Raw genomic sequence first — 57,671 nt, forward strand, 5'->3', positions numbered from 1 at the left:
ACTCCCGGGCCTGTGCTTCGATGGTGCGCACATTGCTTTGGTCTATTTTCGGAAGTTGTTTTTCTATGGCTCTCAGTTCTCGTTCTTTTTCCTGAATTTTTGCCTCTGATTTTCGGGTAACTTTTTCCAGCTTGTGGTGCAGGGATTCCAGTTCGCGATAGCCGGCTTCTTTAAACTCAACCTCGACCATGGCTGTTTCGATATTGCGTGCTTCCTTTTCTATCTCTTTTGCTTTGTCTTCGAGTCGCTTCGCAATTTCTTCAAATCCTTTGGTGTCCTGCTGCAATTTTTTCTCGGATTCCTTTAACTTCTTCTCGATGCCCATTAGGCGTTGCTGTTGAGCTGGAGTCAGTTGTTTCCAGGTGAAAACTTTGCCGTTAACATGAAACTCTGTCTGATCATAGCTGCCACTATTTCCACGATTAATAACCTGAATCTGGTTGCGACCTGGTTTAGCTTTACTGTCAGTATTCGCCATGACCCATTTTGCCTGCAGGGTCGATAAAAATACGCTTGTGATCAAGGCAAGCACGGTTATGCGACTAATCTTTGCTTTTAATGTGTTCATCATAAATTCCTATATAAGTGGGCAAAAAGCTATTGGTAATATTGTCGCGGGGGTCTATTAAAAAGTTTGAAAAATTTATGTGCCGGTTATGCGATGCATTTAAGGATTTGTGCAGATGGCGCTGCAGTCCGTTACCGGCGGGACAGGTTTAAACTGATGGCACGCGTGATGATAGGTCCAACCGAGATCGCTAAATTTGTCTCGAAGCCAGTCCTCATCAAGTTGGTACTGAGTGCAGATTGACGTTAAATCTGCATTAGTGTTTCTTAACTTCGTGTTAAGCAGGCTGAGCAAAAGCATCGGTTCCATGTGCTGGTGCATGAACATGATTTGCCCTCCTTACTTTTTGTAGCCAGATTTTTTCGTGGATATGATAAGCCACAGTGTTTACTAATGGTTCAATAATTGCGACCAGGCTGCCGAGCAGCAGATCGCCAGTGAGCAACCAGGTCACCATAAAAGCGACTGAAAAATGGGTGAACGCAAAACTTAAGGTTTTTTTCATGAGCCTATTCCTGCTTCTGAATCATAGAGCCATTGTCGCCCGTCAGCAGCATCTGGTACATGTGAAAACTTCGATGATGACGTGTGATTAAATTGAAGTACTGGTTTTCCCAGTCGAGGACAGGGAAGGCGAGAGAACGGGATAATCCAATCAATGTAAATAAACTGATTGTGAAAGTGACCTCAGGGAAAGGCAACGGCACAATAGACACAAAAAAGGGCGAACTAAGGAGTTCGCCCTATCGACAGGCTAGTGTGCAGATGAAATACGGTTAATCTTTCTTAAACAGCTTATCCAATACTTTTTTTGCCTCTTTTTCGGCTTTATCTTTGATGGTTTGCTTGGTTAAATCTTCTGCCTGATCACGCACGACCTTTAATATCCGATTGGCTAGCTCGGCACCAATCTGGTCGGCCGGCAGGCCTTTTTCACCACCAATACTACCAAGCTCCACCGGTGGCACATTGAGATCATACACTTTCGAGTTTAGTTTCCGGACATCAGCTTGTACTGCCATACCGGTCAAGGTAATTTTGTTGATCGTAATCATTACCTCTTCTTTCTTTTCTGACGGCTGACTCGGTTGTGATGATTTAGGTAGTTGTTTTTTTACGTTATCGATCAATTCCTGAATATTTGAACCGCCGAGCGTGGTAAATTCAATAAAGGCTTTTGGATCCTGAATGTTAATGTGTTCGATGACCAGCGGTGACCCACGAAGGCTTTGCAGGTCGATATCTAAAGCCATTTCACCAAAATCAATTGCGTGTTTGGCGCTATACCCCTCAGGACTGGCGATTTTGAAGCCGCGGATGGCGCCAAATCCATCCATCGGTTTTATATCCACTTCCTGCACGGTGACCGGTTCGCCCATTAATGCCGAACCACGAATTTCCAGCTGTGACTTAATATATCCATTCCAGTCGGCTGATGCCAGATACCAGAGAACGCCACCGCAAATCAGTAATATTGCCAAAACCAAAAAGGCTAATTTTTTCATGGGATATCCTTTTGAACTTTATCGTAATAGTTTACGTATGCCATTAATCGTAAAAATACTGTAAATCATAGCGTTTAGCTTATCTGATTATCGTGTTGATACGCAAACTACGCTATATTAACGCCAATTTTTATATCAAGAATTTATGTTATGGAAAATAAATCTGTGTCAAGGTTACCTCTGATTTTACTCGCGGTGGTTCTTACCGCGCTAATTGTTTATCTGCAATGGCCAGAAAATGTGGCGGAAGAGCAACGCCGGGCTCGTCAGGTTAGTGTGAAAACCACACCGGTAATTAAGGCTGAATTCAGTGATGAATTTGAAGCCTTGGGTACCGCAAAAGCTAACGAGCAAGTGATGATTACAGCCCAGTACTCAGACATTGTCGAAAGCATTCACTTCGAAGATGGCGATCGAGTCAATAAAGGCGATGTGCTGGTTCAGCTGGAAAACACTGAAGAGCTTGCCAAAGTTAACGAGTTACAGTCGAACTTAGAAGAGGCCGAGGCACAGTTAAAGCGTTACAACAATTTGTTGGAGCGTAATGTCGGTAGCGTATCGCAGCGGGACCAGCAACTGGCTAAGGTACAGTCGATTCGCGCCCAGTTAAAAAGTGCCCATGCGGTATTGAATAACCTGACCATTCGTGCGCCGTTTTCTGGTCAGCTTGGATTTCGTCAGGTTAGTGTTGGCGCATTAGTAACGAACGGCGACCGCATCACCTCACTGGATGATCTGGACTCGATTAAAGTCGATTTTGCGATTCCAGAGCGCTTCTTACCGACGGTGTCAGTAGGGCAAAGCATTAAGGCCAGTAACGTGGCTTATCCGGAGGAATATTTTTCCGGCACCGTCACCGGGATTTCATCACGGGTCGACTCTTTAACCCGAACCATCCAGATTCGGGCACAATTACCAAACCTTGAGCGTAAGCTAAGACCGGGCATGCTTATGGGCATTACTATCAAACGTAAAGTCGTTGAAATTATGCAGTTACCGGAAAGTGCGGTGATTCCGTTTGAAGATAGTCATTTTGTGTTTGTTGCTGAGAATGGCGTTGCCAAACGCAAACCGGTGGTGATTGGTCGTCGTAAACCGGGTATTGTTGAAATCGTCAGTGGCTTGGAATTATCGGAAGAAGTGGTAATCGAAGGGGCGCTGAAACTACGCGATGGTGCACAACTGAAAATCGTTAACGATAACCAGGCCATGGTGCAAGGAGGCAACTAATGATCCTTTCAGACTTATCGGTCAAGCGGCCGGTATTTGCCACGGTAATTAACCTATTGATCGTTACCTTCGGTATCGTTGCCTTCTTATTATTACCATTGCGCGAATATCCGGATACTGACTCTCCGATCATTACCGTATCCACCAAATATAATGGTGCGTCGGCGGCCATCGTCGAGACCAAAATTACCCAGGTTCTTGAAGACCGGATCAGTGGTATTGAAGGGGTTAAGAATATCACTTCGTCATCACGTGACGGTCGTTCCAGAATTTCCATTGAGTTTGATATTGATCGTGATATCGATGGCGCCGCCAATGATGTACGCGATAAAATTTCCTCGGAAATAGGCCGATTGCCCGAGCAGGCTGAAGCTCCGGAAATTCAAAAAGCCAATGATGATGAAGATGTCATTGTCTGGTTTACCCTGCAATCCGAAGTATTCAATACCCTGGAATTAACCGATTACGCTAATCGTTATATTGTCGACCGCTTTGCAGTGGTAAACGGTGTTGCCGAAGTAATGGTTGGTGGCGGTCGCACCTATGCGATGAAGATCGTGTTAAACCGCCAGGCAATGGCAGCGCGTGGAATTACTGTTGCCGACATTGAGAATACCTTGCGTGCTGAAAATATCGAGTTACCGGCAGGTGAAGTGAAATCGGTGGATCGTAACTTTAATGTCCGGGTTGCCCGCAGTTACACGACCCCGGAAGATTTTGCCCAGATGGTGATTACCCGGGGTGAAGGTAATTCTCTGGTGCGACTCGGTGATATTGCTCACGTTAGTGTTACTGCCGAAGATGATGAATCCCTGTTCCGCGGCTACGGCGAAAACATGGTGGGGCTGGGGATTATTAAACAATCTACGGCTAATACCCTGGATGTGGTTAAGGCCGCCAGAGCCGAGATGGATGCGATAAAAGATAATCTGCCGGCGGGCACTACGATCATTCCAAGCTATGACTCGTCCGTGTTTATCAAACAATCCATCGATGAAGTGTATAACACCTTAGGTATCGCCATGTTAATGGTAGTAACCGTGATCTTCATCTTCCTTGGTAACATCCGGGCGACCTTTATACCGGCGGTAACTGTCCCGGTAGCACTGATAGGCTCGATGATCGTGCTTTCTGCACTTGGTTTTTCGATTAACTTATTAACCTTATTGGCCCTGGTACTAGCGATTGGTCTGGTGGTTGATGACTCAATCGTGGTATTGGAAAATATTTACCGTCGAATTGAAGAGGGTGAAACGCCTCTGATGGCGGCATTCAATGGTGGCCGCGAAGTTGCTTTTGCCGTTGTCGCCACAACCTTAGTATTGGTGGCGGTATTTGTGCCATTGATTTTTTTATCGGGGGATATCGGTCGTCTGTTTACCGAGTTCGCACTGGCGATTGCCGCGGCGGTCATTTTCTCTTCGGTAACTGCACTTTCGTTAACCCCAATGATGTGTTCGAAGCTGCTGAAACACAGACAACGTAGCTCATCGTTGGGACAGATGCTGGATAAAGGCTTTGCGCGCCTGGAACAATCCTACGGAAATTCGTTAGTGTCTGTAGTTAAACAACCGATGATGATTTTGCTGGTCATGGTATTGGCGTTTGCCAGCCTGTGGGTACTGTTTGACAAATTGCCTTCGGAATACGCACCCAAAGAAGACCGTGGCAGCGCGTTTATGATCATGTCAGGCGCAGAAGGTGCCAGTTTTGAACGTAATGCTGAAAACATGACCAAAATCGAGTCTCGGTTAATGGAGTACTATGATGATGGTGTGCTTGAACGGGTATTAGTGCGGGTGCCTGGTTTTGGTGGTACCGGTGGCATCGCCATTATTGGCCTACCGGACTGGGAGGAGCGCAAAGTATCCTCATTCGAGTTTATGAACATGTTTAACCGTGACTTGTCGCAACTGACCGATGTCCAGGCATTTGTAATGATGCGCGGTGGCCTGGGTGGACGCAGCGGCGGTGGTCGTTCGATTGGGTTCGTATTGCAGGGTAATGACTACGAAGAACTGGCACGCTGGCGTGATATCGTTTTGGCTAAAGCCGCTGAGAATCCGAAAATCATTGGTCTTGATAGCGATTATAAAGAAACGTATCCGCAGTTAGTGGTCAGTATTGACCGTGCCCGAGCCTCAGATCTGGGTGTCTCCGTTGGTGATATTGGTAAAACGCTGGAAACCATGTTGGGTAACCGTCGGGTAACCACCTACCTGGAACGCGGTGAAGAGTATGACGTGATTCTTGAAGGTGACGAAGAAGATTACCGTAGTCCAAGCTCCATCGATAATCTGTACGTGCGTTCCTCATCGACTGGCGAATTAGTGGCGCTGTCAAACCTGGTAAGCATTCGTGAAAATGCCACCTCGTCGCGCCTGAATCGTTATAATCGTCTGCGTTCAATTACCCTGACTGGTGATGTCGCCGACGGCTATACCTTAGGCGAAGCACTGGATTACCTGAATGACATCGTTAAAAGTGAGTTGCCGGTGGAGGCTGCGGTTGATTACACCGGCCAGTCGCAAAAACTCAAAGAATCTGGCAATTCGATGTTGTTGGTATTTGGCCTGGCATTGTTGATCACTTACTTCGTATTAGCGGCGCAATTTGAAAGCTTCATTCACCCGCTGGTGATTATGATCACCGTGCCACTGGCACTAGTTGGGGCGCTGGCTGGCTTGTACCTGTTTGATATGAGCCTCAACGTATACAGTCAAATTGGTATTGTTATGTTGATCGGCCTGGCGGCGAAAAATGGTATTCTGATCGTTGAGTTTGCCAACCAATTACGGGATGCTGGTGAGCGATTTGAACAGGCGTTAATCCATGCTTCGAAACAACGTTTGCGTCCAATCGTTATGACTTCCTTTACCACCATCATGAGTTCAGTGCCTCTGGTATTGGCGACCGGTCCTGGTTCGGAAAGTCGTATGGTTATCGGTGTGGTCATCTTCTGTGGTGTGGCACTGGCTGCGATCTTCACCTTGTTTATCGTACCTGGAGCCTACTACTGGTTATGTCGAAATACCCACTCTCCAGAGTATATTAGTCAGCAGATTGAACAGCATCAAAAACAGGCAACCGCCAATTAATAGCTGAACTTCCAACCTTAAAAAGCCGGCATCGCCGGCTTTTTTGATTGCAAGACACCCACACTTATTAAGAAACCCACACTTATCAAGACACCCACACTTATCAAGACACCCATACTTAACAAGACACCCATACTTAACAAGACACCCATACTTACCGACACGTTGGCGGGATTTCAGAAAGCAGGTTTGGCATAAATCTTTACATTTTTGTTCTTCAGGCATTCCCCCATATGCTTTTAATTGTTAATGCTTTTATCCATAATGAATGGGTTAACAAAACTCCACAGGACTGGTGATCTTAATGATCTTGAAGAAGAATTTTTACTTTTGTCTGGCCTTTACTACGGCCGTGATGGGATGTTCGAGCGTTGAAAATGCCCCTGCCACAGAGACTCCGGCGGTTAGCGAACAAACCGCAGATTTACCTAAACATACACTTGAATATGTGCGTAGCGTTGAAGGCATTGATGAATATATGCTGAGCAACGGTCTGAAAGTGTTGCTGTTTAAGGATGACTCACAACCGAAAACTATGGTGAATATCACTTACCGGGTTGGCTCCGTCCATGAAAAGTATGGCGAAACCGGGATGGCACACTTACTTGAACATATGTTATTCAAAGGCTCGACCAATTATCAGGACATTGATAAAGAATTTAAAAAGCGCGGCATGGCATCCAATGCCAATACCTGGTACGACAGAACCAGTTATTTCGAGTCGTTTGAAGCCAATGAAGACTCATTGAACTGGGCACTCGGCATGGAAGCGGACCGTATGGTCAATGCGACTTTTACCGAGCAGCAGTTGCAAAGTGAAATGACGGTCGTGCGCAATGAAATGGAGCGCAATGAGAATTCACCGACCCGGATATTGATGGCTCGCCTGGCATCGGTGGCGAACCTCTGGCATAACTACGGCAATTCTACGATTGGCGCCCGCTCTGACGTAGAGAACTTTCCTTTCCCCAAACTTCGCGAGTTTTATAAGACCCATTATCGGGTCGATAATGCTACGTTAATCGTTGCGGGGCGGTTTGACATGGATAAAACCAAAGCCCGCATCGAACAGACGTTCGGGGCCATCGAGCAACCAGAACAAGCCGTTGAAACCCTATACACACGTGAGCCGACTCAAGATGGTGAGCGGGTAGTCAACCTGCGACGTACCGGTGATGTACCGTTTCTCGGTTTGTATTACCACGGCCCATCTGGCTTAGATCCGGACGCTGCAGCATTACAGGTATTGCAGGTAATTCTAGCTGATGGTAGTCGTGGACGAATCAAGAAAGACTTGATCGACACCGGACTGACTTCGGGTGGAACTCAAATGTCGTTTTTCTTGAAAGAAGCCTCGGCGTTGCTGTTTTTAGTGCAGGGTGAGAAAGACCAGAATATTGAATCCTTAAAACCATTAGAGTCGGCGCTGATACAGCTTGCTGAAGGTATCAATGAAAAACCGATAACCGCTGAGGAAGTGGAATTTGCCAAGGCCCTGCTTGCCAAGCAGGTAGAGCAGGAAATGCGCAACGCTACCGGAGTCGGGATGGCATTGGCGGAATATATTGCTAAAGGTGATTATCGTTACATGTTTTATTTCCGGGACCTGGTCGAGCAGGTTAGTGTCGAGCAGGTACAGGCGGTTGCTGAAAAATACCTGATCAGTTCAAACCGTACCCTTGGTCGCTTTTTGCCAACCGAAAACCCGCAGCGGGCGCACATGGCAAAAGTACCAGTAGCCAGTGAAATCCTCGGTGATTATGTTGGCAGGGAGGCTGTCGCACCTGGCGAGGTCTATGACAACACGGTCGAAAATATCAAAGCTCGGCTGTACACAGAAACCTGGGAGCAGGGCACTAAGGTCAGTGTTTATCCGAAAAAACTGCGGGGTGAGGAAGTGCTGATCAGCATGTATTTTCCAACCGCCAATGCAGATGATTTAACCAATGTCGGCAAAGCGATAGAACTCATTGGTAGCCAAATTAAAGCCGGCAATGAAAATTACAGTAAATCGCAAATTGCCGATCGCCTCGATCAATTGAAATCCACTGTATCATTTGGTTCGAACGCTGTTGGTGAATTTAGTATTGATATCAAAACTGATGTTACCAATATGCCTGCGGTGATCGATTTTATGGGCGAATTACTGGCTGCCCCTTCGTTCCCAGCCAAAGAACTAAATATCACCAAGAAGGGAATTATCGCTAGCCTTAATCAACAGCGAAACGAGCCAGGTAGTGTAGCGTTAAACAGTTATCGCCAGGCATTGTTTGACTACCCTGAAGGGCATCCTAAGGCATATATGGATATCGACCAGCAGATAGCCGCCATCAAGGCGATTGATAGCGTGCAACTTGAACAGTTATACAAGAAGTATTTTTCCATTGCCAATGGTCACATCGCCATTGTCGGGGCTGTCGATAGCAAGGCAGTCTCAGAGCACCTACAGGCGGTGCTGACTCCGTACACCAGCGATATTGAATATCGCTATATTCCGATCAGCATGCGCGACAAACAAGGGGTAGTGGTTAGTTCCGAAACCCCGGATAAGGCGAACGCTTCTGTCTATATGGTAAACCCGATTAAGATCAAATCGACAGATGATGATTATCCGGCGTTATTCATTGCTAATTCGATATTTGGGGGTGACCCATTTACCTCAAGAATCGGTGCGCGGATCCGGGTTAAGGAAGGATACAGCTATTCCGTTGGTTCAGGCATACAGGCCTCAAGTCAGGATGATACCGGGGTGTTCTATGCATCCGCGATTGCCGCCCCGGAAAATATGGATAAGGTCGTGGCTGCCTATCAGGAAGAAATCGACAAGGTAAATCAGCAGGGCTTTAGCGACGAAGAGGTGCAACGTGCGATTGATGGCTATCTGAGTTCACGCAAGCGTCAGTGGGCAAGTGATGCATACGTGGCGGGTATTTTAATTGATGCCAGTGAAGAAAATCGTGATTTGAACTACTACGACGAGCGGGTCAAAGATTATCAGAGCTTGACCACCGAAGATGTGAACGCTGCCTTTAAAAAGTACATCGGCTCACAGCAGCCTAATGTCTTTAAAGCGGGTGATTTTGCTAAAGGGCAGAACTAATTTATCCTGCCCTTTGATAAAGGGCAGGATTATTTCATAAAACGCCATTCAGATTGCTGCCATTATTCTTCGTGTTTTAAGGCCGCAAACGGGACACTGGTTGGCGTTACTTGCTCGCTAGGATAACAGCCTAGTACTTTAATAAATCGGGTCAGCTCGGTAAGCTTGCTCAAACACTCCTGCATCGCCACCGACTTCACATTTCCCTCCAAATCAATGTAGAACATTTCTTCCCAGGGACGCCCCTGAATCGGCCGCGACTCAAGTTTCGTCATATTGATGCCATATTGCTTGAGGATAACCAGGCAATCAACCAGAGCACCCGGTGTCTGGCCTGTGGCTAATATTAACGTTGTTTTCGCCGGAATCTGCTCAGCGACATCAACCGGTTTCCGGGCAACCAGGATAAAGCGGGAATGATTTTCATCCTGGTTGGCAATACCTTTTTGTAAGGCCTGTAAGTCGTATAACTGCCCGCCTTCTTCAGAACCGATTACCGCGACATTGGCTAGTTTTAGTTTCTGAGCCATTTGCATCGCATCCGCGCTACTCTCACAGTATTCAATACGGATCTGCTGCTGTTTATTTAAAAAATTGCTGCACTGTTGTACCGGTTGGGCATGGGCATAAATGGTGTCGATTTGCTCGAGGGTGGTATTGACCGCCGCTAACAGGCAATGCTCAATTGGCTGGGAGAGTTCGCCGACAATGGCGAGGTTGGTATGTTGCAACAAGTCATAGACCTCGTTAATGCTGCCTGAACTGGTGTTTTCAATCGGCAGCATGCCGTAATCGACATTGCCGGATTCGACCTCATTGAGAATATCGTTAAAACTGGCGCAGCCATATTCAATGATCTCTTCTGCGCGTCTTGAAAAGTAGCGGTGGCTGGCGAGATAACTGTATGAACCTTTATCGCCAAGATAAGCAACGCTAACGGTCGGCGTTTTAATATTGGGGTTCTTTAATTGCTGCAGGTAGGCTTGTTGGTTTAATACCGAGTCTTCAATAATTAACTGAAACAGCCGGGTAACATAGTGGGCATCCAGCCCAAGCTCCTTGCCCTGCTGAATTAATCTTACCAGGAGTTCCTGCTCTCGTTGCTGATCGCGAACCGGTCGTATGATATGGGCTTTGCTTTTTGCTACGTTGAGGGTTAACTCCCGACGCTTAGCCGCTAAACTCAATAATTGTTGATCTAACGCTGAGATTTGCTCGCGAATTTTCAGTAAATCCAATTGTTCTTCCATTGCCTGTCACCATGATTTTTTGCGCATAAAAAAACCTCCTTTCGGAGGTTTTTATCGTAATGCTTCGACGACAATCCCTCCGGTTAACACCGAATAAATGTCATAAAGTGAAGCACAGCGATCAAATGTTTCATATGTTTCGTGAAATTGTCGTTCGATTAATTTGACTAAATATTATTTGGCAATCCTCAGAGAAACAGGATTTACCCGAGCTATCCGTTACCCTGGTTACACAAGGCATTGTTTTTTATATCAGAACCGGCAACGAAAATTGCTATCTCAATCTACAGTAGGGGAGCGGTTAAAAACTGTCAACCGTTATTTGATTTAGTCAGGATTCTGGTAAAATAGCGTCAGGATTATAGTTAGGAATCGATAAGTGTTATGGCGTCATTACAGGATCAGCTTTTAAAAGCCGGTTTAACTACCAAACAAAAGGCCCGACAGGCGAATAGTGATAAGCGCAAACGCAACAAACAAAAGCGCAGTGGCGCACAGGTTGATGCTAGCCTGCAAGAGCAGGTCAAACAGGATTTACAGGTTGCCCGCGAGGAAAAGGCGAAAAAAGACCAGCAGCTTAATGCCGATCGCCAGCAGGCGCAGGCAGCGAAAGAACTGAAGCAACGTATTGCGCAGATTCTTGAACATCACAGCCTGAAGGGCATTGACGGTGAGGTAAAATTTAATTTCACCCAGGATAATAAGGTGAAAAGCCTGTTTATCGATGACAAAACCCATTCAGCACTGACTCGTGGCGTTCTTGCGCTTTGTGTGCTGGATGACAAATTTTACGTAGTCACTGAACAAACGGCCGAAAAGGTTGCCACCCTTGATGCCAGCGTGGTGCTGGTAAATCATGAAAACCAGGACCCACAAGCTGATGAGGATGACCCTTACGCCGATTATCAAATCCCAGATGATTTAATGTGGTAAATCGTTTACGTCCATTTTGTGGCCCGGTTCTTAATAAGTGCCGGGTCATTTTTATTTATTCGTTATTTAAGAACAGGAGCTATCATGGCGCTAATTCGTTTCATTTTAGGACGACTTATTTTGTTGTTTAACTTTATCTTTGCCCCGAAAAAAGCAAAGCGTGAGCCCGAGCAACAACAGGCACTAGACGCAAAAACACAGAGTTTCAGTCTCTACCAGCTCAATGCCTGTCCTTTCTGTGTCAAGGTTCGTCGCACGATTCGACGTGAAAACCTGAATATTGAACTTCGAGATATCAAGCAACAGCAGACATTGAACGAACTGGTTGCAAAAGGTGGTAAGCGCACCGTTCCTTGCCTGCGTATCGATAACGCCGACGGCAGTTCACAATGGATGTATGAATCCAGCGATATTGTTGATTATTTGCAGCGGGTCGCGCGAGCCGCTTAAATCCACCAGGTTAATTTATTATTAATTTGAAAAAGGGCAACGAGTTACATCGTTGCCCTTTTTTTATCAGCGGATTCCCTGATTAGGGAATCGCTACTCTTTGAAGTTTGTAGGCGCGAATTTTTTTAATCTCAGTTTTATCTGCCTGATAAGAGGAATTTTCACCGAATTTCAGAAAGTTTATTCTGGTTTACGCTGTCTTTGTCTATATACATTATCAGGGTGAACGTATGTTGATAAAAGTTAAGGATAAAAGCTCAGTTATTGTGGATGGCCGCCGCAGGTATATGACCGAGTCTGATGTTACCGATGAATCTGTCTACCAGCAGCGTCGCCAGTTGTTGAGAGGCTTGGGGTTTATTGGTGCCAGCACCTTGTTATGGACAAATGGTATTGTTGGTAGTGGCAAAGCGAGAGCGGATACCTTTAAAACCCAGGATCTTGACTTTGCAAAGTCAAATGCACAGACCGTCCCTGATGCGTTGACGCCAGAAGCTAAGGTGATCAGCCACAACAATTTTTATGAATTTGGTTCGCAGAAACATCAACCAGCTGAGAATGCGCAAAGCTTCAGGGTTAACCCATGGAGCCTGAAGGTTGGCGGCGAGGTAGAGAAGCCTTTTACCCTCGATTATGAACAACTGTTTTCTCAGTTTGTCATCGAAGAGCGCATCTATCGATTACGTTGTGTCGAAGCCTGGTCGATGGTAATTCCCTGGCTGGGATTTGAGCTTGGAAAGTTAATTAAGCGCGCCCAACCGACTAGTAAAGCCAGGTATGTTGCCTTTAAAACCTTGTACGACCCCGAGCAGATGCCGGGCCAGCGCAGTCGTTTGGTTGGCGGCGGTATCGATTACCCTTATGTCGAAGGGCTGAGAATAGATGAGGCGATGAACCCCTTAACCCTGTTATCCGTTGGGCTATACGGGAAAACCCTGCCGCCACAAAATGGCGCTCCAGTACGTCTTGTCGTGCCATGGAAATATGGTTTTAAGAGCATCAAATCTATCGTCGAAATTCAATTGACAGAAAAACAACCGCCTACCACCTGGAATATATTGGCGCCACACGAATATGGTTTCTATGCCAATGTGAACCCAGAGGTTGATCACCCAAGGTGGAGTCAGGCCAGTGAAAGACGCATCACTAAAGGTGGCTTGTTCACCCGTAACCGGATCAAAACCCAGATGTTTAATGGCTACGGTGAACAAGTGGCAGACCTGTATCGAGACATGGACTTGAGCAAAAACTACTAGATGATGACTCGCAGACCTTCCCGCGCGGCGTTAATTGCCGCGAAAATATGTATTCACCTGACAGCGCTTAGTTGGGTTGGCTATTATTATTTCCTTGCCATTACCGACCAGCTTGGTAGTGATCCGGTCAAAGGGATTATTCATTTTACCGGTATGTCGGCGTTAAACATGCTATTACTGACTCTGGCTGTCAGTCCTCTGGCAAGGAACTTTAACTTACCCTGGTTGCTGGGGTTTCGCCGCCTTCTCGGATTATATGTTTTCTTTTTTGCCTGCTTGCATTTGCTCAATTTCATCCTGTTTGAGTTGCAATTAGATTTTTCTTTGTTTATTGATGAGGTGATTGAGAGACCCTACATTACTCTTGGTATGCTCGCCTTTGTTATTCTGACGGCATTGGCAATTACCTCATTTAGACACCTAAAAAGGAAAATGGGGCGCCATTGGCAAACCTTGCACAATCTTATTTATGCCGCGGTAATATTGGTCGTTATTCATTTTTACTGGTCGGTTAAATCCGATATTACTGAGCCTGTCATCTATATATTGCTGATCATCGGTCTGCTGCTGTTTCGCCGTCAGAAATTGAGTTATTACCTTCGTCGTAAAGTGGCAAGAATCTCGCAGCAATAAGTGCAATTGTCATTGTGACTCAGTAAACTATCAGTCACTGACCTTAGCGTGCCTGTTTTAGAAAATGTCTGAAAATATCCTGGAAATACATCACAACGTAGAAACGGATGCCGATACTGCCGTGAGTATTCTGACAGCGATAACGCCGTTATCAGCAGGTAAAATAAAGCAGGCGATGCAAAAAGGTTGCGTATGGTTAACCTCAGGTAGTAAAACCAGCCGCTTGCGACGAGCCAACCGAATCCTGGCGCCGGGACAGCAACTGCATTTGTACTATAACGACGTGGTATTGGCGCAGCAGGTCGAACCGGCTCGACTGGTAACCGATGCTGGTGATTACAGCGTCTGGTATAAACCTTTTGGCATGCTGTCACAGGGATCAAAATGGAGCGATCATACCACCATCACTCGTTTTGTTGAGCAGACCCTGGATCCACAACGACCATGCCTGTTAGTGCACAGGCTTGACCGGGCAACATCAGGCTTAATAGTAGTCTCGCACACTAAATCCAGCACTCGGGCACTAACATCGGCGTTTGAAGGGCGGAAAACTCGCAAACGCTATCACGCCATTGTCTGCGGTAATGCATCCGAACTCACAGGTTTTAATGTTGAGAATGAATTGGATGGCAGGCACGCAGTCAGTGTGATCACATGCCTCGATTATCAGCCCGATACGAATCGTAGTATGGTGGAAGTCGAGATTAAGACCGGTCGCAAGCACCAGATTCGTCGTCATTTGAGCCAGCTTAAGCTGCCCATCGTCGGTGACCGATTGTATTCAGCGACAGATGATGGCTGGGATGAATCGGAAAACCTGCAACTTTGCTCCGTGTACCTGGCATTTCCCGCTCCAGGCAATGGCGAATTAAAGGAGTTTCATTTGCCACCGACCCTGGATATTCACCTCAGTTGAACCGAAAATCTGAACTCAAATGTCAAAACCATTATACGAGTTATTGAGACATCCCAAATCTAGTTATTAAGACACCCACATTAACCGAGTTATAAATCATGTAATTAAGACACCCACATTAACCGAGTTATAAATCGTGTTATTAAGACACCCACATTAACAGCTCTGTTATTCTTCAACAATTTATCAAGACACCCATAATAAATTTGCTCTGCTATTGCGGGTTAAATCGTCATAAGGTCAATGCATAAACTTGAAAATAAGCGAAGGGCATTCTCGTTTAATCCTCCTAATCGGTTTCAATCAAGCCTTTAATCGAGATGGCTATGGTGGGTGTCTTGTTAACATGTCTTTGTGTTAATTCATGGGTGTTTATTGCAGGTTATCTGTGTCCAGGCATACCGGCGTTCCAGGATGACAGGCCTTAGCATGGGTGTCTTAATTAGGTATTAGGTGGGCTCTTTTTGGGTGGGTGTCTTAATTAGGCACTTATCTTTGCAGATGACTATCGCCAGTTAATGGCGTAGATATTCATCGATACCGTGATCTCCCTCCTCCTTCTTATTGCACGTGTTTGACTACAAGGGTATTAAAGAAATGGCTTGCTTAGTATGGGTGTCTGTGTAACAGGTTTGCTAACGTCCCCGCATAGGTTGGGGAAATTTTCAAGTTGATTGCAGGTCGATGTCTGTTCGTTGCAATGGGGAGGGGGTGACATCGCCAACAGCGATTAAACCGGGCGATGTCTGAGGTTGTTTATGCGCAGTTTGCCATATTTTGCTCGTCTCCTGCGACGCATTCAGTTTGCTCTGGAACTACGGACAACGCATGTTCAAGGTCGGCAATGATATCGTCCACATGCTCTAACCCCACGGCGATGCGAATCAGGCCGTCGCTGATCCCTGCTTCCAGTCGCTCTTCCGGAGAATACGGAGAGTGGGTCATTGATGCAGGGTGTTGAATCAATGATTCGGCGTCACCCAGGCTTACGGCGATCGAGAACAACTCGGTTGAGTTTATCATCGCTTTGCCATCTTCCAGTCCGCCAATGATCTCAAAACCAATGACGCCACCGGCACCAAGCATCTGTTTATCCATGTACGGATTGCCGGGATGATTTTTAAGACCCGGATAATAAACCCGTTTTACTTTCGGATGTGCTTCAAGGTACTCAGCAACAATCTGAGCTGACTGACAATGTTGTTTGACACGAATGGCCAGCGTTTTCATTCCCCGTAAAATTAACCAGGCGTCATGTGGGCTCATAGTCGCGCCAATATCTTTTAGCACACTCAGCTTTATTTTCTCAATCATACTGTTGCTGCCGCAGACAATGCCTGCAACCACATCACCGTGACCGTTTAAATACTTGGTTGCGCTATGGATGACGATATCGATCCCATATCTAATCGGTTGTTGCAGAATCGGGGTTAAAAAGGTGTTATCGACAATAGAGATCAGCTGGTGCTTTCGCGCTACATTACCAAGCATCTCCAAGTCTATGACGTCCAGGGTTGGGTTAATAGGCGTTTCGGCAAATATCACTTTGGTATTTTCTTTTACAGCGGTTTCGATGCTTCCTTCTTGGGTCATGTCGACAAAGGTGACCTCAATGCCAAAACGAGTCAGCTGATGACGGATTAACGCATAGCTGCACCCGTATAATGCTTTCGAGGCAATTAAATGATCACCCGCAGATAAGTTGGTTAGCAAAGCGGCGGAGACTGCACCCATGCCGGTTGCGGTGGCCGCAGCATCTTCCATGCCCTCGAGTTGAGCAACCTTCATCTCAAACTGCCTGACCGTTGGGTTGCCGAGTCGAGAATATATATACCCGGATGATTCACCAGCGAATCGTTCCCCACCTTGCTCGGCATTATCGAATACAAAGGTTGAGGTCTGGTAAATGGGCGTAGTCAGGGCACCGAACTGCTCGTCCTTAATCCTGCCCGCATGAATGGTTGCTGTTTCAATATGATTGTATTTGTTTTTCATAACCTTACATCCCGTTTTTTATTATCGTTTTATTAAGTCGCATGAAAGCATGTCTGTTATTTCCTGTTCAGCAAGGTTCAAGCCAGTATTTTTTAATCCTTTTATATCAGTATCTTATGGTTTGTTTTGTTTGCGACTTTACATGTGTTTGTCATGTTTTTATTACGATTTTCAGGGTGGTTTGAGTGATTTTAATTTTTGTATTGTTTTTATTACGAATGTCATTTATATATTACAGTTAGGTGCTTGTTAATATTGCTTGGGGACATGAATGCGTTTGGCGGTGGAATCGGAAGACAGGGTAGGGATGACTCAGGAAATTCTCGCTAAAGTCGCTGATCTTGGGGTTAATCTGGTAGCGATGGAAGTGACCAAATTTCATACTTATCTGAATCTGGACAACGACCATCTGGATTTGATGCGCGAGTTGCTGGCGATTCCCGGAGTAAAGCAAGTTAACGCAATTGAATTGCTGCCCGGCGAGCGGACAGCAAAACAATTACAGGCAATGCTGGCAAAAATACCGGAGCCGATACTGGATATTGATCGTGATGGGCGAATATTAATGGCTAATCAGTCGGCTCTGGATGCATGGCGACAATATAAGGGGCAGGCAGGTACCAAAGATTTAATTGGCATCATGATCACGTCCTGTATCGAACAGAAGCTCAGGGTATTCCTGACTGAACAATCGGTTACCCAGGAAATTACTTTTGCTGCCAATCAATATTTCTGTGATATCACCCCGGTAAAAGTGGATGGAAAGGTTCAGGGGGCGCTACTTGTGCTTCGTTCATTAGCAGATGTGGGCCGCCATTTAGCCGCAACCCAACTGACCGACCGTGGTGGCTTTGATAATATCGTCGGTCACTCCCTGAAATTAACCCAAGTTATCGAGCAGGCGCGCAAGTTTTCAAACCTTGAATTGCCAGTACTGATTCAGGGCGAAACTGGCACCGGTAAAGAACTGCTTGCCAGAGCCATGCATGATAATAGTCGCCGCGCCCGCAAACCATTTCTTGCCATAAACTGTGCCTCACTCGCCGAACATTTACTAGAAAGTGAGTTATTTGGATACGCTGCAGGGGCGTTCACAGGAGCAACAAGTGGCGGTAAACCAGGATTACTGGAACTTGCCGATGGCGGTACGGTGTTCTTAGATGAAATTGCTGAAATGTCGGTTTACCTGCAGGCAAAATTGCTACGCTTTTTGCAGGATTACCGTTTTCGTCGGGTTGGTGGGGTTAAAGAAAAACAGGTTGATGTACGGATCATCAGCGCGACCCATGAACCTCTAACCAGTCTGGTTGAAGATAAACAATTTCGGGAAGATCTATTTTATCGCCTCAATGTCCTGAATTTGACGTTGCCGCCACTGCGGGAACGTTCCGGTGATATTCCTCTTCTGTTAGAGCAGTTTATTAAAAATGCGGCGACGCAAATTAATCAACCATTGCCGACAATTTCCCCTGAGGTGTTAAAGAAATTACAAAGCTACGATTGGCCGGGAAATGTCCGGCAACTACAAAACACCCTGTTCAGAGCCGTCGCTCTTGCCGAAGGTGGCGAGATTCGCGATATCTCGTTACAACAAGGTGCACAGGATTCACAACAACATGGTAATACCCGTTATAACGAATCTTTGGATAACTCACCAGCTTTGCCCGTAACTTCTGAACAAGACGCGAATGCGGTTGATTATCGTGACCTGCATCACGCTCATCAGACTTTTGAAAAACAACTGTTACAGCGCTTGTTGCCCCTTTACCCGAGTACCCGAAAGCTGGCCGAACGCCTCGGCGTCTCTCACAACACCATTGCTATAAAGTTAAGACAGCATGGCTTACAAAAAAATCGTTAAGGAACTATCGATGTTAAACAAGATTCAATTCAATAGTCAGCTAATAACCCCATCGAAAATCGTCTGTATTGGGCGTAATTACGTCGACCACATTACCGAGTTGGGGAATGCAATCCCTAAGGAGATGGTGGTGTTTATGAAACCTAATTCGGCGATAACGCAACAATTAATGGCAACCCATCAAGAACCTTTGCATTTTGAAGCCGAGTTAGCGTTTTTATACCAAGGCGGGAGGTTTTCTGCGGTAGGCGCTGGCCTAGACCTGACTAAGCGAGGTTTGCAAAACCGTCTAAAAGAAAAGGGCCTGCCGTGGGAACGGTCAAAAGCGTTCGATGGCTCGGCGCTGTTTAGTGAATTTGTTGCCATTGATTCATTAGATGATCTTAGCATTGAACTGGATATTGACGGTGCACCTCGCCAACGCGGAAGTGTGACGATGATGATGTATTCGCCAGACGTTATTCTCAAGCAATTGCAACCGTTTATGACATTGCAGGATGGTGATGTGGTGATGACCGGCACGCCGAAAGGTGTAGGGGAAGTTAGCAAAGGTTCATTGTTCGAAGCGCGAGTAAAGCAACGCGACAAGCTCTTGGTGACCCAGACTTGGAAAGCGCGCTAACATCAAACAACGGATAACAACTTACCGCTTATGGCTTACAGCTTATGACTTACAGCATACAGCTTGCAGCCAGGAAACCAGATTAACTACTCTGGTTTCCGCCTAACCGCCAATAAACTTTACTTTAAACCCGGATTTTTCCAACTCTACTTTGATGACGTCGCGCTTATCACCTTGAATTTCAATAGTCTCATCAACTACAGTGCCACCGGTTCCGCATTTTTGCTTTAACGTTTTCGCCAGTGCTTTTAACTCTTTGGGTGCTAGTCCTAAGCCGGTAATGGTTACCACGCCTTTACCCTTACGACCCTTGGTTTCCCGTCGCACCCTGGCAATCCCATCGGAAGGCGTGATGGTTGGCTCTTGTGGTTCGTCTTTGATACGGCCGCCATCGGTAGAAAATACTAATTTTGATAATTGATCACGCATCATCTGTTCACTTAATACATTCGGGGGAATAGTTGAGGATTATACCGGCAATGGGTTTCACTGCCCAGAAACAAAAAACACCCGCTTGCGCAGGTGTTTTACTCATAACTAGTACAAAGCTGTTTTACAGCTTGCTTTCCAACTCTGGTAATACGTCGAACAGGTCTGCGACTAATCCGTAATCTGCGACCTGGAAGATAGGCGCTTCCGCATCTTTGTTAATGGCAACGATTACTTTCGAGTCTTTCATACCGGCCAGATGCTGAATCGCACCAGAGATACCTACGGCAATGTACAAGTCAGGCGCAACGATTTTACCAGTCTGACCTACTTGCATGTCGTTTGGCACAAAGCCTGCGTCAACCGCCGCGCGTGATGCGCCGATAGCAGCACCAAGCTTGTCGGCGATACCTTCCAGTAACTGGAAGTTTTCGCCATTTTGCATACCGCGACCACCAGAGATAACCACGGAAGCGGCACCTAAGTCAGGGCGTTCCGACTCAGTAAACTCATCTTTAATGTGGGCAGAAACACCTGCATCAGTGGCATGGCTTAAAGATTCTATCGTTGCATTGCCGTCGTTAGCTACCGCATCAAATGCTGTTGCTCGCACGGTAATGACTTTTTTGCTATCCAGGCTTTGCACCGTTGCAATCGCGTTACCCGCATAAATTGGACGCACAAAGGTATCCGCAGATTCAACCGCAATGATGTCGGAAATTTGCGCCACGTCTAATAAAGCAGCAACGCGAGGCATGAAGTTTTTACCTGTGGTGGTTGCACTGGCAAGAATGTAGTCATAATCATTGCTGATTTCATTGACCAGCAGGCTAACATTTTCCGCCAGTTGTTCAGCATAGGCCGGGTTGTCTGCGACTAATACTTTAGCTACACCATTTGCTTTGGCAGCTTGTTCGGCAACGGCCTGGCAATTGCTACCAGCAACCAATACATCGATGTTGCCACCAATTTGTTGTGCTGCGCTCAGTGTTTTCAGCGTTTCCGCTTTCAGGCTGTTATTGTCGTGTTCTGCAATTACTAAAATGGCCATTAGATCACCTTCGCTTCATTTTTTAATTTTTCAACCAGCTCATCCACTGTCTCAACCACAATACCCGCTTCACGTTGTGCCGGCGGCGTAACTTTCAAAAGCTTAGTGCGAGGTGATAAATCGATTCCTAAATCTGCCGCAGACTTTACATCTAATGGCTTGCGCTTGGCCTTCATGATGTTTGGCAACGATGCGTAGCGAGGTTCATTAAGGCGTAAATCGGTAGTAATGATAGCCGGAAGGTTTAGGCTAAGGGTTTGTAAACCGCCATCGACTTCACGAGTTACCGAAACCTTTTCACCGTCAACCACAACTTCAGAGGCAAAAGTGCCTTGGGCATAACCGGTTAATGCAGCCAGCATCTGACCAGTCTGATTATTATCACTATCGATTGCCTGCTTACCCATCAAGACAATCTGAGGTTGTTCTTCGGCAACGACTTTCTGTAGTAATTTAGCAATGTTAAGCGCGTCCAGGTTGCCTTCCGCTTCAATCTGAATTGCCCGGTCTGCCCCTAACGCTAAAGCAGTACGCAGTTGTTCCTGGCAGGACTTATCACCGATAGACACGGCAACGATTTCACTGGCAACGCCTTTCTCTTTCAGGCGAACTGCTTCTTCTACCGCGATTTCACAAAATGGATTAATGGCCATTTTGGTATTGGTTAAGTCAACGTCACTTTGATCGGCTTTAACCCGAACCTTAACGTTATAGTCAATCACTCGTTTGATTGGCACTAAAATTTTCATATCAACCCCATGGTGCCTGCGGCACGAATCGTCATTTTTGCAGATAACTTACTTCACTTACTGGCTAAATTCAATCAAGTGTTTTAAATTATCGTTTGAAACTTCTTGTTGTGTGCATCAAAGAGTACTTAGGCCGGTTAAAAAGGTCAATGACAACCGGGAGCGAAACTGATATTTCGCAATCTCATTAAGTGTTCACGTAGGTTTCCGCACGATAAAGTGGTATAACGTACACAACAAATAAAATGATAATGATTACAACGAGTATTTAAGGGGGTTTACGTGGAACGTGAATCAATGGAATTCGATGTCGTGATTGTTGGCGCCGGTCCATCGGGATTATCGGCGGCAATCCGATTGATGCAGCAAGCCCAGGAAAGCGAACAGGAACTAATGGTCTGTGTTGTAGAAAAAGGCTCGGAAGTCGGAGCTCACATATTATCGGGTGCGGTATTTGAACCACGCTCGCTGGCAGAGTTATTTCCTAATTACCAGGAGCTTGGCGCGCCACTTAACAGCAAAGTTAACGGCGATGACATTTATTATCTGAGCGGAGCCGACAAAGGCACCAAGCTGCCGGGGTTTGCGACGCCAAAAACCATGCATAATGATGGTAACTATATTGTTTCAATGGGCAATGTCTGTCGTTGGCTGGCCGAACAGGCAGAAGCGATGGGAGTCGAAATTTTCCCGGGATTCCCGGCGCAACAGGTTATTTATGAAGATGGTAAGGTTGCCGGCGTCATTACTCAGGATATGGGACTGGATCGTGATGGCAATCCAAAGGACTCTTATATGCCCGGTATGGAACTGCGGGCTAAATACACCATCTTTGCTGAAGGCTGCCGCGGCCATTTAGGTAAGGAATTGATTGCCAAATTTGCCCTCGATGAAGGTAAGTCGCCGCAGCATTACGGCATAGGCTTTAAAGAAATCTGGGATATCGATCCGGATAAACATCAGGAAGGCCTGGTGGTACACACAGCGGGCTGGCCACTGTCGGGCGACACCACAGGTGGTGGTTATTTGTATCATGCGGAAAACAATCAGGTATTTGTTGGTCTTATCGTTGACCTTAACTATTCAAATCCGCATTTAAGTCCGTTTGATGAGTTTCAGCGAATGAAGCATCATCCGGTTTACAAGCAGTACCTTGACGGTGGTAAGCGGGTGTCATACGGGGCTCGGGCACTGGCAAAAGGTGGATACAACTCGTTGGTGAAAATGACCATGCCGGGTGGCGTCCTGGTGGGTTGCGACGCCGGCACCATAAACTTCGCCAAAATCAAGGGTAACCATACGGCGATGAAGTCTGGCATGTTAGCGGCAGAAACCATTTTTGCAGCCCTGGCAGCAGGTGACGAAGGTGGTAATGACTTAACCGCATTTACCGAAAAGTTTGAGTCTTCCTGGTTATATGACGAGCTATACAACAGCCGTAATTTCGGTCCGGCAATGCACAAGCTCGGCACCTTTTTTGGTGGCGCCTACAATACCCTGGATCAAAACCTGTTTGGCGGGAAGTTGCCGTTTAATTTTAAAGACGATACTCAGGATTACGCACAACTGAAATTAGCCAGCGAAGTGCCGATGATCCATTATCCAAAGCCAGACGGCGTCTTAAGCTTTGATAAATTAAGTTCGGTATTTCTTTCCAATACCAACCATGAAGAAGAGCAGCCATGTCACCTGCAATTAAAGGATGCGGAAATACCAATCACGGTCAATTGGCCTAAATATGGTGAGCCGGCGCAACGTTACTGTCCGGCTGGCGTTTATGAAGTCGAGGAAAGTGATGAGGGCGCGAAATTTGTGATTAATGCACAAAACTGCATTCACTGTAAAACCTGTGATATTAAAGACCCAAGTCAGAACATTACCTGGGTGACGCCAGAAGGAACGGGTGGACCGAATTACCCGAATATGTAACTAACAAAAAAGGCGCGTTTAGCGCCTTTTTTTTTATGGTGACTAAAATTTCCACAAGGTGACTAGAGGTGTCGAAGGGTGACCAGTTTGTCTCGGGGCTACCTACGAACCTATTAGGAATTGCCTTAAGGCACCCGAGACCTGAAACCTGAGACCCGAATCCTTGTCTGTTAAGGTTGCAGCAAATACGTCTGCCACTGTCCATCTACATTTTCAAAGCACAAGCGATCATGTAATCGATTCGCCCGGCCTTGCCAGAATTCAATGTAATGTGGAACCACACGATAACCGCCCCAAAATTCCGGTAAAGGCACCTGTTTGCCAGAAAACTGCTGTTCAAACTGTTTTTCTTTTTGGTGCAATTCGTCTTTGCTGGCGATTTTCTTACTTTGTTTGGATGCCCAGGCGCCGATCTGGCTGCCACGACCACGACTGTGGAAGTAGGCTTCGGATTCCTGTGCGGTTATTTTCTCAACCTTCCCTTCAATGCGCACCTGACGTTGTAATACCGCCCAGTGAAACAATAAAGCTACCTGGTTATTGTCATTTAGTTCCTGGCTTTTGCGACTACCATAGTTGGTATAAAACACAAATCCTTTTTCATCGAAGGATTTTAACAACACCATCCTGGAGGAAGGCTGCCCCTCGGCACTACAACTGCTTACCGACATGGCTTCTGGTAATAAAATGCCAGATTTATTGGCATCCTGAAACCAGGTGTCAAACAACGCGAATGGAGATTTATCCTGGGGAACGTCAGCCATTGGCATTGCCACGCCCTGGCCAAAGGTGAATAAACAGCGAATTTTTTCTAAAAGAGTCATGGCGTTAGAAAGTGAGTAAATAATGTCATTTTAACAGCATTGCTGAGTCAGAAGAAATTGTTAATACCATAAATGTGAGGTACACAAGTTTTAACTATTTTCGTGATTACCGGAGGTATTGCCAGTAAATGCCGAGCGCAGCCAATACGGATGATGAATGAATTAATATCAATTGTATTTCTCTGTAACCTATTAACATTATTAGGTTTTATTGCTTTGATTTGGCAAAATCTAAAATCTGTACTGTAATTAAAGTGTCATAAAACAATAATAAACTTGAGATCTTTTTAAGTGCCCCCTTTATCTATCATGAAACTAAATAGTGTTCATTACATTGAGACGCCCTATGCGGGGATCAGTGAAGCGGACTATCAAATAGAAAAGAAACGCTTACAGGTTGAATTGCTGAAAATTCAACAGAGACTCGTTCGCGAGAATCAGCGCCTCGCCATTACATTTGATGGTCGCGATGCGGCAGGTAAAGGTTCTACCATCAAGCGTTTTACCGAATTTTTAATTCCCAGTTTCTTTGATATTGTTGCCCTTGGTATTCCTACCCCATCGGAGTCAAAATATTGGTTCCGTCGTTACGAAAAACACCTTCCAAAACCGGGCAAAATCGCCTTTTTCGACCGCTCCTGGTACAACCGCGCGCTGATTGAGCCAGTAATGGGGTACTGTACAGAGCCTCAATATAAATACTTTATGAATAAAGTGCTTGATTGGGAGCATAAGCAAATCGATAACGGCCTGTTATTAGTCAAATTCTATCTGTCGGTAGATGAAGAAACCCAGTTACTCAGGTTTGAAGACCGGATACGAAATCCACTCACCTATTGGAAGTTTTCTGATAATGACCTCAAGGCTCGTAAAAAGTGGAAACTTTATACTGAGTACAAATTACAAATGCTGGCAAGTACCTCTTCGGTGAAATCCCCATGGGTTATTGTTCAGGGCAACAAAAAACGCGAGGCACGTTTAACTTGTATGCTACATTTAGTCAGACTGCTGGGCGAAGATGATTTCACCCCATTAACCGGAGAGCAGATTGTTAAAAATCAGGAAATTGAGGTGGCCGGGGTCAAATTTAAAGGGTTAAGTTTGCGCCAGATAGCCGTGCTGGAAGAATTGCAGGAGCAGGCCGACAACCTTCAGGGAAGTAGGGAAGAGGACTTTCAGGCCAGTAAAACTGAGTAGCCATTATGACGTCAGAATCAAAGAAATCGACTTTACGAGAGACTATCGGTCTGCCCACCATCGCTTCTGCCGGTGGTCTGGTATATAACGACTCCCATCACATTTTGTTAATGTTTAAACGTGGTAAATGGGATATGCCAAAAGGGCGCATCGAAGAAAATCAGGATGTTGCCCTAACCGCCCTGCGGGAGGTTAACGAGGAGACGGGACTGGTAATTGATAAGCTGCATATTACCGGCAAACTGGTATCGACCTGGCATACGACACGCCATGGTAATACCAAATACCTGAAAAAAACTCACTGGTTTTTGATGAAATACAGTGGTGATGATGATGAAACTGCACCGCAGGTGGAAGAGGGTATCATCGAGTGTCGCTGGGTTCACTTGAGCGATTTACCGGAATATCGAGAACTATTGACCGCCCGAGTTAATTATGTGGTGGATTTCTGGCATCAGAATCTCGCCTATGAGCCGAGAAAATAGCGCATAAAAAAACAGGGCAGTTTGCCAACAAGATGACAAACTGCTCTAGATAATCCTCAGATAATTACTTCACGGTCCAGCCGCCATCCAGGACCAGAGCCTGACCAGTCATATTTCGTGCATTCTTTGAGGCCAGAAATTCAACGGTATGGGCAATTTCCTCAATGTCGATAAAGGACTTTTTCGGCATCGGTTCGAGCATGATTTTATCAATCACGTCCGCCTCACTCATACCATGTTGTTTGGCCTGGTCGGCGATTTGTTTTTCCACCAGAGCCGTCTTAACGTAAGCCGGACAAATGGTATTAATGGTAATGTCCGTGTCCGCGGTTTCCAGCGCGATGACTTTTGAAAAACCAATTAAGCCATGCTTGGCAGCCACGTAAGCCGACTTGAATGGTGAAGCAACCAGGCCGTGAATCGAGCCGATATTGATGATGCGTCCAAAACCCTGGGCGCGCATTTTTGGCAGCATCCTTTGACAGCTGCGAGTAGGGCCAACTAATAAAACATCTAAAATCAGTTGCCATTTATCCATGGGAAAATCTTCCAGTCGCGAGACGTGCTGAATGCCGGCATTATTGACCAGTACATCAATGCGCACGCCATTGAGACTTGCCATTAAATTATCTAAATCTTTACTGCTGGTGACATCCAGTGGGTAACCGCTGGCGCTCACCCCGTTTTTTTTGAGTTCAGTCAATGCCTCGTCAACCCGTTGCTGATTGATATCGGTGATGATCACCTGGTGGCCCTTGAGTCCCATCGACTTTGCGATGCCAAAACCAATTCCGCTGGCGGCACCGGTAATTAAAAAGGTTTGTGCTGTCATAAATTACTGCTCCAAAAATGTACGTATCGCATCGGCTTTGTCCTGAATTGAGAAAATACCGTCCAGGTGACCCCACATGCCTTCAATTTCATCGTACTGCGACGACTCACCGATTAACTCATGGGCTTTTTGGGCCATCGCTGGGAATAGAAGTAAGTCATTAGTCGCTGGCAGGAACAGGGTTTTCGCCTTGATTTGTTTCATCGCTCCAGCAAGATCATTGTTATAGCCGGCAATAAAAGTCTGGCAGGCGCGAACCAGATAGAGGATGTGATTGGCATCAATCACTTCGGCGCGTTTTTCTGCTGCGCCATAGAGCCAGTCAACGACTGCATAGCTGGCATTGATGTCCTGTAACGGCTCTTTTTGTAACGCTGTGTGGTTAGGGTTTGACGCATTAAAAATTGCCGGGTGCATAGCTTCCTGAGTAATGATCGCCAAAGACTGAGTTAAGCCGGTGATTGGCTTTTCCTTGCCATAGTAATTGCCCTGTTGCCAGTTTGGATCCTGCTTAATGGGGAAGGCCCATTTTTCCAGTGCTGCGGTCAACCAGGCATCCGATTCGGCGACACCAATAACCGATACCATACGCTCAACCATGTCAGGGTAGGCAACCGCCCAGTCGATCGCTTGCATGGAACCCATTGATGGGCCAACGACAGCGTGCAGTTTCTTAATACCCAGGCTGTCCAATAAGGCTTTTTGTACATTGACAAAATCGCGAATGGTTACCACAGGAAATGTCAGGCCATAGGGTTTACCGGTTCTCGGATTAATGGATGCCGGACCTGTGGTAATGACATTAGGATCATTGGCGCTGGCATTAACCAGGGTATCTGAGCTGATCACATAGAATTTATCAGTATCTATGGCCTTACCAGGTCCAATAATAGCGTCCCAGTAGCCGGGCAGTGGATCGCTTTCGGCATACTTGCCGGCCGCGTGACTGGTGCCGGTAAAGTAATGGGTAATTAAAATCACATTGGATTTGTCTTTATTTAGCTCGCCATAGGCTTCCCAGCCAATATTGACGGTGTCTATAGTTGAGCCATTAAAGGTTTGAAAATTATTCAGGCTGAATTGTTGCTTCTCAACCAACATGGTTTGCGCCCACACTGAACTGGCGCAGACAGATAAAGTGAGAATCAAGAGTTTTAATATTTTCATTATTGTTACCTTATTGTTCTTCTTAACTAGTTAATAATCTTTAGTTATTCACAGTTTAGAACAGAATGAACAAGCCAATGGCTATTGCCAGGCCAATCAGCGGCACGACACCGGTCATTGCAAACATCGACCAATAGGCGCTGGCGTGGGTTTCCTTACAAATCGCCCGTATGGTGGTTACCACATACCCATTGTGAGGCAGGGTATCCAGTGCACCAGAGCTGATTGCTACGACCCGGTGCAGTTCTTCGGGTTCGACACCCTGATCAATATAATGCGGGGCGATTAACGGTAATGCAATCGCCTGGCCGCCGGAAGCAGAACCCGTTAGTCCGGCAATCACACTCACGGCTACAGCAGCTCCGATTAATTCATTACCCGGAATCTGAGTCATCACCTCCACGGCTAACTGAAAGGCATCGGTCGATTTCGCCACAGCACCAAAACCGACTACCGCGGCAGTATTACCTATGGCGATCAGTGCACCAGTAGTGCCCTCGCTTACCGCATGATTGATATTATGAAAGTGCGTCGCGTTAATGATCATAATACTGAGTACACCGCCGCCGAGTGCCAGGATCAGAGCATTGTGGCCAAACATATCGTGAAAGCCGAAGGAAATCGCCAACACCACCAATAGCGGAATCAAGCCAGTGATCGGGTGTGGATAATCACGTTCAGGAATGTGTGGATCGTCGTCACGGCCTACAAAGGTTTCCCCATTGGCCACGGCTTTGGTAATCATTCGCTTTAACCACCAGTAGCCAAACAACGCCATAAATACCGCAACCACCAGGCTCACTTCCCAGCCAGCGTATGGTGAGGTACCTAGATATTTAATAGGGATCCAGTTTTGAATTTCCGGTGAACCAGCAGAGGTCATGGTAAAGGTTACCGAACCGAATGCCAGTGCCGCTGGAATAAAGCGCCGTGGCAGGTTAGCATCTTTAAACAAACTCAGTGCCATTGGATACACCGAAAACGCTACGACGAATAGATTGACCCCACCATAAGTTAAGATGGCGCAGGCGGCGACCACAGCAAATACCGCCTTTTTCATTCCCAGGCGATCGACAATCCAGCGGGCCACGCTGTCAGCTGCTCCCGTGTCTTCCATAAATTTACCAAAAAGAGAACCCAGCAAAAACATGAAGAACCAGGAGGCGATAAAACCGGTAAAGCCTGACATATAGGTAGCGACAAAATATTCATCACCGGTAAGAAGGGCCATTTGATTCGAAATGGCGACGAGCAGTGCACACAGCGGCGCACTGATAAAGAGGTTCATTCCCCGCATGGTCAGCACGATCAGTAAAACTAATCCTCCGACCAAACCCAGCATACTTAACATAGGTATTCCCTGAACTAATGATATTGATTGTATTGGTGATCGAAAGAAACTGTGCTGCAACGGTGAAGTTACCATCCGTATATTTATATTAACGAGCGGTTTCCGACACTTAAGACAAATTGTGCGCGAGAATAATGATGCTGGGTATAGTACTTAAGTATGAGTTACTTTTATTCACCTATCCGCTAGATTTATTTTTGATTGAAAAAAATACTGCAAACTAAATGAGTTGAACTTGCTGTTCATAGCAAGTCAATATAGCAACAAACATAACAAGAAAAATTCCAATCCAATTGGGGGAGATATGAAGTCAACTTATACTAATTCGCGCAAAACACTTTGCGCATTGGCCGTCAGCGCCGCAATCTTCGGACCAGTGACCGCTTCGGCACAGGAAGAGCAGGAAGCGCTCGATAGTGCCGGCCTGGAGCGCATCGAAGTTACCGCCCGTAAAACCGTTGAAAACCTGCAGGAAGTGCCAGTGGCTGTTACGTCGATTGGTTCAGAAGAGCTCGCGACAAACGGCATCGAAGTACTGACTGAAGTTCAGCAGTTCTCGCCAAATACCACTTTACAGCGCAGCCGAGGAACTAACTCAACCATTACCGCATTTATTCGTGGCGTGGGTCAGCAAGACCCTCTTTGGGGTTATGAGCCGGGTGTCGGTATTTATGTTGATGACGTTTATATCGCCCGTCCACAGGGTGCGGTTCTTGACCTGCTTGATGTAGAACGCATTGAAGTTTTACGTGGTCCGCAGGGTACTCTATACGGTAAGAACACCATTGGTGGTGCAATTAAGTATGTCACCAAGGAAATGAGTGGTGATGCAGAGCTGAATATCCAGGGGACTATCGGCTCATACAGTCAGGCAGATATCAAAGCTACAGGTCAGTTACCGGTAATTGATGACATGCTGTATCTGGGATTCGGTATCGCATCATTGCAACGTGACGGCTTTGGCGAGTACCTGCAGGTTGATCCTCAATTGGGCGACCAGGATAAAGAAAACTACAACAAGGATGTAGTAGCCGGACGTTTAACACTCGAGTTTCGTCCTAGCGATGATTTATTCTTCCGTTTAAATTATGACAAAACCGAAGACGAATCGAACTCTAAAGGTGGCTATCGATTATTGCCAAGTATTCTTACCGATGCGCCAGTACCTGACAGCGTTTACGACTCATATACCTCGTTACCAACCTGGAATAAAGTTGAACTTGAGGGCTATAGCCTGACCGCTAATTGGGATATCTCTGCCACCAGTAGTTTAAAGTATACTTTTGCAGACCGTGAGAGTTATTCTCCAACCAACATAGATTTTGATAATACACCGTTGCGTATCTTTGATGTACCAGCTATCTACGATGATGAGCAAACTACACACGAGCTGCAATTCAATAATATCGGCGATAATCACAAATTTGTTGCCGGTCTTTACTATTATGACGCAGAATCCTGTGGCCAATTCGAGGCTATCTTAGAAGTATTGGGTAATGCCCTTGGCGCGCCGGGTTTAACACGAGAAGTGAGTGGTTGTTCAAATGGTACCTCAAAAGCCGCTTATGCACAGTTAACCTACGACTTAACCGAACAATTTTCAGTAACTGCTGGTGGCCGTTATACCAAAGATGAAAAAGACGCTATCGTCAACAATGGCCTTGTTTTCGCAACGGTATACCCAGAGTCTGGTTGGATCGATGGTTATGTTCGTCCAGAAGGTGACTTAGTGCCAACCGTTCTTGATGACTCTGATGACTGGTCGAAATTCACGCCGCGCCTTGGTGTTGAATATCAGGCAACTGACGATATGATGTTCTTCGCAAGTTTCGCTCAGGGGTTCAAATCGGGTACGTTTAATCCACGAGCTCAGACTGCAGAGCCAGCGGCTGACCCGGAGAACGTTGATTCATATGAAGTTGGGATGAAAGCTGAATGGCTGAATAACGCCTTGCGTACCAATGTCACGTTGTTTTCTTTGGATCACAAAGATCGTCAATACATTTCTGTTCTGCCGGGCGCTGACTCTACACAGCTTAACCAACGTCTTGGTAATATCGGTTCCTCAGAAGCTGAAGGTGTAGAAGCAGAGATTTCTTGGCAGGCAACGCAGGACCTACGCTTTGATCTTGCTTTAGGTTACATTGATTCTGACTTTAGTGAAGTTATTGATACGGATTTAGAAGGCAATACTTTTGACAAGTCAGATCGCTTTACTATTTCTAATACCCCGGAATATACCTTTAACTTTGCAGCAAATTACACTTTGGTAACCGGTTTAGGTGACTTTGTGTTCAATGGTAACTACTACTATCGTGATGATTATGTATTATTTGAAGAAGATAGCCTGTTGACTCAGGACGGCTATGGTATTGTTAACCTGAGCGTAAACTGGTTCAGCAATGAGGGGAGTTGGTATGCAGGATTACATGTTAAAAACCTTACCGATGAGGAATACCTGATTGGCGGTTACCAGTTTGTAACGCCAGATCCAAGTGATCCGGGTAACACTGACTTGTATACTCCTGGTCTTGGTGGTGATAACACCCTGATTGGTTACTACGGTGACCCGCAAACCATCTCTCTGACAGTAGGTTATAACTTCTAACCTCACCTTAGGCTCACCGGAATTCGAAGGGTCTCTCCCGCTCTTCGATTCCGGTTCCTGTCAACGTCCTGACAGTGTTAATTGATTCAATTTATGTTATTAATAAGGCCGGTTTCCCAATGAGTTATGATGTTGTGAAAATAGCCATAGCAGACGATCATCCACTATTTCGAACCGCTTTAATCCAGGCGGCGGCGAAAACCCTGAGCCATAGCGAAATACTCGAAGCCGAGTCATTCGCAGAGTTGCAACAGTTGCTCAACCATCACGATGATCTGGAATTAATCTTTCTAGATATCAATATGCCGGGTAATGATGGTTTTTCCGGATTGTCGCGGATAAAAAATGCCTATCCGGATATCCAGGTGATCATGGTATCGGCGATAGAAGATGGCAAAGTCATTGGCCGGGCTATTGATTTGGGCGCCAGTGGTTATATTCCTAAATCGTCGTCTCTGGAACAAATATCGCGAGCCATTGAAACGGTATTAAACGGCGAAACCTGGGTGCCGGAAGGCATACTGGTCGTGGAAAATGATGGTCCTGAGAAAGTGTTAGCAGCAAAACTGGAGACGCTGACTCCGGCTCAGTTTAACGTATTACAGATGATTTGCGATGGCCTGCTTAACAAACAAATTGCCTACGAAATGAATATTCAGGAAACCACAGTGAAAAACCATGTTTCCGCCATATTGCAAAAACTTAGTGTGAATAATCGCACTCAGGCTGGCCTGATTTACCAGCAACTCAAATCCATAGAACAACAAAGCGAGTCGTTGCTTTAACCGCAGGGCTAATACCAATTCCATTAAATTTTTGCACAACTCAGAGTTAGGGCTGAGGTTCAGTTACAACATAGATTTCATTGATATAGTCATTCTATATTAATGAAAAAGGTGTAATGTGTCGCCCTGAGTATCAATTCCCCTGATTGCAATAACAATCCATTAGAATGGATTGAGGATATAGCCCTGTTGTTGCAATAATTGATTCGCAGTCATTGCCGACAAGGCCATCTTGATTCCCGGTTTTAAATCTTTTGCTTCGATCTGATAATAACTGGCTGATTGCCCGCAGACATAGATGTCAACGCCAGCGGCTAGTAAAGCCTGGATCAGCTCATCATTTACATCATCTTTGTTATGTTGTTTTTTATAGAGCTCGCTGCTGACCATCTCAGCGGTAGCTTTACCATGGACTATCATCGCCACCTTTATGTTTTCCGTTGCCACCCCAGCCCGCGCATGCATGTTGATATAGCGAGCTACCGTATTGTAATTAGCATTTAGCTTATCGTCCTGTGAGCCTTCGCTGATATCGAAGATGATTTTAAAGCTTTGCTGCTCGGGGTTGGGTAAAGCGTTTGCTATCGGCGCGTTCTGGCCATAGTTTTTGATCACCGGACCGGTGGTAAATTCCGGCACTTTTGCCTGGATAACGGTGGATACTAGGGTGAATGGTAAACTAACTGCTAATATTAAGTTCTTGAGCATAGTAGAAATTAAATCATTGTATGGTAGCACTACTGTTGCACAAAATGCACCGGCTGAAAAGCCTGACATACGTCGCCGGTCTTATGGGTAAGTCGATATGAAACAATTAGTTGTAGGGTAATCCTATGAATCAACAGAAAGGGAACATTAGTCAGTTTTCAACCATTATGCTGGTCGAAGATGATCAGGTTTTCTCATCGTTGATGAAAACCTATCTGGAAAAGTCATCTTATGTTGTAGAGCAGGTGTTTCGTGGCGATCAGGCGTATCGCACGCAAATTAAAACGCAACCGGATTTGATCATTCTTGATATCGGCCTGCCAGGCAAAGATGGGTATAAGGTGTGCCATGAGCTACGCAGCACATACAAGGGGCCGATTCTGTTTTTAACGTCCCATGCCAGCGAGGCCGAGCATCTGGCGGCATTTAACGTTGGTGCTGATGATTATCTGGTAAAACCGGCAAGTCCACAGGTAGTGTTAGCGCATGTGGATGCCCTGTTACGACGCTACAAGGAGCAGGTAGGCAGCGGCAAACGCCAGACGCTGGAAGTCGGCGAAATCACCCTGACTCCAGCGGAACAAAAATGCGCAATTAACGGTAGCGAAGTTACCCTGTCAAATTTTGAGTTCGAACTACTAACCTTGCTGATGTATAACGTTGGTAAGGTTATTACCCGGGATAACATCTATAAACTTTTGCTTGGTCGCGAGTATGACGGTTCGGAACGTTCCGTCGACGTTCGGGTGTCACGTTTGCGCGATAAACTGGTTAGCCAGGGAGCGGAAAATGCCCATATCAAGACGATTTGGGGTAAAGGCTACTTGCTCAGCGCCGATTAACGGCGACGTTAATCGCTATCAGGTTTTTCCTGTTCAATGATTTCCTGATCTAGCAAATCACTGTTTGCCCGAAATAACAGGGTAAATATGAACGTAGAAACGATCAGGCTAGAGAAGCCGGTAATTTGTAAGGTGAACAGTGGTGATTGTTCCTGAAAAATCATGGTTAGTTCAATAATGCAGGACAAAAGTCCGGTTAACGAGAGTAATAGCAACAAGAAATAAGAAGCGGGTGATATCAGGATATGTTGTTTTTCCTGCTGCAGTAATTTTTTCAGTTTCATAGTTGTAATACCTGGGGTAGAAAAAAGCGATGGCATTGCCATCGCTTTATTTTTAGCGCAACGATTAGAAATTAACGGTTGCACTGACGAAGAATGTGCGACCAATAACGTCATAAACGCTTGGAACCGTATCCATGTCATCGCCATTTGGAACATTTTCAGGTTCAGTATCTAACAGGTTTTTGATACCGCCGTTAAGTGTCCAGTCGTCACCCAGGAAGTAGGTAGCAGAGACATTGTGATAAACCACGTCGTCGGTGCTAAATGGTGTACCCCAGGCGTTACCGTCCATACCCTTGATGTACTGTGCATAGTACTGAGCACTCAGGTTATCAGTCAGATCGGTATTAACCATAAAGGTTGATTTAAGTTCTGAATAACCACCGATGTTACCATCGATTGTACCCGTGTAATCCACACCATCTTGTTCAAACTCAAGCAGGTAAGTGCTGTCCCAGGTAAAGCGGTAACGATCTAACACATAAGACACGTTCCAGTCGATACCAGAGGTATTCTGCTGACCAATGTTGGTCAACGCCGATGTCATATTTGATAAATCACCATCCTGAGTGATATTGATGCTGTCACATGATGCCTGAATGCCTGCAAAACACTGGTTCATCTCATTCTGAACATCAACGCGAGAAATCGCATCAGTGATTTCGAACTTCCAGTAATCCAGGGTTGTTGATAAACCATCAGCAACTTCCCAAACCGCACCTACTGTAAACGACTCACTTTCTTCTGGTTGCAGGTTTTCATCACCCGTGTAGTTAACCAGGATTTGCTCATCTTCTTCATTCCCCCAAGGGTCTGATAGGTAATCAAATGAACCAGAGTTACCCGCATACAGCTCACTTACTGACGGCGCACGGAAACCTGTTGCTAACACTGAGCGCACCATAAAGGTATCGGTGAAACGATAAGTCGCACCAAGCTTCCAGGTTGTAGCGCCACCAAAGGTTGAGTAATCGTCATAACGAGCCGCACCTTCTACAGTAAATGCTTCGCCAACGGGCACTGACAATTCAGCATATGCTGAGTTTACTGAATAGTTACCCGAAGTCGGGTCTTGCTGTGCCGATGCACTCTCGCCGTTCTGTACCACCATATCCGGCGTATAGAAACCACTTTCAAAACGGCTCTCAACACCTAACGCATAGCCGATGTCAGACTCAGTCACACCGCTGTAGCCAGCCGCTAAAGTGAACTGTTCGTTACCACCTTCGTTATTCTCAACATAAGCAATACCATCTTGCTCAAGCTGTGAACTGGAAATTGGGTTTGGGCTAAACCAAAGGTCCTGGTTGTTGTAGATACTTTCGATCATGTTGCCACCGTGGATGGCATTTTCCATTTGATCTTTGGCATCATTGCGACCATACGTTGCTGACATATCCCAGGTAGCGTCGTTATCCAGATAGCCTTTTACGCCAACTGATGCACGAATAGTATCCGTTTGTTGTTTAAAGATACGCGGACCTGCATCTGCCATACGGCGTTTGTATTCTAATTCTTCAGGAACATTGCCTTGCTCGTCCGTAAACGAGGTCAGCCACTCGCTGTCGAGATTAGCGGTTTCTAAATCTACGGTAGCAGGCATAGGTGCCATCTGTTGTTTAGAGTCACGGTGAGTGAACATCACGTCAGCGTTAAACTCAGTATCTGCATCCAGCTCACGATTGAAGCTTGAGAAAACACTGTATAATTCGTTTGGCGTTTGCGCATAGCTGTCCTTGGTGTAGTCAAAGCCAGTGTCACGCGGTTTAAAACCACCATTACCGTCAGGCGTTAAACCACCCAGGGTACCTTCAGGAATCGATGAAGAGTAGCCAGGCGATACAAAATCACGATCAGACTGAATGATTTTGCCACGATTTGAATACTGGGCACCCAATACCAGGTTACCACCGGCAATTTCAAAACCGGTTAAGGCATTAAAACCTGAGGTTGTGCCATCGCCTTTGTCGGTCTGGCTGGCTTCTGCTTTAAGTTCGGTGCCATCGAAGTCTTTTTTGGTGATGATGTTAACTACACCAGCAATCGCGTCAGAACCGTATACGGCAGATGCACCATCCTTAAGGATTTCGATTGATTTAATCATCGCTACCGGAATGGTGTTTAAGTCTACGGATGAGTCGGCACCAGTACCAGAAGCTACCATACGGCGACCGTTCAGAAGAACCAGGGTACGCTTGGCGCCCATGCCACGCAGGTTTACGGTTGCGCTACCACCAGAACCATTGTTCGTGGTTGAACCAACGCTCATACCGGCAGCTGTCGGTTGTACATTTAAGATTTCTTGTACCGAAGTAAAACCACTTTTAGCAATTTGCTCAGCACCGATGACGGTTACCGGGCTGGCTGTTTCCATATCTGTACGGTTGATCCTTGAACCTGTGATTTCAATTCGTTCCACATTTAGTGCCATTTCAGCGTCTGCCTGAGCATCTGCATTTGCGGCTGTGATCGAAAGCGCCGATACCGAAGAGGTACCAACAAGTAACGCTTTCACGATTGAATTTTTCTTGAACATATTTAACTCCTAAGATTTTGCGTCCAAATTGTCCCTGGAACAGATTCGTAACGACTTGTCGCCATCTTAGAAGGAATTTGTAACTCAAGAGAATAGTCTGTAACAGTTGCGCTAGACGTGTTGCTAAGGTGTAAATGATGGAGATATCTAGCTGTAATTATTAACTTTTTAGGTAAAGGTGAGGTGTTGGAAGTTGTGTAATAAAGGTACAAAAATGGTATTGAAGGGCATTTTGGTGAAGAGTTTGATTGTTTGTGCTGTTAGCTTATCCTGCTGTTTTAACTCGATATTTTTCCGTATTACGAGAAAGTGGCGGAAAAGTATAAATAGTTATTTTTTGTTTTTTAGTTACAGTTCATATTTTTGCAGTTTAAATGAATAAATAGTCGCCATTTATGAGTTATTAACAATCTAAGTCTTAATTTTCCGAATATCTATCAATTGCTGCGAAGAGTGTCCCGATGAAACGTATTTATTAAGACACCCATGGTTAACGCCTACGGTTTTGGTTTGGGGGCGGGCTTCAGGTCTCAGGTTTCGGATGGCGAACGGCCTTGGGTGTATGTTGAGTTTAGTTATTAAGACACCCATGGTTGAGGTTTACTGCTTAGCGTCTAGGTTTCCGGTTTCAGGTCTCAGGTTTCGGATGGCGAACGGCCTTGAGTTTAGGTTGAGTTCGGTTATTAAGACACCTATGGTTGAGGTTTACTGCTTATCGTCTAGGTTTCCGGTTTCCGGTTTCAGGTCTCAGGTTTCGGAGGGCGAACGGCCTTGGGTGTATGTTGAGTTCGGTTATTAAGACACCCATGGTTGAGGTTTACTGCTTAGCGTCTAGGTTTCCGTTTTCAGGTCTCAGGTTTCGGATGGCGAACGGCCTTGGGTGTATGTTGAGTTCGGTTATTAAGACACCCATGTTAACGCATGCTGCTTGCCTAAGGATTCAAGTAGAAACGAGGACATTAGAAGCAGAAATCCACCATGCGAGGAAATAGGACGCAGCAATCCACCTTGCGAGGATATAGACACAGCAATCCACCTTACGAGGATATCAAACACAGCATTCCACCGTGTGAGGACATAAGACGCAACAATCGACTGGATGGGGGCTACGGGAAGGCCCCCGATATATTAGTTATAATCCGCAGGTTTATGATGTTTGCCGATGGCATCGGCGATTTCCTTGGGCATGTACTCTTCGTCATGCTTAGCAAGGACTTCGGTAGCCAATAGGGTCGTCGGCTTAATGAGTTTTCCCTGGGCGACAATGCCTTGTCCTTCACGAAACAAATCCGGAAGAATTCCTTCGTATTGCACCGTGATCATCGGGCCTGTATCAATCAGGTCAAACGACACTTTCAGGGTTTCTGGGTCGCGTTTTACACTACCAACCACCACCAGGCCTCCAACGCGGATATTCTGGCCGACTTCTGGCTTTAAGGTACCGTCTTCTTTACCGTTATGAACTTCCGATGGGGTGTAGAAAACATCAACGAAGTTGCTCAGACCATAAAGTGACAGTCCAGTTACACTGGCGACCCCAAATAAGATAAGACTGATAATGGTTAAACGCTTTTTACGCCTTGGGTTCATACTGCCTCCCCGGAATGTGACTGAGAGCGCTGCTCAGCTTTCTTTTGCTGATAAGCTTTTAGCTGTTGTTCGCGATGCATGCGCTGACGAATTTTATCTAACTGTATTTTCGGCTGGCGAAAACTATTAAAGCCCATCACCAGCAAAATAATAAGCGCGCTACCATAGGAGAGCCAGATGTAAAAACCGTGCTTACCCATCGTGATAAAATCTGTAAAAGATTCGAATGCCATGATTAGTTATCCTCTGCCAGGGCCAGTTGTTTCACCCAAGGGCGCAGGCTATTGCGCGCCAGAACCTGGCCTTGAAATCGTTTACAGATAAGGCTGCCTGCCAGAAAAGCACAACCAAAAAAGCAGATGACAAACGGGATATACATACTCATTGCCATTGATGGTGCGGCAAATTTGGTGACGGTCGCGCCTTGGTGCAGGGTATTCCACCACTCAACCGAGTAATGAATGATTGGCAGGTTAACGACGCCAACCAGCGCCAGGACACTGACGGCTTTTGCGCCCTGGCTTTTATCTTCAAACGCATTGCCAAGCGCAATAACGCCAAAATATAGGAATAACAAGATTAACTCACTGGTTAAGCGAGCATCCCAGATCCACCAGGTACCCCACATTGGCTTACCCCAGGCGGCGCCGGTAATTAATGCAATCGCCGTAAACGCTGCACCTACCGGGGCTATCGCTGCAATTGCTGCATGGGCAAGTTTCAGCTGCCATACCAGGGCACTAAGGCCGGCAATTGCCATGGCAAAGTAAAGGCCCATCGATAATATCGCGGCCGGTACATGAATATAGAATATCCTTACCGTTTCACCCTGTTGATAATCCGCCGGAGAGTAAGCTAATCCAAGAAACAGGCCGATGCTGAGTAATATGAAAGCGATGCCATTGAACCAGGGAATCAGCTTACCGGTGAATTGGTATGCTACTTCGGGGTTGGCATAAGGGTGTAACCATTTCCACATGTTAGTTTGTACTCACTTTTAGAGCAGCGCCAACAGCAAAGGGCGCAGTGATTAACGAGGCAAAAAACAGGGCTGCAATTATAGCAAGGTGCCCTTGATAAGGCGAGTTCATCGTTGCTGCCTCGACGGCCGCCGTCGCTAAGATCAATACAGGAATATACAAAGGCAGGATCAAAAGGCTCAACAGCACCCCACCTTTCTTCAGGGCAACAGTCAGGGCAACGCCGATGGCGCCTAATAAGCTCAGGATCGGTGTCCCCAAAAGCAGGGTTAAGAACAATGCCAGGTAGCCGTCGGGATGCAGGTTCATCATCATCGCCAATAATGGCGCTAGCAGAATCAGTGGCAAACTGGTTACCAGCCAGTGGGCAACTATCTTGGCCAGTACCAGAATAAATACCGGACAGGGACTTAGCAGCAATTGTTCGAGCGAACCATCCTGATAATCATTTTTAAACAGTCGTTCCAGCGACAGCAGGGTCGATAATAGGGCAGCAACCCAGATAACGCCGGGGGCTATCGTCATTAGTACGTTTGGCATCGCGCCAACACTGATGGCAAATAGGGTGATGACGATGATGAAAAATAATAACGGATTGACGATATCATCACGGTGGCGCAGGGCTATTTTTAAATCGCGCTTTAATATGGTGTTAAACGCCTGGCGGTAGGATAATGCGGGATTCATCAGGAAAATATCCTCTCAAGAGTCAGGGTCTGATAGCGACTCTTAGGCAGGGAAAGATCCTGGTGGGTGGTAAGAATAACAATACCCCCCTGATCCGCATGTTCGAGGATACGTTGCTCCAGACGTTTAACACCAAGCTTATCAATCGCCGTAAACGGCTCATCAAGAATCCATATCTTCGCCTGGGTCAACCAAAGTCGTGCCAGAGCGATGCGCCGATGTTGTCCGGCACTGAGATGCGCTGCCAAGGTGTCAGCAAAACCAAACAAATCGACCTGTTCCAGTAATTTTTCGCATTGCTCGGTATCCTGGGAGCATAGCTGAAGATTGAATTTCAGATTTTCCAGCACCGTCAGTTCTGATTTGACTCCGGGGGAGTGTCCGAGATAAAGCAAATCCTGATGATATTCTTCAGCGCATTTTTGAATTGCTGTCTGCTGGTAACAAACTTCACCATTTTCAGGCTCCATCAACCCGGCAAGGATCCGTAACAAACTGGTTTTGCCAGTGCCATTAGCTCCTGCAATTTGCCAGATATCACCCGGTTGAAAGTCAAGGTCGAGGGCATCGAACAAGATCCGCTCTTCACGGATACAGGTTAGATTGCTGGCGTTTAACACGGCTGGCGATGAAGTGTTCAATGCTATTATGGTTAACTGGTTATTGGCTCTTTTTCAGCATTCTACAATTTTGGCATAAAAATAAGAAGGAAAAGATAGGAGATATAAGGCAGTTGTTGTGACCGGTAAGACATTGCTCACAAATCAGGTCAAATAAATCAGACGGCAAATTACGTTGACATATTTTTACCGCCGGCAAGTTAATATGATGGGTTTTAACGCGAAAACCTAGTTTTAACCTCAGCACTGGGTATAATACCTGCAATATTCCTCGGGACCGACCAGTAGGGTTTTAGTTGTGCCGGGATGCTGACATCGTTTTGCAAGCAAATCTTGCTGAATTCTGGAGTAATCAATGATCCCTGAATTAGGACACTTTTCTCTCTTTGTGGCACTTGCGTTGGCCATATCTCTTAGCGTTATCCCTTTGATCGGTGTTAGTTTGCAAAATCAACGATTGATTACTCTGGCCAGGCCGCTAAGTGCTGGAATGTTCGTGTTCCTAGCGATTGCCATGGTAATGCTCGGATACAGTTTTGTGGTCGATGATTTCTCTGTCGCTTACGTTGCTTCCCACTCCAATTCCCAATTACCGTATTATTTTAAAATTAGTGCGGTGTGGGGCGGGCATGAAGGCTCCTTACTACTTTGGGTCTTCGTGCTGACGGCCTGGACGATGGCGGTCGCAACTTTTAGTCGTCATATCGACCAGGCATTTGTGTCCCGGGTCCTGGCTATCATGGGTATGATAACCGTTGGCTTCCTGGCGTTTACCTTATTTACATCCAATCCGTTCGACAGAATATTACCGACCCCGCCGTTAGAAGGGCGAGATTTGAATCCATTGCTACAGGATGTCGGGTTGATCATTCATCCGCCTATGCTGTACATGGGTTATGTCGGTTTTTCAGTAGCATTCGCTTTTGCTGTGGCAGCATTAATGTGTGGCAAGATGGACGCCGCCTGGGCTCGTTGGTCGCGACCGTGGACGCTAGCCGCGTGGATCTTTTTAACCGTCGGTATTGCTTTGGGAAGTTGGTGGGCGTATTACGAACTTGGCTGGGGCGGCTGGTGGTTCTGGGATCCGGTAGAGAATGCGTCGTTTATGCCCTGGTTGGTCGGTACTGCACTATTGCATTCATTAGCGGTAACCGAAAAGCGTGGCGCATTTCGTAACTGGACGGTATTACTGGCTATCTTTACCTTTAGCCTGAGTTTACTTGGCACTTTCCTGGTGCGCTCTGGGGTTATTACATCAGTGCACTCATTTGCATCCGATCCAACCCGCGGTCTGTTCATCCTACTGTTATTGGCGATTGCGGTGATGGGCTCACTGACCTTATATGCGTTCAGGGCCTCTAAAGTGGGCAGTTTCTCTCGCTTTAGTTTGTTTTCCCGTGAAACCGCGTTACTGGTTTGTAATGTGTTGTTGGTGATTGCCTGTTTGACCGTGCTGATGGGCACCTTATATCCACTGCTGTTTGATGCACTTGGATTAGGGAAGATCTCAGTGGGTCCTCCATATTTCAACCTGGTATTTATCATCGTCACCACGCCGTTATTTATCGCCATGGGCTTAGGGCCGTTGATTCGCTGGAAGAAAGCGAAACAGGGCGATTTACAAAAGCAGGTGAGCAAGCTCTCAATCATTGCGCTTGTGCTGGGACTGGCATTCCCATGGTTATACAGTGGTGAGTTTAATCTCATGGTCGCCTTTGGCATGACCCTGGCCATCTGGGTCGCATTAGTCGCAGGCCGGGATTTATACAACCAAATCTATCTTGGTCATGGCAATTGGCAGTTTAAACGTATCAGCCTGAGTCATTTAGGGATGGCTGTCGCCCATATTGGCGTAGGTGTTGCCATTGTCGGTGTCACCCTGGTTTCCAATTATGAGCAGGAACATAATATTCGCATGAGTGCAGGTACCAGCGCCGATGTGGCGGGTTATCAGTTCACGTTTAATGGTGTGAAGGCGGTTGAAGGACCTAATTATTCTGCTGAACAGGGGCAAATTGAAGTGCGACAGGACGGTGATTTTGTCGCCTTGCTGCAACCGGAACGACGGACGTACCGGGTACAGACGATGGGTATGACGGAAGCGGGAATTGACCCGGGTTTATTCCGTGACTTATATGTCGCGCTTGGAGACCCATTACCGGAGAACGCCTGGGCGGTTCGGGTCCATTATAAGCCATTCGTTCGCTGGATATGGTTAGGGGCTATTTTTATGGGGATCGGCGGATTATTTGCGATGGCGGATAAACGCTATCGCCAACACAAACAAAAAGCGGTAAGTCAGCTTGAATCAGGTGAATCAGCAGATTCTGATGACAACCTGGCGGCGCCGATAACCAATAAAGGCCAAACGCCGGCAATGTCACGGGCCGGTGAATAATAACAAAGGACTAGATTTATGAGTAAGGTGATTCGATTTCTACCGCTAATCTTATTTGTGCTGTTAGCCATTTTGCTGTTTCGTGGATTATCGCTGGATCCCACTGCCATGCCATCGGCCCTGGAAGGAAAAGCGTTCCCGGAATTTCAATTAACGGAACTTCAGGATGAGAATAAAACCTTATCAAAAGACGATTTTGCTGACGGCATCAAGCTGGTAAATGTCTGGGCTACCTGGTGCCCGGGCTGTAAATATGAGCATCCGTTTTTATTAAAAATCGCCAGGGATAAACGCTTTGCCCTTTATGGGGTTAATTATAAAGATGCCCGGGATGATGCTTTGCAGTGGCTGGAGCAGTATAACAACCCGTTTCAGTTCACCATGTTTGATGTAGACGGTAAACTGGGGATGGATTTAGGTGTGTACGGAGCGCCGGAAACCTTCGTGGTCGATCACAATAACCGTATTCGCAAGCGGTTTGCCGGCATTCTTGATGAAGCGGTTTGGCAGCAACAATTTGAACCACTGCTGTTGCAATTGCAACAGGAAGTGCAGGATTCATCCAACAATACCCGAGGCTAAGCTGATGACGTTGCAGATAATAAAACCGGTTATCAAACAAGTAACTACGTTATTGCTGGCGCTATTGACAAGTGCTTTGGTTAATGCCGGACCCATCGATACCTATCAGTTTCCAGATGAAGTGACCAAGAAACGCTTTCAACAGTTAGTTTACGAACTGCGCTGTCCTAAGTGTCAGAATCAAAACCTCGCGGATTCAAATTCGATGATCGCCGTCGACTTGCGTAAACAAGTCTATGACATGCTACTCGAAGGTCGCTCAGACATGGAAATCGTCAACTTTATGGTTGAGCGCTACGGTGACTATGTGCTGTATAAGCCCAAGGTAACGGCAGCTACCTATTTACTCTGGTTTGGACCTATCGGCTTTATTATTATTGGCGGCATTATCATCGCCATTTTCGTGCGTAAATCCAATACCAAAACACAACCTTTAACTGCAGAGCAGCAACGTCAGCTCGATGACATTTTAAACGAATAATAGTTTGTAACGACTTTCAGGAAAACAATAAGTTATATGACCACGTTTGTAATTGCCACCCTAGTATTGTTGGTGCTCGCCCTGGTGATTGTCTGGCGACATTTTTTGCGTCGCTCATTGACGGTTCGCACCCAGGACTTTCGCGGGCAAACCAATAAAGATTTATATCATGAACATCTGGCCGAAATTCAATTGGATTTAGAAAAAGGCCGAATCGACCAGGAAAGTTTTGAATATCTCAAGTCCGAGCTGGATCGTAGCCTATTGGCGGATATGCAGGCGACAGAAAAAGAACAGCGTAGCCGTGACAAACAAACGTCAAAACTATGGCCGATTCTGATCAGTGTGTTTGTTATCGGCTTTTCCGGTCTCGGCTATTATCAGTTTGGTGCCTGGCAGCAGGCGATGAATCCAGTGGCGGTTGCCGATCATGGTGCTGGTTCTCAGGCCGACATGATAATCAGTCGCTTAAAAACCTTACACGAAGAAGTTAAGGTAAATCCAGAAAATGGCGATGCCTGGTTTCAGCTTGGGCAACTGCTAACAACCGTAGGTCAGTATGAAAGTGCTTTTATTGCTTACCAGAAGGTCATTGATGTAGAAGGCGAGCAAGCGGATATCCTGGCCTTACAGGCGCAGGTTAAATATTATCAGAATAATCAGCAACGCAACGCCGACATTGATGACCTGATCAGTAAGGCCCAGGCGCTCGACCCTGAGGATGCGTCGACCCTGATGTTTATCGGTATGGACCACTACGTCAACAGTCGTTTTAACCTGGCTGCCGAGACCTGGCAGAAAATCATTGACTCAGGTCGGGCCGGCGTTAATACCGATGCACTTCAGGAAGCGATTGATGAGGCAAAAGCCAATGCGGATATGGCGGCTAATAGCGATGCAATGGCAGCATCTCCGGGGGGGGACAATGTAAGTGGCCCTTCATTTACCCTTAATGTTTCGTTAAGTGATGACGTGCTGGCAGCAATGGCGAGCGAAGAAGATAAGAATATCTTTGTTTATGCGGTGAATAGTCAGGGGCCTCGAATCCCATTGGCAGCAGTAAAGATTAAGGCCAGCGATTTACCCATGACGCTAGTACTTGATGACAGCAAGGCAATGAATCCACAGATGCAGTTAAGCAGTGCGGAGCAAGTCACCATTTATGCGGTATTGTCGATGCAGGGAACGCCAGGGATGAATCCGGGTGATTACAAAGGTGAATTAGCTGAGATAGAGGTTGATGGTCAACAACAAATGAACCTGATCATCGACAGCATCGTAGAATAGCCAGGTTTGATTAACAATGCCAAAGGCATTGTAAAAACAGGAAAAAGAGAGCGATTATGTTGAAATATGGATTATTTTTGGCGTTAACGTCACTGGCCATGACCGTACCTTCTGTCAGTGCACGCGCGAACGATGCAACCACCGCTGCGGTGGCAGATAAGGACAGTGTATGTCCGGCAATTTTGCAACATAAAGTCCGTAAGCTGCATTCCAGTGAGGAAATAGATTTATGTGAGGCATATCAGGGTAAGACGTTACTGATTGTGAATACGGCCAGTAACTGTGGATTCACACCGCAGTTTAAAGCGTTGGAAGCCTTGTATCAGGACTACAAGGATCAGGGACTGGTAATACTTGGTTTTCCATCGGACAATTTTTTTCAGGAAGAAGACGATGAAAAAGACACCGCCAAAGTTTGTTTTGTCAATTATGGGGTAACCTTCCCGATGTTTGCGACAACCGAAGTGCGTGGTGATGATGCCCATCCGATATTCCAGGAGCTGGAACAGAAAACGGCCGCGCCCTACTGGAATTTTTATAAATACCTGGTAAGCAGTGATGGCCAGAGCGTACAACGATTTTCATCAAAGGTTGAGCCTCAGTCGGACGAACTACTGACAGCCATTAAAAAACAACTTTAACACCGGGTAGAACAGGAAAATAAGAGCAAGTTATGTCGCGTTTTGTTTCAGCGGGAAAAAAGCTGCACAATGTTCAGATTGAAACAGGTGTGCTGTTAACTAATCTGGGCACGCCCGATGCTCCCACTAAACCAGCTTTAAGAGCTTATCTTAGAGAGTTTCTGTCCGATCCCCGGGTGGTCGAGATCCCACGCCTGGTTTGGATGTTGATCCTACACGGAATCATCCTGCGAGTCCGCCCGGCAAAATCGGCGAAATTGTACAAGAGTATATGGACTGAGCAGGGATCGCCGCTGTTGGTTCATTCCCTGGCGCAAAAAGAGAAAGTTGCGGCCACGATAAAGCAGCAGTTTGGTGAAAATGTCGCCGTCGATATTGCCATGCGATATGGAAACCCCGGCATAGTTGCTGCGCTTAAAAACTTTCAGCAACTTGGGGTAAAACGTATTATTGTGTTGCCCCTTTACCCGCAGTACGCGGGGCCAACCACGGGTTCAACATTTGATAAAGTTGTTAGCGAAGTCAAACAGTGGCGCTATGTACCTTCGCTGCATTTTCTCAGCTCGTATCATGATAATCCGGATTATATAGATGCATTAGCGAACAGTATCGGCGAGAATTTTGCTGAGCAGGGCACCCCGGACAAGTTAGTCATGTCATTTCATGGTATGCCCAGGCTGTTTTTCGACCGCGGCGATCCGTATTATTGTTTTTGTCATAAGACTGCGCGCCTGGTTGCGGAAAAACTTGGCCTTGAAAAGCATCAGTATCAGATGACGTTCCAGTCTCGCTTTGGTAAAGCCGAATGGCTGAAGCCATATACCGATGATCTTCTGGCCGAATTACCCGGTCAGGGAATAAAGGATGTGGCGGTAATCAGTCCGGCCTTTAGTGTCGATTGCCTGGAAACCCTGGAAGAACTTGAGGTGGAAAGCCGAGAGGTTTTCAAGGCAGCTGGAGGTAGTAAATTTCGATACATTGCGGCGCTAAATGACCGGGACGATCACATCAAGGCCATCACCGGAATGTTGACCCCCTACCTGAAGTAGCTCAAAAATTAAAGTGCAAAAGGCCGAAGCTCAAGGTCGGCCTTAGTTAGGTCATAAGCAAATTCCAGCAGCCAGCGCCTGCTTGCATTGGCCGCAACTTAACTTTAGCTTGCCCGAAAATTCAAATAATACGCCCCGCATTAGCGTTTTTAATGAACCCAGATACACCAGCCTGGCATAAACGCTATATGTATTCGCGACTTCCGCGCTTATCCAGACATTCCATTGACGCTCACGAAACTAATGCAAGCCGCCAAGCATCTCGCTTGTACTTCATAGTTGTTAAGACACCCATCGTAATTTTGCTCAAGAAGGATTTATCAAGACACCCACCGTAGTTTTTCTGTAACCTTATTGGTTTATGTAAGGTTTTTCTAACTAAGACTCTTTTCAGTCCTGCGGTGGGCGCTAATTTATTTTTTGGTACTTATGTTAATGGCAAATTAACTTGCCATATGGCGGCGTTCAACAGCTAAAACAGTCAACAACTTCCTTGATTTATTGAGATTAATTGGCTGCTTGGATTGCAAAAAATCGCCACAACCGGTATATTTCGCCGCGGCTTTTCAACAGTGATTAATCTAAAATTGGTTGAATATTGAAAGCCCTCAAATTCGCAGAGTTATGCACTCTGCAACGATTAAGTACTATAAACGACTATAGTTATTGTCAAATTATCGTCTTAAAGTTCATTACCATTGGCGGCAATGGATGCAATTGAGACGCTATTTTTAATGCCTGAATCAGTCTCCAGGCAAAATGAGTTTGTTATGTTTGAATTACACGCGAGCAAAGTGACCAGCTTGAAGAATGACGTTTTGTCAGGTCTTACGGTTGCTTTGGCATTAGTACCAGAGGCGGTAGCCTTTGCATTCGTCGCTGGTGTAGAGCCTTTGGTTGGCCTATACGCAGCATTTATGGTGGGTTTGATAACCGCTGCGTTTGGTGGCCGTCCGGGAATGATCTCGGGGGCGACAGGCGCTATGGCCGTAGTAATGGTGTCTTTGGTTGCACTCCATGGCGTTCAATACCTTTTTGCTACGGTGGTGTTAACCGGTATTCTGCAAATTCTTGCCGGCGTATTTAAACTCGGTAAGTTTATTCGCCTGGTACCGCACCCCGTTATGTTGGGATTTGTTAATGGTCTGGCGATTGTTATATTCCTTGCTCAGCTCGGGCAATTTAAGGTTTTTGATGAAAATGGGCAGTTGCAGTGGATGAGTGGCGATGCTCTCTATACCATGTTGGGTCTGGTCGCATTAACTATGGCAATCATTCAGTTTCTGCCGAAATTAACCAGAGCTGTACCATCTTCGTTAGTTGCTATCGTCGTGGTAACCTTTATTGTGCTTGGTCTTGATTTGGATGCTCGCACGGTTGTTGATTACGTTCGCGATATGACAAATGATCCAAACGCAACTATTGCCGGGTCTCTGCCAAGTTTCGCTATCCCTGAAGTACCATTTAATTTAGAGACGCTGAAAATTATTTTTCCTTTCGCGCTGGTACTGGCTGCAATAGGTCTTATTGAATCATTGCTGACATTAACTTTAATAGATGAGCTAACCGAAACCCGTGGCCATGGTAATCGCGAATGTGTTGCTCAAGGGGCGGCTAATACGGTAAATGGTTTCTTTGGTGGCATGGGCGGTTGTGCCATGATTGGCCAGTCGATGATTAATGTTAATTCCGGTGGTCGTGGCCGCATGTCAGGTATCACGGCAGCAGTGGCCTTACTTGGTTTTATTCTTTTTGCTTCCGACCTGATTGAAATGATCCCACTAGCGGCATTAGTGGGCGTGATGTTCATTGTGGTAATCGGCACCTTCGAGTGGTCTTCGTTTCGTATTATGCGCAAGATTCCCAAAAGTGATGCCTTTGTGCTCGTTCTGGTATCTGGAGTGACCGTTATATCTGACTTGGCCGTTGCTGTGGTTGTTGGTGTTATAGTATCAGCGTTGGTATTTGCCTGGGAGCATGCCAAACATGTGATTGTAAACCGCTCTGTTGATGATAATGGCTGGACAGTATATGAGGTGAATGGCCCATTGTTTTTTGGTGCTACATCGTCATTTTTAGACCAGTTTGATATCAACAATGATTCGGATGATGTCATTGTTGAATTTAAAAACTCCAGGGTTGCCGATCACTCGGCTATTGAGGCGATTGATACACTAGCGGAACGTTACATGGCGAAAGGCAAAACCTTACACCTGCGTCATTTAAGCTCCGAGTGTAAGTTACTTCTGACCAAGGCCGAAGGTTTAGTTGAAGTGAATTATATCGAAGATCCGAATTATCATGTGGCTACCGATAAGCTAGGTTAACCTATCCCTTGATACTGAGCCCGCTAACTGCGGGCTTTTTTATTTGGTCGAGAGGAATACCATAGTTACACAGCAATTGATGTTGAATGCGCATCCCTAATTGTCACAGTAGACTCAGTGTTTGAAATGGCTGAATGCTGAATAGCAATTGATTGATTTTCGTCTCCGATAAAGTCCATACTCAATCAAACTGTGTTAACCGAGTTAAGTCTCGTTATCTCTGAAAATTCCATGTTATAGTTAAAAAGTCACTTATAACTCATTCAGCAATTTATTATGAAAGACTTACAGTTGGAATTTTTCGATATTCCAAGCCCTTGTAAAGGGGTTTGTAAGTCGGACGATCGCGGATATTGCCAAGGGTGTTTTCGTACACGCGATGAACGTTTTGGCTGGCTTAATTTTACGAATGCAGAGAAACAACGAGTAATAAAGCTTTGCCAGCAACGAGAAAAACGCCGCAATCAACCCAAGAAAGTTGTCGCAGAAGCGACATCCCGCCAACCAGAGCAAGCTTCATTGCTGGATACGCCAGCCAGCGACCTGTTGGACAGTAAGGTTTCGAGCAATGATTTCGATGATTTTGAACTTTAAATTTAGTTATATCCGATGAAATCTCGTTGAGTTGTGTATTTATTGGTCGGTTAGATGGAATTGAAGAAAAAGGGGTTGCTATGCCGGTAAACACCCTTTATTATACGGCCTCATTCAGCAACGCACAGTTGTTGGGTAGTTGCCCAGATAGCTCAGTCGGTAGAGCAGGGGATTGAAAATCCCCGTGTCGGTGGTTCGATTCCGCCTCTGGGCACCATATCTTTAAAAACCAGCCTTATGGCTGGTTTTTTGCTTTCTGGGCCCATCAGCGGAGCCGCCTCTCGGCAATTGCTCCTGCATTGCTCTACCTCTTACTTCCATGTAGTCGTGGGCACCATATCTATAAAAACCAGCTTAACGGCTGTTTTTTTGCTTTCTGAGACTTACCTAATTGCTTTTAAGTCCAATTGTGTCTGAGGATCACCCACTATCTAGACACCCACAAAAGTACTCTTCATTAAGGTTTACTCCCAAAAGAATGGCGTTATTAAGACACCCATAAATAATTGCTGTTTTTTATATCGCTAAGTTACTCAGGTTCGGCTGGCGCAATTTTCAGGTTTTACTAAGCTAAGGGAATTTCGAGAGATTCCATGGAGAGGAATGATGCCAACCCCGAGAAGCAAGCAAATTTGTTTAGAGGCAACCCCTTATTATCATTGCGTAAGTCGCTGTGTTCGTCGAGCATATTTGTGTGGTAAAGACAGCGAAGGTGTTAGATGTTACGAACATCGGCGAGGTTGGATTGAAGAGCGATTACTTTTTCTATCCCAGGTATTTTGTATTGATGTATGCGCGTATGCCGTGATGAGTAACCACTGTCACGTCGTGCTTCATGTTAATGAAGAGACCGCTAAGGCAATTTCTGATACCGAGGTAATAAAAAGTTGGCATAAACTTTGTCGAGGTACTTTCGTCACACAAGAATTTGAGCAGCATGGTCGCGTGCCGGATTATTTATTACCGACGTTTAAGAGTACCGTTGCCGTATATCGAAAACGGTTAATGGATATAAGCTGGTTTATGAGATTACTCAATGAGCCGATAGCGAGAATGGCGAATGCTGAGGATCAATGCACCGGGAGGTTTTGGGAAGGACGGTTTACCAGTCAGCCTCTTTTGGATGAAGCTGCGCTGATTGCCTGTATGGCTTATGTCGATTTGAACCCTATTAGAGCCGGTATAGCCGAAAAACCTGAATCCTCACCCTATACGAGCATTAAGAAACGCATAGGAGATCTGATTCAAGGAAAACAAACGGATGGCTTAATGCCCTTTGCAGGAGAATCGAAAATTAACGATTCCAAAGGTTTAACCTTTAACTTGTTCGAGTATGTAGAACTGGTTGATTTAACCGGCAGGGCAATAAGGGACAATGCCTCCGGATACATAGAAAACCGTTTGCCAGGAATTCTGGAAAGGATAAAAATTTCTTCGTCCAACTGGCTGATTTTAACTTCGAAGTTCGAACATCATTTCAAAGGCGGCGTAGGAAAATGTACATCATTGGATCTTTTTTGCTTATATCAAAAAAGAAAACGCCGTCCTAACGTACTAAACTGCAAAACTTTATTTAAATAAACAACCTTCATCAATCATTTACTTTTAAAGCTTATTTTCAGGCTTAATGGCTTCCCACGTACTGTTTAGTAAATTCTTCAAAACCTTTATTCTAGCGCCGCATTTGCATGGTACTTAAGTCGATTTCAATCGAAATTACTTGATTCATCAGTGGGTGTCTTGTTTCTTTCTTGGTTTGTGTAGGGTAAGTCGAGTGATTTATTGAGAGTTGAGGTGGGTGTCTTATTTGTATTTTATTTGTATTTTTTAAGGGTGAAATTAGTAGATGTTTTCGAGGCTGCTTAGGATACCTGTGGCGTTGTCCATCAAGGCTTTTTGGCGTTCTTTTTCGGTAAGGATATTTACGAATGGTGTTTTGCGGCGCATGCGGTGCATTTTAGGGGAGTCTTCGAGCATGGCGTTGCGAAAGTCATCTGGGTAGTCGATGATATCTAAGATGCTGTCCCAGGTGATATATTCACCATAACGAATTCGGCCCTGCTCCTGTCGTTTTAGGATCGTTTGTCTCACTTGCGCAACCAGTTCTGGCTGGCGCAACATTTTTTCGGCAATGGCTCGATGTATCGCCAGCACCTGGCGATCAATATATTCATCTTTTATACCGTTTTTTTTGATCTGGTATGGTCGATTTTTCCGTTTGGACTGTCGCATAGTTGATACGTCTCGTTGATGCTAATGAAAATCCCGGGACTGGTTATTCAGTTGTTCCAGTTGGTCGCTGCGGTCAGTTAATTTGCCGGCAACAACATGGATCACTTCACCCTCTCGTTCCAGTATACCTTTTACTTCTAAGATTCGTGATGACAGAAAAGCCTGCTTTTGCGCTCTGGCGGTGCCTGCCCAGACAATAACATTAATATTCCCGGTGTCATCTTCTAAGGTCACAAAGGTGACACCGGACGCTGTTCCTGGCGATTGTCGGCCGGTTACAATACCGACGACGGTTACCAGGGATTTATGAGGTTTACTCATTAATTGATTCATACGGATGAAACCCGATAAATGACCAGCCTGTTCCAATAAGCGGATTGGGTGTGTATTAAGGGTTAATCCGGTTGCCGCATAATCTTCATTCAGGGTTTCGATATCCGAGGGCGAAAAGAGGTGCGGTTCATTAATGCTATGATGCTTAAATAACGGCAGGTCGCTTTCTTTATTCATCAGTGCCCAACGGCTTTGGTAGCGATTGCCGGTAATGACGTGCAGGGCATTGGCACTTGCCAGTTTTTGTAAGTCCCCGGCGTTAATCGCCAGTTGTTGTAACTGACTTAAATGCTGATAACCATGCTCAGGTCGGTTGTCCAAAATACTATCACAGGCATTGACAGATAAGCCTTTAACGATGCGCATCCCCAAACGAATGGCGTAATCATCATCGTGACGGACAACGCTATGATCATAGTCTGAATGATTCACACAGACCGGTAACACCTGAATATTGTGACGTCTGGCATCCTGAATCAGTTGTGAGGCACTGTAAAACCCCATTGGCAAGCTATTGAGTATGCTGGTATAAAACATCGCCGGATAATAATACTTTAACCAGGCAGAGACATAGGCCAGCACTGCAAAGGATGCAGAGTGGCTCTCCGGAAAGCCGTATTCACCGAAGCCGCAGATTTGTTCGAATAATCGTTCGGCAAATTCGGTTGGATAACCTCGCTGCTGCATGCCGGTAATTAACTTATCTTTAAACCTGGCTAACTGGCCATTCTTTTTCCAGCTCGCCATCGCCCGCCGCAGTTGATCGGCTTCACCGCCGCTAAAACCGGCGGCTACCATGGCCAGTTTAATCACTTGCTCCTGGAATATAGGCACACCTAAGGTGCGTTCAAGCACTGCTTTGACTTCATCTGACGGATAGTCAATTTTCTCTATCCCGTTTCTGCGTTTAAGGAATGGATGCACCATATCCCCCTGGATTGGTCCCGGGCGAACAATGGCTATCTGGATCACCAAATCGTAATAACAGGCCGGTTTTAAACGGGGCAACATGCTCATTTGCGCCCGCGATTCGATTTGAAAGACACCGACGGTGTCGGCTTTTTGAATCATCGAGTAAACGTTTTGATCATCCTGCATACGGGTGATATCGGCAATCGATAGCGTTCGTTGTTGCAGAGTTTCAACCAAGGTGAAACATTTACGAATGGCGCTAAGCATGCCAAGCGCCAACACATCGACTTTTAACAACCCGAGAGATTCCAGATCGTCTTTGTCCCATTGGATCACGGTACGATCTTCCATCGCGGCATTCTCGACTGGCACCAATTCATATAAAGGTCCGGCCGAGATCACAAATCCACCGACATGTTGCGACAAGTGCCTTGGAAAGCCCATGAGTTCGCTAACCAGATGAATAAAGTGTCGACCCTGATCTGAGTCGGGCTGCAATCCTAATTCAATAATCTGTCCTTGCCAGCTCAGGCTTTTATCGCGCCGGTTGATGTTTTTAATAAAAAACTCCAGTTGTGGCAGGGCAATTCCCAGAGCTTTACCGACTTCGCGAATGGCACTTTTTAAGCGATACGTGGTAACGGTCGCGGCAATGGCGGTACGCTTGCGACCATATTTTTGATAAATATATTGGATTACTTCTTCACGACGCTGATGCTCAAAATCAACATCAATATCCGGAGGCTCATTACGCTCTTTAGAAATAAAGCGTTCGAACAAGACGGATATTTGCCTGGGATCGACGGAAGTAATCTCCAGGCAGTAGCAGACGATTGAGTTGGCGGCCGAGCCCCGGCCCTGATAGAGAATCTGTTGTTGTTGAGCAAACCGTACGATGTCATGAATGGTAATGAAATAGAATGGGTAGTTAAGCTCCTCGATAAGCGTCAGCTCTTTGTCGATAACCTGCTGAATGGGTTGTGGAACGCCTTCTGGAAAACGCCGGTTACTGCCGTCTTTAACAAGTTGACGCAAATAGTCCATTGCCGATAAGCCCTGAGGTACCAGCTCAGCTGGATATTCGTAGCGAAGCTCTTGTAGATTGAAGGTGCATTGCTCACTAATACGCAGGGTTTCCTGTAGCCAGGCAAGGGGAAATAAACGCTTGAGCTTTTCCAGGCTGCGTAAGGCTCGTTCAGCATTCGGTAGCAAGTCTTTACCGAGTTGCTGAATTGGTGTGCCGTTGCGTATCGAGGTTAGCGTATGTTGCACTGCCAGGCGATTGGCGTTGTGCATTAACACGCCACCACAAACGGTAACCGGTAGTTCTAATTGTTGAGAAAGTTGTTGGCAATGGGACCTGAATTTTTCATCGTCGCTGCTTAAATGACGTTGATAACCGAGCCATAAGCGTCGACTGTGGTACTTAGCAAGCCACTTTCCGCAACTGAGATCCGATGTTTCTCCCGTTGGCAGCCAAATCACCAGGCAGTGTTTAACAGACATAAGATCCCATTCGGCTAACTGGTATTCACCTTTATTACTGCGCCGTCTGGCATTAGAAATAACCCGGCATAATTCTGCATAGGCCTGGCGGTTTGGGCATAGTAAAATAACCTGAAGTTGTTGGTCTAAACGGAACATGCTGCCAATGAGCAGTCGCACCCCTAGTTGATGCTCTCTAATCGCGGTATGGGCGCGAACTACACCCGCCAGGGAACATTCATCGGTGATTGCCAGCGCCTGGTAGCCTAAAAACTCCGCCTGGTGAATTAATTCTTCCGGGTGGGAAGCCCCTTGTAGAAACGAAAAATTGCTCTGGCAGAATAATTCGGCGTAACTCATCTCCACTCTCCGGGTATCAGGTATTGTTCAGCTGAACAGGCCATGCACAAACCATTGCTGAGCTGGTGTACGATATACCCATAACCATTGACCATTAGGAGTTCTGGCAATAAAGTAATCGCGGATCACGGGGTGTTTATCCCACCAACCGGCAACAATCCGTTCGGGACCGTGTTGAATGTTTATTTTCTCTGTTACCGGTAATGGCCTTGGTAAAATAAAGCTTGGGCGTAATGACGAGTGACCGCTTACCAGGCTTTTCTTTTGCGATGGCTTTTGTAACGGCGGACAGCAGGCGTTGGCCAATTCTGGACGATGATCATTAACCAGCTCAATACCATGTACCTTGTTTTTGCCGAGTTTGGCCTGCAGACGTGATACCAGCTCATTAGCAGAAATAGCGCCACAATGCTTGCTGAACATATCCATCATCGAAAAATCATTAGCGCGGATTTGTTTGGCTTCGACGCTAATGGCAACTACCGGGGCACTGACCTTGATAGATTCCAACGTTAACTGACTTAATTCCAGCCATTGTTTTGCCCGGTAGGCTCCCTCAGCGCTATGCACCTGAAAGTGCACACTGTCGGCGTCGCGAAGGTGTAATTCAATATTGAGCTGACCCGAACGCTTGTCGCGAAACTGTAAAAACTGTTCAAGCAGGCGGAAAACGTTAAGCAAAGGTTTTTGCAAATACTCCAGGTTAGAGATTTCAAACATGAGTTCCAGATAGTGTTTAAACTGCTCCGGGGGATGATAAAAATCTACCGGATGTTTAAGTTGCCCCTGCAGGCGCCCAATATAGGTGACCAGCTCAATATCAAAGCGCCTGGCAATATCACTGAGTGGCAAACGTAATAGTTCACCGATGGACTGCACTCCAACGCGGTTAAGGTGATTAATGACTTTGCGGGATAACTCGCTTACCTGTAATGGCAAAGGGTTTAACAGGCGGTGCAACTGGTGTTGGTCATCGGTTAGCTGGTTCGTTCCGCTGACAGCCAGCAACCGCGCTGCATAGGGTGAATACCCCGATGAAAACTGATAAGTGAGTGCCAGCTTATCTAAATGCTGTTGTAATACCTGCCAATAGTTTTCCAGTCCCTGATAGAGGCTGAGCATATGACTGACTCGTAATAGCAGGCCATTGGGTGGCAACAAACTGATATCGGCGGTAACCAGGTATAGCCACTGAGCAATCTGGCTGAGCTTATTTTTTTCCTGTTTTTCATCGTATGCGATAACCTGAAGGTTATGACATAAAGCCGCCGCGGAGCCTAGCCCCATGCCTTTTTTTATACCGGCGTTTAAAGCATGTTGATTTAGCTGTAGTACATCGCTATTACGGCCATGAACAATGGCGACAGGCAATTGTTCATCGGCTTGATAAAGGCTGTCCAGTTGCAGGCAAGGGAAGTGTAGGTATAGCCACAACATTGGGTTAACTGACTTTTGAGGTCGGGAAGTACACCAGGTTATCGGGGATCTTCCCTAAGGTTAATGTTGGCCAGTGCTGACGCATATCAATATGAAACCGTTTTGACGGCCAGCCGCGTTTGCGTTTATTGATTTGGGCATCAATGCCTGAGGGACTGGCGCATAAGGAGATGCTCAAATCCAGGGGGAGCGATAAGGTTTCATAGCGCTTGTGCCTGAGCATAAACACCCGGCTGGCACCTTTTTCAGCAGCCAGTTGCAGGCGTTTCACCTGATGAATTTCAATGGCTTGATCTAACCAGAGTAATACCGAACCACAGGTACCGCTCTTCAAACACTCTTCAGCCGACCACAAGGCATCTTTTTCTTTATCGGGCGTGATAACGATAACGTCTTGTAAGTCTATTCCCTGAGCGGCCAGCATGACGGCACTAACATTTCCCGGAGGATTAATGAAGATCAGTAATCGTTCTGAGCCTGCG

At 46.1% G+C, this 57,671-nt stretch carries 50 protein-coding genes and 1 tRNA gene (2 of these 51 running past the window's edge); 26 read left to right on the forward strand and 25 right to left on the reverse strand.

Going from position 1 to position 57,671, the window contains the following annotated elements; all coding sequences use genetic code 11:
- The 4 genes from E8M12_RS01555 to E8M12_RS01570 form a co-directional block, all read right to left on the reverse strand.
- Nucleotides 1-568, reverse strand: partial view of a hypothetical protein gene (locus E8M12_RS01555; protein ID WP_136734308.1) — the 5' portion only. The gene continues 41 nt to the left of window position 1, outside the view; only the first 568 of its 609 coding nucleotides appear in the window; its start codon is at nt 566-568; the stop codon falls past the left edge of the window.
- Nucleotides 569-667: 99 nt separating this feature from the next.
- Complete coding sequence (locus tag E8M12_RS16560; RefSeq protein ID WP_136734309.1) at nt 668-895, reverse strand: DUF4250 family protein; 228 nt, start codon at nt 893-895, stop codon at nt 668-670.
- Entirely contained in the window at nt 846-1,073 is a 228-nt protein-coding gene (locus E8M12_RS01565; RefSeq protein ID WP_136734310.1) for a DUF2061 domain-containing protein, read from the reverse strand. Before E8M12_RS01565 ends, E8M12_RS16560 begins: the two co-directional genes overlap by 50 nt.
- 271 nt (nt 1,074-1,344) lie before the next feature.
- On the reverse strand, nt 1,345-2,073 hold the full coding sequence (locus E8M12_RS01570; protein WP_136734311.1) for a DUF748 domain-containing protein: 729 nt from the start codon (nt 2,071-2,073) through the stop codon (nt 1,345-1,347).
- Between the two features lie 150 nt (nt 2,074-2,223).
- Here E8M12_RS01570 and E8M12_RS01575 point away from each other — a divergent pair, with 150 nt between their 5' ends.
- The 3 genes from E8M12_RS01575 (at nt 2,224) to E8M12_RS01585 (ending at nt 9,501) form a co-directional block, all read left to right on the forward strand.
- Nucleotides 2,224-3,303: an efflux RND transporter periplasmic adaptor subunit gene (locus E8M12_RS01575; RefSeq protein ID WP_136734312.1), complete on the forward strand. Its 1,080-nt coding sequence runs from the start codon at nt 2,224-2,226 to the stop codon at nt 3,301-3,303.
- Nucleotides 3,303-6,401 carry an efflux RND transporter permease subunit gene (locus tag E8M12_RS01580; RefSeq protein ID WP_136734313.1) on the forward strand — a complete coding sequence of 1,033 codons (3,099 nt, stop codon included), beginning with the start codon at nt 3,303-3,305 and terminating at the stop codon, nt 6,399-6,401. The genes E8M12_RS01575 and E8M12_RS01580 overlap by 1 nt, the downstream gene beginning before the upstream one ends.
- A gap of 304 nt (nt 6,402-6,705) precedes the next feature.
- Nucleotides 6,706-9,501, forward strand: coding sequence for a M16 family metallopeptidase (locus E8M12_RS01585; protein WP_136734314.1), 2,796 nt, complete (start codon nt 6,706-6,708; stop codon nt 9,499-9,501).
- A gap of 62 nt (nt 9,502-9,563) precedes the next feature.
- Here the strand turns inward: E8M12_RS01585 and pheA are convergent, their stop codons facing one another.
- Entirely contained in the window at nt 9,564-10,751 is a 1,188-nt protein-coding gene (pheA, locus tag E8M12_RS01590) for a prephenate dehydratase (RefSeq protein ID WP_136734315.1), read from the reverse strand.
- Between the two features lie 384 nt (nt 10,752-11,135).
- Between pheA and E8M12_RS01595 the strand changes: the two genes are divergently transcribed.
- The 5 genes from E8M12_RS01595 to E8M12_RS01615 all read left to right on the forward strand — a co-directional run bounded on the left by E8M12_RS01595 (nt 11,136) and on the right by E8M12_RS01615 (nt 14,939).
- Entirely contained in the window at nt 11,136-11,684 is a 549-nt protein-coding gene (locus E8M12_RS01595; RefSeq protein WP_136734316.1) for a DUF2058 domain-containing protein, read from the forward strand.
- 84 nt (nt 11,685-11,768) lie between these two features.
- Complete coding sequence (locus E8M12_RS01600) at nt 11,769-12,134, forward strand: glutaredoxin family protein (RefSeq protein WP_136734317.1); 366 nt, start codon at nt 11,769-11,771, stop codon at nt 12,132-12,134.
- A 230-nt stretch (nt 12,135-12,364) separates the two neighbouring features.
- On the forward strand, nt 12,365-13,390 hold the full coding sequence (gene msrP, locus E8M12_RS01605) for a protein-methionine-sulfoxide reductase catalytic subunit MsrP (RefSeq protein ID WP_136734318.1): 1,026 nt from the start codon (nt 12,365-12,367) through the stop codon (nt 13,388-13,390).
- Complete coding sequence (msrQ, locus tag E8M12_RS01610; RefSeq protein WP_136734319.1) at nt 13,391-14,023, forward strand: protein-methionine-sulfoxide reductase heme-binding subunit MsrQ; 633 nt, start codon at nt 13,391-13,393, stop codon at nt 14,021-14,023. It abuts the gene before it with no gap.
- 64 nt (nt 14,024-14,087) lie between these two features.
- Complete coding sequence (locus E8M12_RS01615) at nt 14,088-14,939, forward strand: RluA family pseudouridine synthase (RefSeq protein WP_136734320.1); 852 nt, start codon at nt 14,088-14,090, stop codon at nt 14,937-14,939.
- Nucleotides 14,940-15,695: 756 nt separating this feature from the next.
- Here E8M12_RS01615 and megL read toward each other — a convergent pair.
- Nucleotides 15,696-16,934: a methionine gamma-lyase gene (gene megL, locus E8M12_RS01620; RefSeq protein WP_136734321.1), complete on the reverse strand. Its 1,239-nt coding sequence runs from the start codon at nt 16,932-16,934 to the stop codon at nt 15,696-15,698.
- Nucleotides 16,935-17,205: 271 nt separating this feature from the next.
- On the opposite strand from megL, the gene E8M12_RS01625 reads away from it, so the two are divergent.
- Together E8M12_RS01625 and E8M12_RS01630 are read left to right on the forward strand one after the other, a co-directional pair.
- Entirely contained in the window at nt 17,206-18,795 is a 1,590-nt protein-coding gene (locus E8M12_RS01625; protein WP_136734322.1) for a sigma 54-interacting transcriptional regulator, read from the forward strand.
- A 10-nt stretch (nt 18,796-18,805) separates the two neighbouring features.
- Entirely contained in the window at nt 18,806-19,417 is a 612-nt protein-coding gene (locus tag E8M12_RS01630) for a fumarylacetoacetate hydrolase family protein (RefSeq protein ID WP_136734323.1), read from the forward strand.
- Nucleotides 19,418-19,519: 102 nt separating this feature from the next.
- Here E8M12_RS01630 and E8M12_RS01635 read toward each other — a convergent pair whose 3' ends face one another.
- The 3 genes from E8M12_RS01635 to E8M12_RS01645 form a co-directional block, all read right to left on the reverse strand.
- Nucleotides 19,520-19,846, reverse strand: a complete 327-nt coding sequence (locus E8M12_RS01635; protein WP_136734375.1) for a translation initiation factor — start codon at nt 19,844-19,846, stop codon at nt 19,520-19,522.
- Between the two features lie 124 nt (nt 19,847-19,970).
- Nucleotides 19,971-20,897 (reverse strand): electron transfer flavoprotein subunit alpha/FixB family protein, encoded by a 927-nt coding sequence (locus E8M12_RS01640; protein ID WP_136734324.1) that lies wholly within the window; start codon nt 20,895-20,897, stop codon nt 19,971-19,973.
- Nucleotides 20,897-21,646, reverse strand: coding sequence for an electron transfer flavoprotein subunit beta/FixA family protein (locus tag E8M12_RS01645; protein ID WP_136734325.1), 750 nt, complete (start codon nt 21,644-21,646; stop codon nt 20,897-20,899). The genes E8M12_RS01640 and E8M12_RS01645 overlap by 1 nt, the downstream gene beginning before the upstream one ends.
- A 297-nt stretch (nt 21,647-21,943) precedes the next feature.
- Here E8M12_RS01645 and E8M12_RS01650 point away from each other — a divergent pair, with 297 nt between their 5' ends.
- Nucleotides 21,944-23,575 carry an electron transfer flavoprotein-ubiquinone oxidoreductase gene (locus tag E8M12_RS01650; protein WP_136734376.1) on the forward strand — a complete coding sequence of 544 codons (1,632 nt, stop codon included), beginning with the start codon at nt 21,944-21,946 and terminating at the stop codon, nt 23,573-23,575.
- 170 nt (nt 23,576-23,745) lie between these two features.
- Here the strand turns inward: E8M12_RS01650 and pdxH are convergent, their stop codons facing one another.
- On the reverse strand, nt 23,746-24,399 hold the full coding sequence (pdxH, locus tag E8M12_RS01655) for a pyridoxamine 5'-phosphate oxidase (protein WP_136734326.1): 654 nt from the start codon (nt 24,397-24,399) through the stop codon (nt 23,746-23,748).
- A 309-nt stretch (nt 24,400-24,708) separates the two neighbouring features.
- Between pdxH and E8M12_RS01660 the strand changes: the two genes are divergently transcribed.
- Both E8M12_RS01660 and E8M12_RS01665 read left to right on the forward strand, forming a co-directional pair.
- On the forward strand, nt 24,709-25,596 hold the full coding sequence (locus E8M12_RS01660) for a polyphosphate kinase 2 family protein (protein ID WP_136734327.1): 888 nt from the start codon (nt 24,709-24,711) through the stop codon (nt 25,594-25,596).
- Between the two features lie 5 nt (nt 25,597-25,601).
- Nucleotides 25,602-26,081: an NUDIX hydrolase gene (locus E8M12_RS01665; RefSeq protein ID WP_136734328.1), complete on the forward strand. Its 480-nt coding sequence runs from the start codon at nt 25,602-25,604 to the stop codon at nt 26,079-26,081.
- Between the two features lie 64 nt (nt 26,082-26,145).
- Here the strand turns inward: E8M12_RS01665 and E8M12_RS01670 are convergent, their stop codons facing one another.
- From E8M12_RS01670 to E8M12_RS01680, 3 genes are read right to left on the reverse strand one after another with little or no spacing between them, the layout of a single operon-like run.
- Nucleotides 26,146-26,913 (reverse strand): 3-hydroxybutyrate dehydrogenase, encoded by a 768-nt coding sequence (locus E8M12_RS01670; RefSeq protein ID WP_136734329.1) that lies wholly within the window; start codon nt 26,911-26,913, stop codon nt 26,146-26,148.
- Between the two features lie 3 nt (nt 26,914-26,916).
- Complete coding sequence (locus tag E8M12_RS01675) at nt 26,917-28,080, reverse strand: E22 family MetX-like putative esterase (protein ID WP_136734330.1); 1,164 nt, start codon at nt 28,078-28,080, stop codon at nt 26,917-26,919.
- 55 nt (nt 28,081-28,135) lie between these two features.
- A complete protein-coding gene (locus E8M12_RS01680; RefSeq protein WP_136734331.1) occupies nt 28,136-29,431 on the reverse strand; it encodes a GntP family permease in 1,296 nt (431 codons plus the stop codon).
- Nucleotides 29,432-29,735: 304 nt separating this feature from the next.
- Here E8M12_RS01680 and E8M12_RS01685 point away from each other — a divergent pair, with 304 nt between their 5' ends.
- Together E8M12_RS01685 and E8M12_RS01690 are read left to right on the forward strand one after the other, a co-directional pair.
- Nucleotides 29,736-32,039, forward strand: coding sequence for a TonB-dependent receptor (locus tag E8M12_RS01685; RefSeq protein WP_136734332.1), 2,304 nt, complete (start codon nt 29,736-29,738; stop codon nt 32,037-32,039).
- 119 nt (nt 32,040-32,158) lie between these two features.
- Nucleotides 32,159-32,824 (forward strand): response regulator transcription factor, encoded by a 666-nt coding sequence (locus E8M12_RS01690; RefSeq protein ID WP_136734333.1) that lies wholly within the window; start codon nt 32,159-32,161, stop codon nt 32,822-32,824.
- Nucleotides 32,825-32,986: 162 nt separating this feature from the next.
- On the opposite strand, the gene E8M12_RS01695 is transcribed toward E8M12_RS01690, so the two are convergent.
- On the reverse strand, nt 32,987-33,601 hold the full coding sequence (locus E8M12_RS01695; protein WP_136734334.1) for a DsrE family protein: 615 nt from the start codon (nt 33,599-33,601) through the stop codon (nt 32,987-32,989).
- Nucleotides 33,602-33,657: 56 nt separating this feature from the next.
- Here E8M12_RS01695 and E8M12_RS01700 point away from each other — a divergent pair, with 56 nt between their 5' ends.
- The gene (locus tag E8M12_RS01700; RefSeq protein WP_136734335.1) at nt 33,658-34,374 is read left to right on the forward strand and encodes a response regulator transcription factor; all 717 of its coding nucleotides are present in this window, start codon (nt 33,658-33,660) and stop codon (nt 34,372-34,374) included.
- Nucleotides 34,375-34,382: 8 nt separating this feature from the next.
- On the opposite strand, the gene E8M12_RS01705 is transcribed toward E8M12_RS01700, so the two are convergent.
- From E8M12_RS01705 to ccmA, 7 genes are all read right to left on the reverse strand, one after another.
- Nucleotides 34,383-34,658: a hypothetical protein gene (locus tag E8M12_RS01705; protein ID WP_136734336.1), complete on the reverse strand. Its 276-nt coding sequence runs from the start codon at nt 34,656-34,658 to the stop codon at nt 34,383-34,385.
- A gap of 64 nt (nt 34,659-34,722) precedes the next feature.
- Entirely contained in the window at nt 34,723-37,194 is a 2,472-nt protein-coding gene (locus E8M12_RS01710) for a TonB-dependent receptor plug domain-containing protein (protein WP_136734337.1), read from the reverse strand.
- 1,128 nt (nt 37,195-38,322) lie between these two features.
- Nucleotides 38,323-38,784 carry a cytochrome c maturation protein CcmE gene (gene ccmE, locus E8M12_RS01715; RefSeq protein WP_136734338.1) on the reverse strand — a complete coding sequence of 154 codons (462 nt, stop codon included), beginning with the start codon at nt 38,782-38,784 and terminating at the stop codon, nt 38,323-38,325.
- Nucleotides 38,781-39,017 (reverse strand): heme exporter protein CcmD, encoded by a 237-nt coding sequence (ccmD, locus tag E8M12_RS01720; protein WP_136734339.1) that lies wholly within the window; start codon nt 39,015-39,017, stop codon nt 38,781-38,783. The genes ccmE and ccmD overlap by 4 nt, the downstream gene beginning before the upstream one ends.
- Nucleotides 39,018-39,019: 2 nt before the next feature.
- Entirely contained in the window at nt 39,020-39,763 is a 744-nt protein-coding gene (locus E8M12_RS01725; protein ID WP_136734340.1) for a heme ABC transporter permease, read from the reverse strand.
- Nucleotide 39,764: 1 nt separating this feature from the next.
- Entirely contained in the window at nt 39,765-40,451 is a 687-nt protein-coding gene (gene ccmB, locus E8M12_RS01730; RefSeq protein WP_136734341.1) for a heme exporter protein CcmB, read from the reverse strand.
- The gene (gene ccmA, locus E8M12_RS01735; RefSeq protein WP_136734342.1) at nt 40,451-41,098 is read right to left on the reverse strand and encodes a cytochrome c biogenesis heme-transporting ATPase CcmA; all 648 of its coding nucleotides are present in this window, start codon (nt 41,096-41,098) and stop codon (nt 40,451-40,453) included. Before ccmA ends, ccmB begins: the two co-directional genes overlap by 1 nt.
- 328 nt (nt 41,099-41,426) lie before the next feature.
- On the opposite strand from ccmA, the gene E8M12_RS01740 reads away from it, so the two are divergent.
- The 10 genes from E8M12_RS01740 to E8M12_RS01785 all read left to right on the forward strand — a co-directional run bounded on the left by E8M12_RS01740 (nt 41,427) and on the right by E8M12_RS01785 (nt 52,011).
- The gene (locus E8M12_RS01740) at nt 41,427-43,469 is read left to right on the forward strand and encodes a heme lyase CcmF/NrfE family subunit (RefSeq protein ID WP_136734343.1); all 2,043 of its coding nucleotides are present in this window, start codon (nt 41,427-41,429) and stop codon (nt 43,467-43,469) included.
- 18 nt (nt 43,470-43,487) lie between these two features.
- Nucleotides 43,488-44,051 carry a DsbE family thiol:disulfide interchange protein gene (locus tag E8M12_RS01745; protein ID WP_136734344.1) on the forward strand — a complete coding sequence of 188 codons (564 nt, stop codon included), beginning with the start codon at nt 43,488-43,490 and terminating at the stop codon, nt 44,049-44,051.
- Nucleotides 44,052-44,055: 4 nt separating this feature from the next.
- Nucleotides 44,056-44,532 carry a cytochrome c-type biogenesis protein gene (locus E8M12_RS01750; RefSeq protein WP_211244963.1) on the forward strand — a complete coding sequence of 159 codons (477 nt, stop codon included), beginning with the start codon at nt 44,056-44,058 and terminating at the stop codon, nt 44,530-44,532.
- Between the two features lie 36 nt (nt 44,533-44,568).
- Nucleotides 44,569-45,819, forward strand: a complete 1,251-nt coding sequence (gene ccmI, locus E8M12_RS01755; protein ID WP_136734345.1) for a c-type cytochrome biogenesis protein CcmI — start codon at nt 44,569-44,571, stop codon at nt 45,817-45,819.
- Between the two features lie 56 nt (nt 45,820-45,875).
- Nucleotides 45,876-46,460 carry a glutathione peroxidase gene (locus E8M12_RS01760; protein WP_136734346.1) on the forward strand — a complete coding sequence of 195 codons (585 nt, stop codon included), beginning with the start codon at nt 45,876-45,878 and terminating at the stop codon, nt 46,458-46,460.
- A gap of 32 nt (nt 46,461-46,492) precedes the next feature.
- Nucleotides 46,493-47,509 carry a ferrochelatase gene (gene hemH, locus E8M12_RS01765; RefSeq protein ID WP_136734347.1) on the forward strand — a complete coding sequence of 339 codons (1,017 nt, stop codon included), beginning with the start codon at nt 46,493-46,495 and terminating at the stop codon, nt 47,507-47,509.
- A gap of 770 nt (nt 47,510-48,279) precedes the next feature.
- On the forward strand, nt 48,280-49,836 hold the full coding sequence (locus E8M12_RS01770; protein ID WP_136734348.1) for a SulP family inorganic anion transporter: 1,557 nt from the start codon (nt 48,280-48,282) through the stop codon (nt 49,834-49,836).
- 276 nt (nt 49,837-50,112) lie between these two features.
- Nucleotides 50,113-50,430 (forward strand): DUF1289 domain-containing protein, encoded by a 318-nt coding sequence (locus E8M12_RS01775; protein WP_136734349.1) that lies wholly within the window; start codon nt 50,113-50,115, stop codon nt 50,428-50,430.
- Between the two features lie 141 nt (nt 50,431-50,571).
- Nucleotides 50,572-50,647, forward strand: a tRNA-Phe gene (locus tag E8M12_RS01780).
- A 389-nt stretch (nt 50,648-51,036) separates the two neighbouring features.
- Nucleotides 51,037-52,011: a transposase gene (locus E8M12_RS01785; protein ID WP_136734378.1), complete on the forward strand. Its 975-nt coding sequence runs from the start codon at nt 51,037-51,039 to the stop codon at nt 52,009-52,011.
- Between the two features lie 258 nt (nt 52,012-52,269).
- Here E8M12_RS01785 and E8M12_RS01790 read toward each other — a convergent pair whose 3' ends face one another.
- The 4 genes in view from E8M12_RS01790 to imuA are tightly spaced (at most 27 nt apart) and all read right to left on the reverse strand, a layout consistent with a single transcriptional unit that may run on beyond the window.
- Nucleotides 52,270-52,662 carry a hypothetical protein gene (locus tag E8M12_RS01790; protein ID WP_136734350.1) on the reverse strand — a complete coding sequence of 131 codons (393 nt, stop codon included), beginning with the start codon at nt 52,660-52,662 and terminating at the stop codon, nt 52,270-52,272.
- A gap of 21 nt (nt 52,663-52,683) precedes the next feature.
- Nucleotides 52,684-55,752 carry an error-prone DNA polymerase gene (locus tag E8M12_RS01795; protein ID WP_136734351.1) on the reverse strand — a complete coding sequence of 1,023 codons (3,069 nt, stop codon included), beginning with the start codon at nt 55,750-55,752 and terminating at the stop codon, nt 52,684-52,686.
- 27 nt (nt 55,753-55,779) lie between these two features.
- Complete coding sequence (locus tag E8M12_RS01800; protein WP_136734352.1) at nt 55,780-57,189, reverse strand: Y-family DNA polymerase; 1,410 nt, start codon at nt 57,187-57,189, stop codon at nt 55,780-55,782.
- 4 nt (nt 57,190-57,193) lie between these two features.
- A protein-coding gene (imuA, locus tag E8M12_RS01805; RefSeq protein WP_169303007.1) for a translesion DNA synthesis-associated protein ImuA crosses the window boundary here: on the reverse strand, nt 57,194-57,671 show its 3' portion. Its footprint extends 200 nt past the window's final position; the window shows 478 of its 678 coding nt (coding positions 201-678); the start codon falls outside the window, past its right edge; it ends in the stop codon at nt 57,194-57,196.

Source organism: Thalassotalea mangrovi, from assembly GCF_005116735.1.
Taxonomy (GTDB): Bacteria; Pseudomonadota; Gammaproteobacteria; order Enterobacterales; family Alteromonadaceae; genus Thalassotalea_A; species Thalassotalea_A mangrovi.

Excerpts from the sequence above, each read along its gene's own strand:
- E8M12_RS01595 (WP_136734316.1), top strand. The coding sequence starts at position 11,136 with ATGGCGTCATTACAGGATCAGCTTTTAAAAGCCGGTTTAACTACCAAA.
- E8M12_RS01710 (WP_136734337.1), bottom strand. The coding sequence starts at position 37,194 with ATGTTCAAGAAAAATTCAATCGTGAAAGCGTTACTTGTTGGTACCTCT.
- megL (WP_136734321.1), bottom strand. The coding sequence starts at position 16,934 with ATGAAAAACAAATACAATCATATTGAAACAGCAACCATTCATGCGGGC.
- E8M12_RS16560 (WP_136734309.1), bottom strand. The coding sequence starts at position 895 with ATGTTCATGCACCAGCACATGGAACCGATGCTTTTGCTCAGCCTGCTT.
- E8M12_RS01645 (WP_136734325.1), bottom strand. The coding sequence starts at position 21,646 with ATGAAAATTTTAGTGCCAATCAAACGAGTGATTGACTATAACGTTAAG.
- E8M12_RS01580 (WP_136734313.1), top strand. The coding sequence starts at position 3,303 with ATGATCCTTTCAGACTTATCGGTCAAGCGGCCGGTATTTGCCACGGTA.
- E8M12_RS01680 (WP_136734331.1), bottom strand. The coding sequence starts at position 29,431 with ATGTTAAGTATGCTGGGTTTGGTCGGAGGATTAGTTTTACTGATCGTG.
- E8M12_RS01775 (WP_136734349.1), top strand. The coding sequence starts at position 50,113 with ATGAAAGACTTACAGTTGGAATTTTTCGATATTCCAAGCCCTTGTAAA.
- E8M12_RS01770 (WP_136734348.1), top strand. The coding sequence starts at position 48,280 with ATGTTTGAATTACACGCGAGCAAAGTGACCAGCTTGAAGAATGACGTT.
- E8M12_RS01600 (WP_136734317.1), top strand. The coding sequence starts at position 11,769 with ATGGCGCTAATTCGTTTCATTTTAGGACGACTTATTTTGTTGTTTAAC.
- E8M12_RS01665 (WP_136734328.1), top strand. The coding sequence starts at position 25,602 with ATGACGTCAGAATCAAAGAAATCGACTTTACGAGAGACTATCGGTCTG.
- hemH (WP_136734347.1), top strand. The coding sequence starts at position 46,493 with ATGTCGCGTTTTGTTTCAGCGGGAAAAAAGCTGCACAATGTTCAGATT.
- E8M12_RS01795 (WP_136734351.1), bottom strand. The coding sequence starts at position 55,752 with ATGAGTTACGCCGAATTATTCTGCCAGAGCAATTTTTCGTTTCTACAA.
- E8M12_RS01785 (WP_136734378.1), top strand. The coding sequence starts at position 51,037 with ATGCCAACCCCGAGAAGCAAGCAAATTTGTTTAGAGGCAACCCCTTAT.
- E8M12_RS01565 (WP_136734310.1), bottom strand. The coding sequence starts at position 1,073 with ATGAAAAAAACCTTAAGTTTTGCGTTCACCCATTTTTCAGTCGCTTTT.
- E8M12_RS01750 (WP_211244963.1), top strand. The coding sequence starts at position 44,056 with ATGACGTTGCAGATAATAAAACCGGTTATCAAACAAGTAACTACGTTA.
- E8M12_RS01575 (WP_136734312.1), top strand. The coding sequence starts at position 2,224 with ATGGAAAATAAATCTGTGTCAAGGTTACCTCTGATTTTACTCGCGGTG.
- ccmD (WP_136734339.1), bottom strand. The coding sequence starts at position 39,017 with ATGGCATTCGAATCTTTTACAGATTTTATCACGATGGGTAAGCACGGT.
- E8M12_RS01615 (WP_136734320.1), top strand. The coding sequence starts at position 14,088 with ATGTCTGAAAATATCCTGGAAATACATCACAACGTAGAAACGGATGCC.
- ccmB (WP_136734341.1), bottom strand. The coding sequence starts at position 40,451 with ATGAATCCCGCATTATCCTACCGCCAGGCGTTTAACACCATATTAAAG.
- E8M12_RS01695 (WP_136734334.1), bottom strand. The coding sequence starts at position 33,601 with ATGTCAGGCTTTTCAGCCGGTGCATTTTGTGCAACAGTAGTGCTACCA.
- E8M12_RS01625 (WP_136734322.1), top strand. The coding sequence starts at position 17,206 with ATGCGTTTGGCGGTGGAATCGGAAGACAGGGTAGGGATGACTCAGGAA.
- ccmE (WP_136734338.1), bottom strand. The coding sequence starts at position 38,784 with ATGAACCCAAGGCGTAAAAAGCGTTTAACCATTATCAGTCTTATCTTA.
- E8M12_RS01800 (WP_136734352.1), bottom strand. The coding sequence starts at position 57,189 with ATGTTGTGGCTATACCTACACTTCCCTTGCCTGCAACTGGACAGCCTT.
- E8M12_RS01705 (WP_136734336.1), bottom strand. The coding sequence starts at position 34,658 with ATGAAACTGAAAAAATTACTGCAGCAGGAAAAACAACATATCCTGATA.
- E8M12_RS01700 (WP_136734335.1), top strand. The coding sequence starts at position 33,658 with ATGAATCAACAGAAAGGGAACATTAGTCAGTTTTCAACCATTATGCTG.
- E8M12_RS01640 (WP_136734324.1), bottom strand. The coding sequence starts at position 20,897 with ATGGCCATTTTAGTAATTGCAGAACACGACAATAACAGCCTGAAAGCG.
- E8M12_RS01790 (WP_136734350.1), bottom strand. The coding sequence starts at position 52,662 with ATGCGACAGTCCAAACGGAAAAATCGACCATACCAGATCAAAAAAAAC.
- E8M12_RS01675 (WP_136734330.1), bottom strand. The coding sequence starts at position 28,080 with ATGAAAATATTAAAACTCTTGATTCTCACTTTATCTGTCTGCGCCAGT.
- E8M12_RS01650 (WP_136734376.1), top strand. The coding sequence starts at position 21,944 with ATGGAATTCGATGTCGTGATTGTTGGCGCCGGTCCATCGGGATTATCG.
- pdxH (WP_136734326.1), bottom strand. The coding sequence starts at position 24,399 with ATGACTCTTTTAGAAAAAATTCGCTGTTTATTCACCTTTGGCCAGGGC.
- pheA (WP_136734315.1), bottom strand. The coding sequence starts at position 10,751 with ATGGAAGAACAATTGGATTTACTGAAAATTCGCGAGCAAATCTCAGCG.
- E8M12_RS01740 (WP_136734343.1), top strand. The coding sequence starts at position 41,427 with ATGATCCCTGAATTAGGACACTTTTCTCTCTTTGTGGCACTTGCGTTG.
- E8M12_RS01685 (WP_136734332.1), top strand. The coding sequence starts at position 29,736 with ATGAAGTCAACTTATACTAATTCGCGCAAAACACTTTGCGCATTGGCC.
- E8M12_RS01570 (WP_136734311.1), bottom strand. The coding sequence starts at position 2,073 with ATGAAAAAATTAGCCTTTTTGGTTTTGGCAATATTACTGATTTGCGGT.
- E8M12_RS01585 (WP_136734314.1), top strand. The coding sequence starts at position 6,706 with ATGATCTTGAAGAAGAATTTTTACTTTTGTCTGGCCTTTACTACGGCC.
- E8M12_RS01690 (WP_136734333.1), top strand. The coding sequence starts at position 32,159 with ATGAGTTATGATGTTGTGAAAATAGCCATAGCAGACGATCATCCACTA.
- E8M12_RS01725 (WP_136734340.1), bottom strand. The coding sequence starts at position 39,763 with ATGTGGAAATGGTTACACCCTTATGCCAACCCCGAAGTAGCATACCAA.
- msrP (WP_136734318.1), top strand. The coding sequence starts at position 12,365 with ATGTTGATAAAAGTTAAGGATAAAAGCTCAGTTATTGTGGATGGCCGC.
- E8M12_RS01660 (WP_136734327.1), top strand. The coding sequence starts at position 24,709 with ATGAAACTAAATAGTGTTCATTACATTGAGACGCCCTATGCGGGGATC.
- E8M12_RS01745 (WP_136734344.1), top strand. The coding sequence starts at position 43,488 with ATGAGTAAGGTGATTCGATTTCTACCGCTAATCTTATTTGTGCTGTTA.
- E8M12_RS01760 (WP_136734346.1), top strand. The coding sequence starts at position 45,876 with ATGTTGAAATATGGATTATTTTTGGCGTTAACGTCACTGGCCATGACC.
- E8M12_RS01630 (WP_136734323.1), top strand. The coding sequence starts at position 18,806 with ATGTTAAACAAGATTCAATTCAATAGTCAGCTAATAACCCCATCGAAA.
- E8M12_RS01670 (WP_136734329.1), bottom strand. The coding sequence starts at position 26,913 with ATGACAGCACAAACCTTTTTAATTACCGGTGCCGCCAGCGGAATTGGT.
- E8M12_RS01635 (WP_136734375.1), bottom strand. The coding sequence starts at position 19,846 with ATGCGTGATCAATTATCAAAATTAGTATTTTCTACCGATGGCGGCCGT.
- msrQ (WP_136734319.1), top strand. The coding sequence starts at position 13,391 with ATGATGACTCGCAGACCTTCCCGCGCGGCGTTAATTGCCGCGAAAATA.
- ccmI (WP_136734345.1), top strand. The coding sequence starts at position 44,569 with ATGACCACGTTTGTAATTGCCACCCTAGTATTGTTGGTGCTCGCCCTG.